This is a genomic window from Pseudomonas sp. FP2254 (genome assembly GCF_030687695.1).
GTDB classification, from domain to species: domain Bacteria; phylum Pseudomonadota; class Gammaproteobacteria; order Pseudomonadales; family Pseudomonadaceae; genus Aquipseudomonas; species Aquipseudomonas quebecensis.
Window position 1 is genome coordinate 4,051,886 of the sequence record NZ_CP117444.1, and the last position, 57,671, is coordinate 4,109,556.

Below are 57,671 nucleotides of genomic sequence, written 5' to 3' on the forward strand. Positions count from 1 at the left end.
CCGATAAGGCCCACGCCGAGCAAGTAGCGGATATTTTCATCAAGGAACTGCTGCGCAACGGCACCACCACCGCATTGGTGTTCGGCAGCGTGCACCCACAATCGGTGAACGCGTTTTTCGAAGCAGCCGAGAAGCTCGACCTGCGCATGATCGCCGGCAAGGTGATGATGGACCGCAACGCCCCGGATTATCTGACCGACACGCCCGAGTCCAGCTATCAGGACAGCAAAACCCTGATTGAGCGCTGGCACGGCAAAGGCCGCCTGCATTACGCGGTCACGCCACGCTTCGCCCCTACCAGCACGCCGGAGCAATTGACACTGGCCGGGCAGCTGCTGGGGGAATATCCGGATCTGTATATGCAGACCCACATCAGCGAGAACCTGCAGGAAGTGCAGTGGGTGAAAGAACTATTCCCGGAGCGCAGCGGCTACCTGGACGTGTACGACTATTACCAGCTGCTGGGCGAGCGCTCGGTGTTTGCCCACGGCGTGCACCTGTGCGACGACGAATGCGCACGGCTGGCGCAAACCGGCTCGGCAGTCGCCTTTTGCCCGACCTCGAACCTGTTCCTGGGCAGCGGCCTGTTCAACTTGCCGATGGCCGAGAAGCACAAACTGAACGTTGGCCTGGGCACCGATGTGGGAGGCGGCACCAGTTTCTCGCTGCTGCAAACCCTTAACGAAGCCTACAAGGTCATGCAGTTGCAGGGCGCGCGGTTGAGCCCGTTCAAATCGCTGTACCTGGCCACCCTGGGCGGTGCACGGGCGCTGCGCCTGGAAGACAAAATCGGCACGTTGCAGCCGGGCACGGACGCGGACTTCCTGGTGCTGGACTACAACGCCACACCACTGCTCAGCTACCGCCTGAAGCAGTCCAACAGCATCGACGAGACGTTATTTGTACTGATGACCCTGGGGGATGACCGGGCGGTGCTGCAGACCTATGCCGCCGGCCAACTGGTGCACCAGCGCTGATCTCGGCCACAGCACAAAACCAATGTGGGAGGGGGCTTGCCCCCTCCCACATTTTGTCCCTGGCACATCAGGAAAATTACAGCTTTATCGAGGAACGCCCAGGCTTTTTGGTCTGCAACAGATGCGAGAACACCGCATGCAGATCATCCGACGCGCTCTCTTCGTCGAGGTTGAGCTTGCTGTCGATGTGATCCATGTGATGCATCATCAGGTTCACCGCCAATACCGCGTCGCGGGCTTCGATCGCATCGATCAACTGCGTGTGTTCATCGTAGGAACAGTGGGAACGGTTACCGCTTTCGTACTGGGCGATAATCAGCGAGGTCTGGGACACCAGGCTGCGCTGGAAGCTGATCAGCGGTGCGTTCTTCGCCGCTTCGGCCAGCTTGAGGTGGAATTCGCCGGAGAGGCGGATACCGGCACCGCGATCGCCACGGGAAAAGCTGTCGCGCTCGTCGTTGACCATCTGGCGCAACTCGGCCAGTTGCTCGGCGGTAGCATGCTGCACCGCCAATTCGGTAATCGCTCGCTCCACCAGCCGCCGGGCCAGGAACACTTGGCGCGCTTCTTCCACGCTCGGGCTGGCCACCACCGCGCCGCGATTGGGTCGCAGCAACACCACGCCTTCATGGGCCAGTCGCGACAGGGCGCGACGAATGATGGTGCGGCTTACGCCAAAGATTTCGCCCAGTGCCTCTTCGCTCAATTTAGTGCCGGGTGCCAGGCGTTGTTCAAGGATGGCCTCGAAAATATGCGCGTAGACGATATCGTCCTGGGTTCCGCTGCGACCGGCCTTGCCGGCACGCGGTTGTTTCTTGAGAGGTTGCAACTGTTCGTTCATGGGCACTCGGGTTTGGAGAACGGCGGCGAATTATCGGTAATACGGCAACAGCGGGTCGCTGGCAAGTATCCGCTAAAAACAGGGCACATTGTACACAACCCAATGAGCCAACACACTGTACGGCTGTTTGCGCCGCCGGCTGTATTGCAATGGGTATCAGCGTTTGAGTTTAGGCTTGAATCCGCACCTCCACCGGCCAAACCCAGGTAAAAGGAACACCTTTCCATGACCGAAGCCACCCAAGCGCGCCTGCGCCCGCTGGCGGACACATCCCCATCGGCCGTTGTCGCCGGCTTTATCGCGATGATGACCGGCTATACCAGTTCCCTGGTACTGATGTTCCAGGCCGGGCAGGCCGCCGGCTTGACCACGGCGCAGATCTCTTCATGGATCTGGGCGATCTCCATCGGCATGGCGGTGTGCAGCATCGGCCTGTCCCTGCGTTACCGCACGCCGATCACCATCGCCTGGTCCACTCCCGGCGCGGCGCTGTTGATCACCAGTCTGGGCGGCGTGAGCTACGGTGAAGCCATTGGCGCTTACATCACCTGTGCGGTGCTGGTGACGCTGTGCGGCTTGACCGGCAGCTTTGAAAAACTGGTCAAGCGTATTCCAGCGTCACTGGCGGCGGCGTTGCTGGCCGGCATTCTGTTCAAGATCGGCAGCGAGATTTTCGTCGCCGCCCAGCATCGCACCGGCCTGGTGCTGGGGATGTTCTTCACCTACCTGATCATCAAACGCCTGTCGCCGCGCTATGCCGTGCTCGCCGCGCTGATCATCGGCACCCTGCTGTCGGGGGCGATGGGGCTGCTGGACTTCAGCGGGTTTGAGTTGGAAGTCGCCACGCCGGTGTGGACCACGCCGCACTTCTCGCTGGCGGCCACCATCAGCATCGGCATTCCGCTGTTTGTGGTGGCGATGACCTCGCAGAACATGCCGGGCGTGGCGGTGTTACGCGCCGATGGCTACAACGTGCCGGCCTCGCCGCTGATCACCGCCACCGGCCTGGCCTCGTTGGTGCTGTCGCCGTTCGGCTCCCACGGCATCAACCTGGCGGCGATCAGCGCGGCCATCTGCACCGGGCCTCACGCTCACGAAGACCGTAACAAACGTTACACGGCGGCGGTCTGGTGCGGCGTGTTCTACGGCATCGCCGGTGTGTTCGGCGCGACATTGGCGGCGTTGTTCGCAGCGTTGCCCAAGGAACTGGTGCTGTCGATTGCGGCGTTGGCGTTGTTCGGCTCGATCATCAACGGCTTGAGCATTGCGATGAATGAACCCAGAGAGAGGGAAGCGGCACTGATCACCTTCATGGTCACCGCCTCGGGCTTGACGCTGTTTTCCATCGGCTCGGCGTTCTGGGGGATTGTGGCGGGGGTGTTGACGCTGCTGATTCTGAATGGGCGGAGGTAGGGGTTAGCTGCAAGCTTCAAGCTTCAAGCTTCAAGCTTCAAGCTTCAAGCTTCAAGCTTCAAGCCACATGAGCTTGCGGCTTGAAGCTTGTAACTTACCGCTTCAATTCTTGGAATTGATCGGCTTTTCCGGATACCACACGTCCAGCAGCGGGCTGACTTCAGCCTTGGTCAGCTCGGAACGGGTTTTCAGCCAGGCTTCAACGGCAGCGCGCTGCTCTTCGGAAACCGAGCCACGCTTCTGCAGGCAAACCAGACCGTAGTCATCGCCGCCGACGTAGCCCAGACCGTTGGCTTCCATGGCTTCTTTGATGAATGCTTCGAGGAAAGCGTCGATAGCTTCTTCACTCAGGCCTTCTTTGAAGTCCAGGTTCAGTTCGAAACCCAGCTCTTGAAATTCATCAACGCACAGTTTTTTGCGCAGACGCTGGGAACGGTTAGTCGCCATTGGAACAGTCCTCTTAAGTAATAACGGCCGGCACTTTAGCAGTTTAAGGCGACGATTGCCCGACTCTCTGGGACAGGCGGCATTCTGCTGGAAAAAAAACGCCGATTTCCAGCTATCGTTCAGCTACAAATACGCCCGCCTTGGGGCATAATGCCGACACTTTCATGACCATTGAGGGATTTTTCTTATTGTCCCCTCGCCTTTTTCACCCTCCCTCAGCAGTAGGGTTTTACTCTTTATGATCAAATCTTTGCGTCCCCTGTTACTGGCCGGTTTTCTTTTGCCACTGGCCTTTTCCGTCACCGCCGCCCCGATCAATACCACCCTGCCGCCCAACGTCGCGCAGGCCCTGCAAAAAGCCAAACTGCAAAATACTGCGTTATCCCTGGTTATGCTGCCGCTCAACGGTCCGGGCACGCCGACCGTGTTCAACGCCGACGTGTCGGTGAACCCGGCCTCCACCATGAAGCTGGTCACCACCTACGCGGCCCTGGAAATGCTCGGCCCCAACCATCAGTGGAAAACCGAGTTCTACACCGACGGCACCCTCAGCGGTGGCGTATTGCATGGCAACCTGTACCTCAAGGGCGGGGGTGATCCCAAGCTGAACATGGAAAAACTCTGGTTGCTGATGCGCGACCTGCGCGCCAACGGTGTGCAGCAGGTTACCGGCGACCTGGTGCTGGACCGCGGCTTCTTTATTCCGCCGCAACTGCCGGAGTTCAACGACGATGGCAACGACGAAAACAAGCCATTCCTGGTCAAACCCGATGCCTTGCTGGTCAACCTCAAGGCCTTGCGTTTCGTGACACGCAATGATGGCGGCCGGGTGCTGGTTTCGGTGGAGCCGCCGATTGCGAGCATTCGTATCGACAATCAGGTCAAGGTTTCCAACGCCAAGCAATGCACCGGGGATGTGCGCTACAACCCGGTGACCGCCGCCGATGGCAGCGTGACCGTGACCGTCAGTGGCCAACTGGCCGACGGCTGCAGTTCACAGACGTACCTGTCGCTGCTCGACCACGCCACCTATACCGCCGGCGCAGTGCGGGCAATCTGGAAGGAGCTGGGCGGCAGCATCCAGGGCCGCGATATCCAGGCGCCGGTGCCCAAGGATGCCAAGGTGCTGGCCCGCGCGTTCTCGCCGGACCTGGCGGAAATCATCCGCGACATCAACAAATACAGTAACAACACCATGGCCCAGCAGTTGTTCCTGAGCCTGGGCGCGCAGTTCCGCAATGATGCCGACGGCGACGATGCCAAGGCCGCGCAGCGCGTGGTGCGCCAGTGGCTGGCGAAAAAAGGCATCACCGCGCCGCACCTGGTGATGGAGAACGGCTCCGGCCTGTCGCGCGCCGAACGGGTCAGCGCCCGTGAAATGGCAGCCATGCTGCAGGCAGCCTGGAAGAGCCCGTATGCGGCGGAATACATCAGCTCGATGCCTATCGCCGGCACCGATGGCACCATGCGCAAGCGCTTGAAGACGACCGCCATGCGCGGCGAGGCGCACGTCAAGACGGGCACGTTGAACACCGTGCGCGCCATCGCCGGGTTCAGCCGTGACAACAACGGCAACACCTGGGTGGTGGTGGCGATCCTCAACGATCCCAAGCCATGGGGCGCTTCGTCGGTACTCGACCAGGTCCTGCTGGACCTGTACCGCCAGCCAAAACTGACGGCGGCGGCGCCGGTGCTCTAAAACAGCGTTGGCCTGAGGGGGGCTTGTTGCGGTGAACCATTAAGACAGGTGTAGACACCTCTGCCACATGCCTTCAAGCCCGCGCCCTCTCGGCCTCAACCCGGTCCCTGCCCGCCTGCTTGGCCACATACACCGCCGAGTCGGCGCGCAGCAGCAACCCATCGACGCCTTCATCGCCCCGCCAGCTGGCCACACCAAAGCTGGCGGTGACAACGCCCACCGGATCCATCGGCGCGGTGCGCAACGACTGCCACAAATCCGTTGCCAGGCTGTAGGCCTGTTCGGCATCGGTGGTAGGGCACAGCACCATGAACTCCTCCCCGCCCAGACGGCAGAACACGTCGGTGCGGCGTAGACGCTGGCTGATGCGCGCGCATAACTCCTGCAGCACTGCGTCACCCACCGCATGGCCGTGCTTATCGTTGATGCGTTTGAAGTGATCGATATCCAGCATGATCACCGACAGTGCCCCGTGGGTTCGATTGAGCCTGGCGATTTCGGCGCGCAAGCGATCCTGGAAGTAGCGCCGGTTGTGAATACCGGTCAGCGAGTCGGTGATGGACAAGGCCCGCAACTCCTCCTCCACTCGTTTGAGATCGGAAATATCCGACACATACCCGTGCCACAGCGTACCGCCGCCAGGTAACTCTTCCGGGGTGGCCTCGCCGCGAATCCAGCGCAGGCCGCGTTGCGGCAGCAACACCCGGTACTCCTCGCGCCAATGGCTCAACTGCAGGGCCGACAAGCGCACCGAGGCGCGCACCCGCTCCACGTCCAGCGGATGGATGCGCTCGAATACGCGCTTGGCATCCTGCTGCAACAACCCGGTTTCGATTTCGTAGATATCGCGCATCCCGTCGCTGGCATAGATGAAGCGCCAATTGTCCTGAGGCTCCAGGGTGAACTGGAAGATGCCGCCGGGCACATGGGCACTGAGTTTTTTCAGCAGGCGATCCCGTGCAGCCAGCGCTTCGTAGGCGCGCTTCTGTTCGGTAACGTCCAGGTAGATCGCCAGGTGCCCCACCCACAAGCCATGGTCATCGAGCAGCACAGTGCCGAGCATATTCACGTTCAACGGGCTGCCGTCCTCGCGGATCAGAGTCCACTCGCGGGCTTCGTGCAGGCTGTCAGGGCTTTCGACCAGCATGGCCTGGCTCGCGGGGATGCGCTTGCCCAAGGCCACGCCCAACTTGGCGGAACGCATTTCCAGCTCCGTCGCCAGGTGCAGGCTCTCCAGGGTCAGCTTGCCCACCACCTGATCGGCGGTAAAGCCGAGCATCTTTTCAGCGCCGGCGTTGAAGGTATTGATGACACCGCGCAGGTCGGTGGCAATGATCGCGACCTGGGTGGCCGCGTTCAGCACACTGCGCAATTGGCCGTGTGCGCCGCGCAGCTCCTGCTCGCGCAGACGCAACTGCACAGTGCGCTGCTCCACCAGCTTCAAGGCACGCTGGCGTTGGCTCACGAGCACGTAGAGCAAGGCGCTGAGCAACAGGCTGAGCAAGCCGCCCATGATCAGGATGGCGCTCAACGAGGAATGGTTGGCCAGTTCGAACACTTTGCTCGGGCGCAGGGTCAGGGCATAGACATGATCGCCCAGGGTCAGACGACGAGCCCCGACGAGAGGGCTGTCGGCCACGACATTGTTCGATTCATACAGGACGCGTTGTTGCACATCGGATGTATCCACAATCTGCATGACGAGGTTGTCGCGTGGCGACTTGGGCAAGCCGTCGGCCACCAACTGGCGCATGCTGATCACCGCCATCACATAGCCGTAGGGTGGGTCGTTGCCCGCCTGGTTGCTTACCGGCGCTACCAGCAAAACCCCGGCGGCATACGCCGGCTCCACCCCCACCAGTTGCATGGGCTGCGACACCGCCAGCCTGCCACTTTTTTGCGCGCGCTCAAGGGTCGCGCGCCGCAGCGGCTGGGCGAGCAGATCAAAACCCAGCGGTGAACCCAACAGGCTCTGGGTCTGGCTGTAGAGCACCGGCACGTATTCATCGCGTTGCGGCGCCGGGGCCAACTCGCCCGCCGTGTTCAATTCACGGATAACAAAGTCCACACCGCGATCGCGGGATACCTGGCGTTCGAACTCGCTGCGCTGCTCGCGAAACACCCGCGGCGCCCAGGCGTAGGCGCGGGCGCGCAGCAGCAAGGGCTGGGTGAACCCGTCGAATTCTTCGCGGGACACTTGCTGTGAATTGATAAAGAAACGCCGCAGGCTGTTAAGGCGCTGCTCCTGATCCTCGAAACGCTCCTGCAGGCGGGTATAGCGTTCGTTGACCAGCAATTGAAAGCGTTGGCGCACCTGCTGCTGATACAGGTCGTGAGTGGCCCAGGCGACGATACCCGTCAAGGTGCAACCGGCCAACAGCACCACCAATGCCACCAGCCAAGCCGACGCCTGCTCACTGATAAAGCCTAGGATTTTCGGGCGAACGGCTTGCAACGGCATAGGCAACACTCACAACGCCAGCGTGCGGGGGGTGTCACTTTGGCTAGGCCTTAAGTTATAGCTATCGGCCCATGGTTTGACCAGCGCAAAAAAGCCGCAAGCCCGGAATATCCTGGCTTGCGGCTTTTTTGTGCAACCGTCAGCGGGCGGTGATTTTCCAGGCCCGGTGGATCTTGGCATTGCGCGCAAAATCCGGGTCGATGGTCTTGTCGCTGATTTCCTCGACCGCGTAGCGTTCGCTGAGGTTGTCTTCCAGCTGGAACTTGCGGAAGTTGTTGGAGAAGTACAACACGCCGCCCGGCGCCAGACGGGCCATGGCCAGGTCCAGCAACTGCACGTGGTCGCGCTGCACGTCGAAGATGCCTTCCATGCGCTTGGAGTTGGAGAAGGTCGGCGGGTCGATGAAGATCAGGTCGAATTCATCGCGACTGGCTTCCAGCCACGCCATCACATCGCCCTGCTCCAGGCGGTTCTTGTCGGAGAAACCGTTGAGGGAGAAATTGCGGCGCGCCCAGTCCAGATAAGTCTTGGACAGGTCGACACTGGTGGTGCTGCGCGCACCGCCCTTGGCGGCGTGCACACTGGCGGTGGCGGTGTAGCAATACAGGTTGAGGAAGCGCTTACCGGCCGCTTCCTTCTGAATCCGCATGCGCATCGGGCGGTGGTCGAGAAACAGGCCGGTGTCCAGGTAATCGGTGAGGTTGACCAGCAGCTTTACGCCACCTTCGCTGACCTCGGTGAACTTGCCCTGGGCGCTCTGGCGCTCGTACTGCTTGGTGCCGCTCTGACGCTCGCGACGCTTGACCACCACGCGGCTCTTATCGATATTCAGCGCCTGGGGAATGGCCGCCAGGGCATCGAACATGCGCGCGGAGGCTTTTTCCGGGTCGATGGACTTCGGCGCGGCGTACTCCTGCACGTGCACCCAATCGTGGTACAGGTCGATGGCCATGGAGTATTCCGGCATGTCGGCGTCGTACACACGGTAGCAATCCACGCCTTCGCGCTTGGCCCACTTGCCCAGCAACTTAAGGTTCTTTTGCAGGCGATTGGCGAACATCTGCCCGCCTTCGCTCAAGCGCGCCTGTTCGACCACGGGGGCCGGGGCCGGCTTGATCGGGTTGCCGTTCTTGTTGTACTGGCGCTCTTGCGGTTCGGTCGGCGCCTGGTCGTACGCGGCTTGCTCGCGTTCGGCCTGGCGCTGCTCCGGGGTGCGGCGCTCGCCGGTGACGAACTGGTCGGGGTTGACCTTGATCAGCAGCAACTTGCACGGCAAGGCGCCGTTCCAGAATGAGTACTGTTTGTGGCTGCGGATACCCATGCGCTTGCCCAGGTCCGGTGCGCCGGTGAACACCGCCGCCTCCCAACCCATGCACGCCTGGCGCAGGCGTTCGCCGAGGTTCTGGTAGAGGTACAACAGGCTGGCTTCGTCACCCAGGCGCTCGCCATAGGGCGGGTTGCAGATCACCAGGCCTTTCTGGTTCTGGTCCGGGCGCGGTTCGAAGGTGCCGACTTCGCCCTGGTACACCTTGATCCAGTGGCTCAGGCCGGCGCGCTCGATATTGTTGCGCGCGGGCTGGATCAGCCGCGGGTCGGCTTCGTAGCCTCGTATCCACAGCGGCGTTTTGTTCATGCCGATCGCGGCGCGCTCGGTGGCCTCGGCGTGCAGTTTTTTCCACAACGCCGGAACGTGGCCGAGCCAGGTGGTAAAGCCCCACAGTTCACGGTTGAGGTTGGGCGCCATGTCGGCGGCAATCATCGCGCCTTCCACCAGGAAGGTCCCCACGCCGCACATCGGGTCGGTCAGCGCGCCGCCTTCGGCAGCGATGCGTGGCCAGCCGGCCCGGATCAGGATGGCGGCGGCCAGGTTTTCCTTCAGCGGCGCCGCGCCCTGCTGCAGGCGATAACCGCGCTGGTGCAGACTGTGGCCGGAGAGGTCGAGGGACAGGATCGCTTCCCCACGGTCCAGGCGCAGATGGATGCGCAGGTCCGGGTTGATCTTGTCGATGGACGGGCGTTCGCCGGTTGGGGTGCGCAGTTTATCGACAATCGCATCCTTGACCTTCAGCGCGCCGAAATGGGTGTTGTCGATGCCCGAGCCGTGACCGCTGAATTCCACCGCGAGGGTGCCATCGGAAACCATGTGATCGGCCCACTCGATATCCAGCACGCCGTGGTACAGGTCTTCGGCATCCTTCATGGGGAAGCGCTTGAGCACCAGCAGCACGCGGTTGGCCAGGCGCGACCAGAGGCATAGGCGGTAGGCGGTTTCCATGTCGGCCATGCCGCGCACGGCCGAGGTGTGCTCGCGGGCTTCCTCAAGGCCAAGCCCGACGGCTTCCTCGATCAGCAGGCCTTCGAGGCCCTTGGGGCAAGTGAGGAAGAGTTCAAAACGGTCCGACATGGGGCATTCCAGGCTTTTCAGCAATAAATGAACGGGCGACGCATCGCCGGCTCGGTTTTCAATCAAGCACTTTTCTTGAAGAGTGCTCGCGTGGCACGAATGTGCCGTCCCACCCCGTCTGCCAGGCCTTGGGCCTTTATCGACGGGGCAGATAAAGATGTGCAGCAACAAAAAGAAATATTCCGACCCTTCGTCGAATAATAACCGACTGCAACAGACGGTCATTCTTACTTAAGGATTAAACCTTTCCTCTATGCGGGGTGCATCATAGCTGGCTTTGCCAGACAAATGGGGCGTAAAGCCATCCCAGCTTATGGCTATAGCATCGTTATCGTTACGTGCTTATGACAAAACGATCATTGAATCCATGTGACCTATTGGTTAGAACTCAACACAGGTTGGCGCCGTAACGACGCCGACACATCGGCTCGCCACGCCGGCAGCGAGCCCACCAACGGCAGAAAAACTCTGCCCGGCCTCAGACGAGGCCGAAGGATATCAAGACAGTCAACAAGTGAGGGAAACACCCTATGAGAAGACTTAAGCGTGATCCGTTGGAAAGAGCGTTTTTACGCGGATATCAATATGGCGTTCATGGCAAATCCCGTGAGCTTTGCCCATTTACTCTACCGTCGGTACGCCAAGCCTGGATCAACGGCTGGCGAGAAGGACGCGGCGACAACTGGGACGGTATGACTGGCACTGCGGGAATCCACAGACTCAACGAACTTCACGCCGTCGGCTAATCAGGGCACTTAATTCCGACACATCACCTTTGAAGCAGTAACGACTTACCATGCACGCCCCATCCGGGCGGCGGGCTTCGGCCCAGGGGGCTCCTTGAAGGAGCCCTTTTTTATGGGCCGCTCTCAGGCCTTCTTCGGCAGCGCGGCGATCGCATCCACGGACTCGCGAATCAAGGCCGGGCCTTTGTAGATAAAACCGGAGTACAGCTGCACAAGGCTCGCGCCCGCTGCGATCTTCTCGGCGGCGTGCCGGCCTTCGGTGATGCCGCCCACGGCGATGATCGGCAAGCGCCCGGCCAGCTCCGCCGCCAGCACCTTGACGATATGAGTGCTCTTGTCCCGCACCGGCGCGCCCGACAGGCCACCGGCCTCATCACCGTGGGCCAGGCCTTCGACGCCGACCCGACTGAGCGTGGTGTTGGTGGCGATCACCGCGTCCATTCCGGAATCCATCAGGGCCTGGGCCACCAGCACGGTTTCTTCGTCGCTCATGTCCGGTGCGATCTTGATCGCCAGCGGCACCCGCTTGCCGTGACGCACAGCCAGGTCTTCCTGACGCTGGCGCAGGGCTTCGAGCAATTGCTTGAGGGAGTCACCGAACTGCAGGCTACGCAGGCCCGGCGTGTTCGGCGAGCTGACATTGACGGTGACATAGCTGGCGTGGGCGTAAACCTTGTCCAGGCAGATCAGGTAGTCATCGACCGCACGCTCGACCGGCGTGTCGAAATTCTTGCCGATATTGATACCGAGAATGCCGTTGTACCTGGCAGCCTGAACCCGGGCCAGCAGGTGATCGACGCCCAGGTTGTTGAAGCCCATGCGATTGATGATCGCCTCCGCTTCCGGCAGGCGGAAGATGCGGGGCTTGGGGTTGCCCGGCTGCGGTCGCGGCGTCACCGTGCCGATCTCGACAAAGCCGAAGCCGAGCTGGGCGAAGCCATCGATGGCCGCGCCGTTCTTGTCCAGGCCGGCAGCCAGTCCTACCGGATTGGGAAAGTCCAGCCCCATCACCGAGACCGGCATTTTCGCCGCAGCCTTGCAGACCAGGCCATTGAGTCCCAGGCGGCCACCGGCACCGATCAGGTCGAGAGACAGATCGTGGGAAGTTTCCGGGGAAAGTTTGAACAACAGCTGGCGGGCCAGGTTATACATGGGCGGGCTAGACTCGGATGGCGGCGAAAGGTGGCGGCGATTATAGCCGGGGTGACGGTGCGCAGGCGAGGCGTGCCGCGCCAAACGACATCAACGCTGCATGACCAGGGCCTCATACCGCGCCCAGATTTTTTCCGCATAGCGCCTGCGCAACGCATCACGTTCCGGCCCCGCACCCGGCCCCACGTTATAGGAACCCACCGCCGTCCAGTTGTAGCCGAAACGCTGGATAAACTCGGCAAGGATCGACGCCCCGACCTCTACCGACAAGCACGGCTCGCTCAACAACCGCTGCTCGGTAATCCCCAGCGCGAGCAGGCGCGGCAAATGGCTGCTGTTGATTTGCATCAGGCCGATATCCCAAGTGCCGTTGCCATTGGCGCGGTTGATCGCCCCCGCTTGATAACCCGACTCGACGGCCGCGATGGCCTGCAGCAACTCCGGCTCGATATCGTAACGGCTGGCGACCTCTTCCCAGCAATACGCCTGCGCTTGACGACTGCCGAATAACAGCCCCAACAACAATACCGTGGCCCAGCACCTACCCATGGTTGACCCGGCCGCAGGCCGAACACACCTGCTCCTTATGCCCCTGACCGCCGCGCTGGACCCTCACCGGACACGTGAAGCGGTAACCGCGGCCATAGATCGTCTTGATAAACGCTTTGTCGACACCCAAATGCTTGCGCAACGAATAGATGCAGCGCGTCAGCGATTCCTCGGCCACTTCGCCCTTGGGCCAGGCCAGCTCCAACAGGCGATCCTTGGTCATCAACACACCACCGGAAGCCAGCAGCAGCCGCAGGACATGCCCCTCCTTGGGCGGTAACTGAACATCACCGCCCTCTCCGCTCAAGCGCCCATCGGCGTGCAGCGTCCAACACGCAAAGACCAGGGAAACCGTCGCCAACTCATCATTCACGACGACCATATCTACCTCGGCATCCGACAACTGACATTGAAGTCCTTATTCCTTGACTGGCGTTTGCGCCGATACAGCGACTATAAAAACCCGTCCGGCAACTCACGTTAGGAAAAAGCGCATAGATACAGCGTTTTCCGGAACAGCCCTGTAAGGCGTTTCTTCAGCGAAACCCACCAGGCGCCCACTCCTGATACACCTCGTGCAGTTCAACCCCAAGGCGGTCTTCCAACTGCACCAGTTCACCCAACGCCAGCAACTGGCCGTTCACCCGAACCTCGACGCAGTGAATGACCGCGGGCGCCAACGGCAATACCTTGCCCGGCGCAAAGGCGGCCAGGCGCCTGCGGCTGATCAACTGTTCCTGCAGAAGAATTTCCAGATGCATGACTGAACGCCTTATTTCACGGGAACACATCGAGACCCGGCCGCACAAACGCACGTTGCACGCGCTCATACTGCGCCGCGGTCAATGGCGGCGGCCCACCTGCGGCGGCCGCCCCTCTTTCCTCGCCTGCGACGGCGCGCGCCTGAATCACAAACAGGCGCACCTCACCCGAGGGCGCCGAGGCCCGTCCGCGATCTCGCTCACGCGAGTCACGCGGGAACGCCGCCAACCACAGACGCTTGCCGTGGGGCACACGAACCACGCTGCTGACCCCGATCCGCGCAACCGCGTCCGGTTTGCTGCCGCGCCGCTGGTCATTGATCGGTCGAGCGTCCTCGATCTCCAGCAGCATCTCGATCTCATTGGCCTCGGCGAAGCGCGGCAGCACACTGACCTGGGTCGCATAAGGCACCGGCTTCCATCCGGCGGCATCGTCGGCGAGGGGCGGCAAATGGAACGTGCGGTTGTCGTTGAACACTGCCGGCACATTTTCCTGCGTGAGGATCACCGGCAGCGCCACCACCTTGGCGCGCCGACGGCGCTCCAGCACGGCAAGCCGGGCCATCAAGCGGTTATCCTCCAGGGGCTCCATCACAGCGCTGGTCGAGGCCTCGCTGTTGTCGGCCCAGGCCGGCCGTAGTGTGCTCAATGCGTCGCGGCCCACATCGACCAGCCACAGCGAGACCTCGATGGCTCGCTTGGGCGTGTCCAGCTCCGTCACCAGTTGCTCGATGAACCGTACCTGCGCAGGGTTGCCTTTGATCAGCAGACTGTTGGTGTCCGCATAGGCGATCACCACGAGCGCCTTGTCTGCAAGCAGGCCCTTGCGCTCACCCGCCAGCAGGGTCTCGATCGTCGACGCGATCCCCGCTACCCGGAGCGTGCGTTCACCCATCGTGTATTCACGGTCCGCGACATGGGTGTTGAGTACCTGGACGACGCCAAAAGCCTGGTTACCCACGCGTAGATCCGCGCGCTGACGGTCCATCAGTTGCGCCAGGCGCAGCACCTGGTCCACGTAGTTGGGCGGGCCGGACACATAAAATGTCCGCCCCCCGCTGGCACGCAAGGGGTAGCGCGTTTCATCCAGCCCCGAACGGCGCATGAGGCTGCGGAACCTGTCGATTGAAAGATGCCGCAATGCCACCGCCGAGCTTTTCGCTTCAGTAGCGTCATAGACATGGATCGCCTGCCCGTCGCCGTACCAGATCAGGCCCTGCTGCTGCGCCAGCCTCTCCAGGCTCTGCTGCGGCGCTGCCAAATCAAGCACACCACTCAAGCGCTTACGTGCCACCTCGCGGCTCACGACAATCGGCAGGCCCATGGGCACCGACAAGGCAGTGAACACGGTATGCAGGCTCTCATCCAGTGCCTGGTAGCTTTCGCCCCAGGCCATGCCATGGCCCAGCCACAGGACGGCACACAACAGCCAGCGGCATAGCGGGGTTTGGAGGAAGGCAGCGGGCACGGTAGGGGCTCCCGGGAGCTGGCGAAAGAAGCGGCCATACTGAGAGGCCACCTCTTTTCAATCTTGATGAAAAGTTGACGGCCGAGTCCCTTTCCCACCCGTGGCATGTGCCTTGCTAATGGACTCAGTATCAAAGCGCGCGCCAATGGCGGAGCGGGCTTACGGACAAAGGCGTCGTTACCCGCAATGGCCGGCATCGCCATCTGAGGGAACGGCGCTTTTTTTTGAAAGAAAAGGTAGGTGTGGATGAACGATTCGGTGGGCAACCGCCCGATAAGCGACGCGCTGGCGTGGGTCAGCGGCAGCGACGCTCCGGAAAAGAGCAGCCTCGACCTGGGGTTCATGGCCCTGAGCGATTGCGCCTCGCTGGTAGTAGCGGCGACCCAGGGTTTTGCGCAACCCTACGGCTTGACCCTTAACCTCAAGCGCCAGTCATCCTGGGCCAACCTGCGGGACAAGCTGGTCAGCGGCGAATTGGATGCCGCCCATAGCCTGTATGGCTTGATCTACGCCGTGCACCTGGGCATCGGCGGCGTGGCGCCCACCGACATGGCGGTGCTGATGGGCCTGAACCAGAACGGCCAGAGCATCAACCTGTCGCGCGGCCTGCAGCAACAAGGGGTGGTCACTCCTGAGGCGCTGGAGCGCCACGTGCACCAAAGCCGCACAAAACTGACCTTAGCTCAGACATTTCCCACCGGTACCCATGCCATGTGGTTGTACTACTGGCTGGCGAGCCAGGGCATTCATCCATTACAGGACGTCGAAAGCGTGGTAGTGCCGCCACCGCAGATGGTTGCGCATCTGCAAGCGGGACGCATCGATGGCTTTTGCGTGGGCGAGCCTTGGGCTGCCAGCGCCGTCGCCCAGGATCAAGGCTTCACGCTGGCCACCAGCCAGGCGATCTGGCCGGATCACCCTGAAAAGGTACTGGGCTGCACCCAAGCCTTCGTCGACCATTACCCCAATACAGCGCGCGTCTTGGTGATGGCCATTCTGGAAGCCAGCCGCTTTATCGAACAGAATCGCGAAAACCGACGTTCTACCGCGCAGCTGCTCAGCGGCCGCGATTACCTCGATGCGCCCCTCGACTGCATCGAGCCGCGTCTGCTGGGGACCTACGACGATGGCCTGGGCCACCACTGGCAGGACCCCCACGGTCTGCGCTTTTTTGCCGAGGGCAGGGTCAATCTGCCCTACCTCTGCGACGGCATGTGGTTCATGACCCAATTTCGCCGCTGGGGGCTGCTGCGCGAAGACCCGGACTACCTGGGCGTGGCGCGCCAGGTCCAGCAACTGGCGCTCTATCGCCAGGCGGCCGCGGCACTGGGCATTACCGCCGGGGATCGGGACATGCGCAGCAGCCAGTTGATCGACGGCAAGGTCTGGGACGGTTCGGACCCGGCGGGTTACGCGCGCAGCTTCCGCCTGCACGCCCTGGTCGGCGACGCCAACCGCCAAGCCTTGCGCTGACAGGAGAAAGGCCATGCTGCGAATCCTGTTGATCAACGACACCCCGCGCAAGGTCGGGCGCCTGCGCACCGCGCTGATCGAGGCCGGATTCGAGGTGATCGACGAGTCGGGCCTGATCATCGACCTGCCGGCGCGCGTCGAAACAGTGCGCCCGGACGTGATCCTGATCGATACCGAGTCGCCGGGGCGTGATGTGATGGAGCAAGTGGTGCTGGTGAGTCGCGATCAACCGCGCCCCATTGTGATGTTTACCGACGAACACGACCCGACGGTGATGCGCCAGGCCATCAAGTCCGGCGTCAGCGCCTATATCGTCGAGGGCATCCAGGCCCAGCGTCTGCAACCGATCCTCGACGTGGCCATGGCCCGCTTCGAAAGCGACCAGGCCTTGCGCGCCCAGTTGCAGGCACGCGACCAGCAACTGGCCGAGCGCAAGCGCATCGAGCTGGCCAAGGGCATGCTGATGAAAATGAAAGGCTGCAATGAAGAAGAGGCCTACACCCTGATGCGCCGCCAGGCCATGAGCCGCCAGCAGAAACTGATCCAGGTGGCGGAGCAGATCATCGCCATGAGCGAGCTGTTGGGCTGATCTGGCTCAGCTTTTGCTAATCAAGCATTACAGGTAACCAACGGCGGTTGCCCCTCCACGACAAAGACGTCGCACATCCGGTTTGCCCTCGCGAACCCGGTGGCGGCGTTTTTTCGTTTTGGCCCCCTGCATGGGGCCGGTGGGGCGGCCGTTGCGGCTGTTCCATCACCCGGCCTTTTTACAACACTCCCAACCGTTGAGGTGCGTGATGAAATCAAGCTTCTGGAAATCCGGGCACACCCCGACCCTGTTTGCCGCGTTCCTGTATTTCGACCTGAGCTTTATGGTCTGGTATCTGCTGGGACCGCTGGCGGTGCAGATCGCCGCCGACTTGCAGTTGACCACCCAGCAGCGCGGCCTGATGGTCGCGACGCCGATCCTGGCCGGCGCGGTACTGCGTTTTCTGATGGGGATGCTCGCCGACAGGCTGTCGCCCAAAACCGCCGGGATGATCGGCCAGGTGATCGTGATTGTCGCGCTGTTCGGTGCCTGGAAGCTGGGGATACACAGTTACGAACAGGCCCTGGTGCTGGGGCTGTTTCTTGGCATGGCCGGCGCGTCCTTCGCCGTGGCACTGCCCCTGGCGTCCCAGTGGTACCCCGCCGAGCACCAGGGCAAGGCCATGGGGATTGCCGGAGCCGGTAACTCGGGCACGGTGTTCGCCGCGCTGCTGGCGCCGGTTCTCGCCGCAGCGTTTGGCTGGAGCAACGTCTTTGGCTTCGCATTAATCCCGCTGATCGTGACGCTCGTGGTCTTCGCCTGGCTGGCGCGCAATGCCCCTGAACGCCCGAAAGCCAAATCCATGGCTGACTATTTCAAGGCCCTGGGCGACCGTGACAGCTGGTGGTTCATGTTCTTCTACAGCGTGACGTTCGGCGGTTTTATCGGCCTGGCCAGCGCCCTGCCCGGCTACTTCAACGACCAATACCGCCTCAGCCCCGTAACCGCCGGCTATTACACTGCCGCGTGCGTGTTCGGTGGCAGCCTGATGCGTCCGCTGGGCGGCGCCCTTGCCGACCGGTTCGGCGGCATCCGAACCTTGCTGGGCATGTATAGCGTCGCGGCCATCTGCATCGCCGCAGTGGGCTTCAACCTGCCCAGTTCCTACGCGGCGCTGGCGCTTTTCGTCTGCACCATGCTCGGTCTCGGTGCGGGCAACGGGGCCGTATTCCAGTTGGTTCCGCAGCGCTTTCGCCGGGAAATCGGCGTAATGACCGGCCTGATCGGCATGGCCGGCGGCATCGGTGGCTTCGCTTTGGCAGCCGGCATGGGCGCAATCAAGCAAAGCACCGGCAGCTATCAACTGGCTCTGTGGCTGTTTGCCAGCCTGGCCGTGCTGGCGTGGTTCGGGCTGCATGGGGTCAAGCGTCGCTGGAGAACCACCTGGGGTTCTGCAGCCGTGACGGCTGCGCGCGTCTGATGAGCCTGCGACTGAGCGTCGCCCAAGCCAGCGCCATCGGTCCACGCATGGAAAATCAGGATGCGCTGCGGGTGGTCACGCCCGCGGCGGAACTGGCGGCCAGCAAAGGCTACCTGTGCGCGATGGCCGACGGCGTCAGCCAATGCGCCGATGGCGGATTGGCCGCGCGCTCGACCCTGCAGGCCCTGGCGATTGACTACTACGCCACGCCGCAAACCTGGAGCGTGGCCCAGTCGCTGGAGCGGCTGCTGCTGGCGCAGAATCGCTGGTTGCAGGCTAACGGCGGTGGCCAGCCGCTGCTGACCACCCTCAGCGCCCTGGTGTTTCGCGGTCAACGCTTCACCCTGGCGCATGTCGGCGACTGTCGGGCTTATCGCTGGCTGGATGGCGTGTTGCAGCGCATCAGCGAAGATCACGTATGGGAACAGCCAGGCATGCAGCACGTGCTCAAGCGTGCGCTGGGCCTGGACCAGCACCTGGTGGTGGATTTTCTCGATGGCCAGTTGCGCGAGGGCGAATGTTTTCTGCTGCTCAGCGACGGCGTATGGGCAACGCTGGGCGATCACAGTATCCAGGCGATCCTGCGTGAACAGGCCGACCTGGACCTGGCGGTGACCACCCTGGTCAACGCGGCCCATCTGGGCGGCAGCCAGGACAACGCCAGCGCTGTGCTGGTCCGCGTGGATGCACTCGGTGCGGCCACCCTGGGCGACGCACTGGTGCAGTTGCAGCAATGGCCGCTGCCGCCGCTATTAAAAATCGGCCAACACTTTGAAGGCTGGCAGGTGGATGCCGTACTGGCGCAAAGCCGACAATCCTTGCTTTACCGGGTACGCGATACCCAGCAGCAACCGTGGCTGCTGAAAACCCTGCCCTTGAGCCGCGAGGACGACAGCGACGCCGCTCAGGCGTTGCTGGCCGAGGAGTGGTTTCTGCGTCGGGTGGCCGGGCGCGCGTTCCCGCAGGTGCATGCCGCTGGTAGTCGGCAGCATCTGTATTACGTCATGCGCGAGTATCCCGGGCGAACCCTTGCGGCCCTGTTCCAGCAGCAAGGTCCCCTGCCTCTGGCGCAATGGCAATCGATTGCCGAGCGCTTGCTGCGGGCGGTGGGCCTGCTGCACCGCAGGCAGATCCTGCACCGCGATATCAAGCCGGAGAACCTGTTGCTGGGGGACGACGGTGAGTTGCGCGTGCTGGATTTCGGCCTGGCCTACTGCCCGGGCCTGTCGGAGGACCATGCTCATGCGTTGCCGGGTACACCGAGCTTTATCGCACCCGAGGCTTTCAACGGCGAGAGTCCTACCGCCCAGCAAGATTTATACGGCGTTGGCGTCACCTTGTACTACCTGCTGACCGGGCACTATCCCTACGGCGAAATCGAAGCTTTCCAGCGCCCCAGATTCACTCAGCCCATCAGCGCCAGCCGCTATCGTCCTGACCTGCCGGAGTGGCTGGCGTTGAGCCTGGAACGGGCCGTGGCCGCGCAGCCGGCGCAACGCTATGAAACCGCCGAAGAATGGCTGCTGGCATTAGAGCAGGCTGACCGGCGGGAGTTGAGTATTCGTCCCAGACCTTTGCTGGAGCGCGAACCGCTGAAGGTATGGCGTAGCGTGGCGCTGCTATCGGTGCTGGTTAATCTGGTGCTTCTGTATGCACTCTTTCACAGCTGACCATCTCTGAGGGCAACTCTATGAACGCAAAAGTCTGGCTGGTGGGCGCAGGCCCCGGTGATCCGGAGCTGTTGACCCTCAAGGCGGTCCGAGCCCTGCATGCCGCCGATGTGGTGTTGATCGATGACCTGGTCAACCCGGCAGTGCTGGAACATTGCGCCATGGCGCGCGTCATCACAGTGGGCAAACGCGGCGGCTGCCGCTCCACGCCACAGGATTTTATCCATCGTCTCATGTTGCGCTATGCGCGCCAGGGCAAATGCGTGGTGCGCCTCAAGGGCGGTGATCCGTGCATTTTCGGGCGGGGCGGCGAAGAGGCGCTATGGTTGCGCGAGCGAGGCGTTGAGGTGGAGTTGGTCAACGGGATTACCGCGGGCCTGGCAGGCGCGACGAATTGCTCGATTGCGCTGACGCTGCGCGGTGTAAGCCGTGGCGTTACGCTGGTCACTGCGCACACCCAGGACGACAGTCGTCTGAACTGGCGGGCACTGGCCGAAGGCGGCACCACACTGGTGGTGTACATGGGCGTGGCCAAACTGGAAGAGATCCACCAGCAACTGCTCGACGGCGGGATGGCAGCCGACATGCCAGTGGCGATGATCGAAAATGCCTCGCTGCCCCAACAGCGCGAGTGTCGCAGCACGTTGTCACGCCTGTACGAGGATGCCCAGGCATTCGCGCTGAAAAGCCCGGCAATCCTGGTAATCGGCCGCGTTGCCGCCGGCGACCAGGCCGCGTCTGTCGCGACCGTCGCCAGTGCTTGAGATTAAATGGCAGGCGAAAAAAAACCCGGCCTGAGCCGGGTTTTTTCTACAACTCAGTATTACTGAGCGGTAGCTTCAACCGACGCTTCTACGCGACGGTTAACAGCACGACCAGCTTCAGTTGCGTTGTCAGCAACTGGGCGGGATTCGCCGTAACCTACAGCAGTTACACGGCTAGGAGCCACGCCGTCTTTAACCAGGACTTGCTTAACAGCGTCAGCACGACGCTGGGACAGCTTCTGGTTGTAAGCGTCTGGACCTACGGAGTCAGTGTGACCAGCTACTTCTACGTTAGTAGATGGGTACTGAGCCATGAAGTCGGCCAGGTTTTTCACGTCGCCGTAGCTGTTAGGCTTAACAACAGCCTTGTCGAAGTCGAACTTCACGTCCAGCTCAACACGAACAACCTGAGCAACTGGAGCTTCTGGCTCTGGAGTTGGCTCTGGAGCTGGTGCTGGGGTAGGAGCTGGAGCAGCTGCGCCAGCGTTACCGCCGAAGTTTACGCCCAGGCCGACCAGTGCGGAGTAGTCCCACTTGCCGTTGTCCAGACCGTAGTCAGCTTCAACACCGGCACGAGCGTACAGGTTGTTGGTGAAGTAGTACTTAACGCCGGTACCGACAGTGGCGAAAGTGGTCTGATCGCGACCGCTGTGACCGTCAGCCTGTACGTTGGTACGGCTCTGGTGACCGAAACCGCCTTCTACGTATGGACGCAGGGAGTCGACGCCAGCTTGACCGAAGTGATACTGGGCAACCAGGCTGCCGGTATCGCCTTTGATTTTCTGGCTACCAGTACCGTCGTTCGAACGGGTGTGGTTGGTCTTGTCGTAGGACAGGTTCAAGGACAGGTCGTCGGTCAGGAAGTAACCGATGCGAGCGCCAGGATTGAAGCCGTCTTCGATGTGCTTGACGCTATCGTTGTACTGCTTCTTGTAGAACAGCTCGCCTTCAACTGCGCCTTGGCCTTGTGCCAGAACGCCGAAAGAAGTAGCGGCAATAAGAGAACCAATGGCCAAGCCCAAGGTGTTTTTCAGTTTCATCCGTTAAATCCCCATCTGGTGATTGTAAAGCAGTCCCACAAACCGGGGGACAACTCGGCGACAAGTCTAACAGAACTTGCCTACACGTAAGAGATATTTGCTACGCACTAAGTTTCAGTCTCGCCCGCAAATTTCTCACGTAATTTATCAAGAGCACGCTTGTAACGCATTTTTGTAGCACTCAAACCCATGTGCATGATGTCGGCGATTTCCTGGAACTCCAGCTCTGCGACAAATCGTAGCACCAGAATTTCCCGGTCAATCGGGTTCACATGCACCAGCCAGCGATCGAGTCCGCCCTTCTCCTCGGGTGCCGGCGCCTTTTCTTCAGACGCCTCCTCAAGGGGGTCCAGACTCAAAGCGTCCATCAAGCGACGCTTTCGCCGTTCCTTCCGATACTGCGTGATGCACTCGTTGTACGTGATGCTGTACAGCCAGGTCTTGAACTTCGATTTGCCCTCGAAGTTCTTGAGGCCGTAAAGCACCTTGAGCATCACTTCCTGACAGACATCGTCCGCATCTCTATCGTTCCCCAAATACCTTGAACAAACGTTGAACAGAGTGCGTTGATATCTGCGCATTAATTCTTCGTACGCGCGTGTTACGTGAAACAGCTCCGTATGCGAGCGCGCGACCAGCTCCTCATCAGAGAGCTCACGGGGGTCATAGCGCGTAGACAGCGTTTGGGCTTTATTCAAAACAAGTCGTGCCGACAGTCAGGTCAATGTCCGCTGCGGCCCGGTCACCCGGGTTCGCGGCGGCGTACATTAGCAGGGTTTGCCGGTTTAGCGGCTACTGACCTGCTGCTCGAGAAGAATCCGGTTCGACAACGACACCAGGTCGCCGTCGTCGGTCAGCACTGTCGTCTTGACGGTACCGATCTCCTCGATTTGCCCTTCGACCTCGCCCACACGCACCTGTTGCCCTACCTGGTACAACTCGCGCACGTAGATTCCCGCAAGAATCTGGCCGGCAATTTCCCGGCTTCCTAACCCCATGGCCAGCGCAACGGCCAGACCAACGGTAATCAAAACAATCACAATCACGTGATTAAGCAGGTCGGTTTTGACCTCCAACTGACTGATCGCGACCGAAATACTGATGATGATCACCAGCCCCTGAGCAATTCGCCCGAGGCCGGCGGCATAGTCCAACCCCACGCCTTCGGCGGCGCCGCGCACCAGCCCATTGGCCAGTTGCGCCAGCAATACGCCTACCAGCAACACCAGCGCGCCGCCGAAAACCTTCGGCAAATACAGCGCAAGCATGTCGAGCGTAGCTGAAACTCGCTCAAGTCCAAGGGACTGGGCCGCAGAAACCAGAAAAATCAACAGAACGAACCAGTAGACGATCTTGCCCACCAGCGTAGAAATCGGCACTTGCAGCCCGGCGCGCCCCAGCAGCTTGGTCAGGCCGGTGCCGGCCATCAAACGGTCCAGGCCCAGCTTTGCCAGCAGTTTGGACAACAGGGTGTCCAGCAGCTTGGCCACCACAAAGCCCAGCAGTACCAGGACCAGCGCCCCAAACAGGTTGGGAATGAAATTCGCCACCTTGGTCCACAATGCGGTCATCGCAGTAACCAGGCTCTGGGTCCAGAGATCAAGTTCCATAGTTTCAATCAGCCTTATCAGCAGTGCGAGCAAGAGGTTTACGCCGGGAAACCGGTGACACATGGGCCGAACCGTTGTTCAGCGCCATCATCAATGCCGGCAGCCAACGACCCAACAACCCGAACAGATCCCCCGCCCCTACCTGACGGTTGGCGGTTTTCAGCACGCGACCCAGGCACGCATCGTCGTCGCGGTTGGACGGCGAAGCATTGAGCATGTCACGCAAAGACTGTTCGAACGGATCGTGCATAAAGACCTCTCGCAAGTGATTTAAAAGACGAGGGTAAATTTCATCGGGTCACATAAGACCCTTCCTACGTTCAGCTCATATTCAGCTCAAACCCAGCGCAATCGTCGAAACAGCCACCATTGCCCGAGTGCCACAGTGACCATCAGCAGGCACGCAATCATGAATCCGTAGGGGCTGGCCGAGAACGGGATACCCCCAACATTTATGCCCAGCAGGCCGGTCAGGAAACTCATCGGCAGGAAGATCCCGGTGATGATCCCGAAGCGGTACATGGTGCGGTTCATGCGCACGCTCAAGCGCCGGTCTTCGGCCTCCAGCACAAGCCCCACGCGCTCCCGGGTCAATTCGAGCTCTTCCAGGTAGCGGGTCAGGCTGTTGTTCAATTCGTTCCAGTAGTCGGCATCGTCGTCACAAAACCAGGGCAATTTAATCCGCGTGAGCTGGGCAAAAATATCTCGCTGCGGGGCGAGAAAACGCTTGAGCCCGGCTGCGCGCCGACGGATCTGCAAAATGCTGCCGTGCTCCGGAGTATACCGTTCGTCGGTATCGAGTTTTTCTTCTTCGGTATCGACGATTTCAGACAAATCCGTGACCAGGTCCTGCACTTTATTGGTCAGGTACTGCGCCATATAAAGTATGAGTTCGGACGCAGTGCGCGGCCCCTTGCCATCCGACAACTGCACCAGCAGCTCATCGGTAGCGCGCAGCGGGCGCAGACGCAGGGAAATCACGCGGTTGGCGGCGGCGAAAATACGCACCGAAACCATGTCCTCCGGCTCGGCGCCCGGGTTGAGGTTGACCCCACGCAGAAACAGCAGCAACTGCGAATCCGGCAGCGGCAACAAGCGCGGCCGGGTGTTCTCTTCCAGCAGCAGGTCACAGGCGAATTCACTCAGGCCACTGGATTTACGCAACCAGGTCTGGGTTTGCGGATGACTGCGATCCCAATGCAGCCACAGGCTTTCCTGAGGCTGCAGTTGCAGGTCATCAAGCTCAGTCCGGGCAATCGAACGCGCACCGCCTTTACCGTCCAGCACCAGGGCATGCACCAGCCCCCATTGCGCGTTTTCTTCCTCGAACATCCTCACCCCAGTCGGCTATTGCAGTTTATTCAGGCATTTTCAGCGGGCTGGGCGACACGATCACGCCGTTATTGTCGGCATAGATGTATTCGCCCGGGCGGAAGGTCACGCCGGCAAAGGTGACCACGACATTCAGATCGCCAATGCCGCGCTTATCCGTTTTCATCGGGTGACTGGCCAAAGCCTGCACGCCAAGATCGGTCTGGGCGATGACGTCGACATCGCGGATGCAACCGTAGATCACCATCCCTTCCCAGCCATTTTTCGCGGCTTTCTCGGCAATCATGTCACCCAGCAGCGCGCGGCGCAGCGAACCACCACCGTCGACCACCAGCACCTTGCCGGCGCCCGGCTGGTCGGCCTGTTCCTTGACCAGCGAGTTATCTTCGAAGCACTTGATGGTGACAATCTCGCCACCAAAGGAATCTCGGCCGCCGAAATTGCTGAACATAGGCTCGACCACCTGCACCAATTCGGGGTAGGCGTCACACAGGTCGGGGGTCACGTAATGGTTCATCGAAAAATTCCTTTCTGCCAAAGAAGTGTCTTTCAAGGAAGTACCGGGCGAAACGGGTGAGAAACATCCCACTGGTATCGCTGCAACGCAATAGCCTCTACGCGACTGAATATGACCAGAAGCGTTTGGCGCGTCATATCTTAGCCGCAACCTCACAGGAGCGAAACGCCCTTGGCAGAGCGCTGCGTCAAACCGCCGCGAGGGCCTGCGCCGGCACACCGAACAACGGTGTGATGGGGTCTTTCAACCACTGTTCCACCAAAGGCCAGACCTCGACCTGGGCAGCCTTGCTCACCAGCATCTCGACATGCCCGAAATCATCGGTAAATCCGTGCCTGCGCCCCAGGCACAGGTACTGGCGATGCTCAGTGCCGACCTGCTCGAACAACTTGCGGCAGGCCCAGTCCGGGTCTTGATGGTCACCCGCCGCACTCACCGCCAACAACGGCACGTCGACGTCCGCCAAGCCCTTCCACCAATCACGCTCGGCATCGCCGAAACGCCCGAACAACCCGTGCCAGCGCATGGTTTCAATCAATACCCCCACCGGCTCATCTTCAGGCCCGCGTTTGAAACGCGCACCGGACACCTCGGCCATTCGCTTGAGAATAAAGCGCCCGCCCCACTCCACCGGGGGAATTTTCAACGGCCAGTAGTTGCGACTGACCTGACAGCCAAATAACGCGACCGAAGCCACCGCCGGGGCGCCTAAATACTGGCCCCCCAGCGCCGCCGCCAGGGTCGTGCCGCCCAGGGAGTGTCCGATCCAGTGCGGGATCTGCGCGCTTTGCTCACGCACGAACGCACCGATGGCTGGCAAGTCGTACCGCGCATAATCTGCCACCCGGTTGCACGCATAGGCCTGATTGCGCTTAGACAAACCATGGCCGCGCATTTCCGGAATCCACACGTCAAAGCCTCGCCGCGCCAGATAGGCGCCCAGGCCTATGCCTTTGGGCGAATACCAGAAGCGTCGATTGGAAAAACTGCCGTGCAACAAAATTACCGGGGTGCCCCGGTTTTCCGGGACATCGGCCAGGCCCAGACGGGTCACGGCCAACTCGACGGTACCGTCGGGGCTATTGCCGGGTTTGAGGCGATACACATCTTCACTCAGGTCGCCACGACGCTCAGCGCTGATCAGGGCGACAGGAAACAGATTGCTGCTGCTTTGCATAATGCTCTTGCACAAAAAAGGGCGGCGTCCACACGGATTCCCGCCCTGTACAGATAAGAATGCCGGTCAACCTTCACGGTTGACCGGCACTTTTGACGGATCGCCCTCAGGCGGACGCTTGGCCTTCGGCCAGGAAGAACCAGGTTTCCAGCACCGAATCGGGGTTCAGCGAAACGCTTTCGATACCTTGCTCCATCAGCCATTTGGCCAGGTCAGGGTGGTCCGAAGGGCCCTGGCCGCAGATGCCGATGTACTTGCCTGCCTTATTACAGGCCTGGATGGCATTGGCCAGCAACTTCTTGACCGCCGGGTTACGCTCGTCGAACAAGTGCGCGATGATCCCGGAGTCACGATCCAGGCCCAGGGTCAGCTGGGTCAGGTCGTTGGAGCCAATGGAGAAACCATCGAAGAACTCCAGGAACTCTTCGGCCAGGATCGCATTGGATGGCAGCTCGCACATCATGATCACGCGCAGCCCGTTTTCACCACGGGACAGACCGTTTTCAGCCAGCAGATCCACTACCTGGCTCGCTTCACCCAGGGTGCGGACGAACGGCACCATGATCTCGACGTTGGTCAGGCCCATCTCATTGCGCACGCGCTTGAGGGCACGGCATTCGAGCTCGAAGCAATCACGGAACGCTTCGCTGATATAGCGCGAGGCACCTCGGAAGCCCAGCATCGGGTTTTCTTCTTCCGGCTCGTAGAGCTTGCCGCCGATCAGGTTGGCGTATTCGTTGGACTTGAAGTCCGACAGACGCACGATGACTTTTTTCGGGTAGAACGCCGCCGCCAGGGTGCTGATGCCTTCCACCAGCTTCTCAACGTAGAAACCAACCGGGTCGTTGTAGCCGGCGATGCGCTTGTCGACGCTTTCCTTGATATCCAGCGGCAGGCCGTCGTAGTTCAGCAGCGCCTTGGGGTGCACGCCGATCATGCGGTTGATGATGAACTCCAGGCGAGCCAGGCCTACACCGGCGTTCGGCAATTGCGCGAAGTCAAAGGCGCGGTCCGGGTTGCCGACGTTCATCATGATCTTGAACGGCAGGTCCGGCATGGCGTCGATGGAGTTCTGCTTGATATCGAAGCCCAGTTCGCCTTCGAAGATGAAACCAGTGTCGCCTTCGGCACAGGAAACGGTCACGCCCTGGCCGTCCTTAAGCAGTTGCGTGGCATTACCGCACCCTACCACCGCAGGAATCCCCAGCTCACGGGCAATGATCGCCGCGTGGCAGGTACGCCCGCCACGGTTGGTAACGATGGCACTGGCGCGTTTCATCACCGGTTCCCAGTCCGGGTCGGTCATGTCGGAAACCAGGACGTCGCCTGGCTGAACCTTGTCCATCTCGGACACGTCCTTGATGATCCGCACCTTGCCCGCACCGATGCGCTGCCCGATGGCGCGACCTTCCACCAGCACGGTGCCGGTTTCCTTGAGCAGGTAACGCTCCATGACGTTGGCGGAGGTACGGCTCTTCACGGTTTCCGGGCGCGCCTGCACGATATACAGCTTGCCGTCGTCACCGTCCTTGGCCCACTCGATGTCCATCGGGCACTTGTAGTGCTTCTCGATGATCATCGCTTGTTTGGCCAGTTCGCTGACTTCAGCGTCGGTCAGGCAGAAACGCGCGCGCTCGGCCTTGTCGACTTCAACGGTTTTTACCGAGCGACCGGCCTTGGCCTCGTCGCCGTAAATCATCTTGATGGCCTTGCTGCCCAGGTTGCGACGCAGGATGGCCGGGCGACCCGCTTCGAGGGTGCCTTTGTGTACGTAGAATTCGTCGGGGTTGACCGCGCCTTGTACGACGGTTTCGCCCAGGCCGTAGGCGCCGGTGATAAACACCACGTCACGGAAGCCGGATTCGGTATCGAGGGTGAACATCACGCCGGCGGTGCCGGTTTCCGAACGCACCATGCGCTGTACGCCGGCAGACAGGGCCACCAGTTTGTGGTCGAAACCCTGGTGCACGCGGTAGGAAATCGCGCGATCGTTGAACAGCGAGGCAAACACTTCCTTGGCCGCGCGGATCACGTTTTCCACGCCGCGAATATTCAGGAAGGTTTCCTGCTGGCCGGCGAAGGAAGCGTCGGGCAGGTCTTCGGCGGTGGCCGACGAGCGCACGGCAACGGCCATGTCCGGGTTGCCCGCTGACAAGGTGGTAAACGCCGCGCGGATTTCTTCGTTGAGCTTTTCGGGGAACTCGGCTTCCATGATCCACTGGCGGATCTGGGCACCGGTCCTGGCCAGGGCATTGACGTCGTCGACGTCCAGGGCATCCAGCGCGGCGTGGATCTGAGCATTGAGGCCGCTCAGTTCGAGGAAATCGCGGTAAGCCTGGGCCGTGGTGGCGAAACCACCCGGCACCGAGACACCAGCGCCTGCAAGATTACTGATCATCTCGCCGAGGGATGCGTTCTTGCCCCCCACATGCTCTACATCATGGACGCCGAGCTTATCGAGGGAAACTACGTACTCTACCAAGGTGATCTCTCCACTAACTGTGTTGGAAAAGCTCAGGACGCCGACTGCTCGTAGGAGCGTTCGCCAGCGTTTGTGGCCTGGACCTGGAAAATAAGTGAGAATGCGGCCCTCTGTGGGACGGCAAAATCGCGCCTATCATATCCAAGATTCGTCATCAGCTTAAGGCCCAGGGCTCAAATGAAACGATCTGCTTTCTTTATCTCCGACGGCACCGGCATCACAGCCGAAACCCTGGGCCAAAGCCTGCTCGCGCAGTTCGAAAACATTACCTTCGCCAAATTCACGCGACCCTATATCGACAGCGTGGATAAAGCGCGGGCCATGGTACAACAAATCAATCTGGCGGCTGAAAAAGACGGTTTTCGGCCGATCATTTTCGACACCATCGTCAATCAGGACATTCGTGAGATCCTCGCCACTTCGAATGGTTTCATGATCGACATCTTCTCCACGTTCCTGGCGCCACTGGAACAGGAGTTAAGCGAACATTCCTCTTATTCGGTAGGAAAGTCCCATTCCATTGGGCATAACTCCAATTACATGGAGCGCATCGAAGCGGTGAACTTCGCCCTCGACAACGACGACGGCGCCCGCACCCATTACTACGACAAGGCCGACCTGATTCTGGTGGGGGTGTCCCGCTGCGGCAAAACGCCGACCTGTTTATATATGGCCATGCAATTCGGTATCCGTGCGGCCAATTACCCGCTGACCGAAGACGATATGGAGCACCTCACCCTGCCCGCAGCCCTGCGCGCCCATTCGCACAAACTGTTCGGCCTGACCATCGACCCGGACCGCCTTACCGCGATCCGTAACGAGCGCAAGCCCAACAGCCGCTACTCCAGCTACGCCCAATGCGAATTTGAAGTGCGCGAAGTGGAAAACCTGTTCCGCCGCGAGAATATTGCGCACATCAATTCCACGCATTTTTCGGTGGAAGAGATTTCGGCCAAGATTCTGGTGGAGAAAGGTGTGGAACGAAGGTTTAAGTAAGGCAAACTCAAGCCGCAAGCTGCAAGCTGCAAGCTAAAGCCACTCCGCTCTCGTCTTGCAGCTTGAAGCTTGAAGCTTGAAGCTTGCACCTCAAACCTTACAACTGAAACCTCCCCCCACCCTGTCCCAAAGCCGTCGCCAACGCGTCGAATCCCGCCCTCAGCAGCTGATCGTCTCCCGACGTGTTGCAGATGCTTGCACGAATAAACTGCGGCACCGCCGTCTGCCCCACGGCAAAGGCTTCGGCGGTGGCGATCAGGTAATTATTCTGCTTGAGCTCCGCCTCGATTTCCGACGCGCGCCAAGGCTCCGGCACTTCAATCCAGAAGTGCGGACTGTTGAGGTGGGTGCGGTATTGAAGGCCCGCCAACAAGTCGCGCACCAATGCCTTGCGCCGGCTGATTTCGCTGATCTGCTGGCTGAGCAGGTACTGCGCCGTGCCGTTCTCGATCCACTGCGTGGCCAGTTCCAGAGTCACCGGCGTGGCCATCCAGCAGGTTGAACGCAACGCCGCCGAGATGCGGCTGACCAACGCCGGCGGTGCGTGCACATAGCCCACCCGCAGGCCCGCCGAGACGGCCTTGCTCAGGCTGCTGATTAAAATCGTGCGTTCGGGGGCGAAAAAACTCAGCGGCGGTGGCCGGTCTTCCACCAGTACACCGTGGGCCTCGTCTTCAAGGATCAACAGGTTGTGTTCCCGGCATACTTTGACCAGCGCTTCACGCCGCGCCACCGACAGCACCGCGGTGGTCGGGTTCTGAATCGTCGGCGTGCAGTACAGCGCCGAAATACGGTGATTCCGACAGACTTCATCCAGCGCGCTCGGCAACAGACCCTCTTCATCCATTTCCAGCCCGATCAGGCGGATGCCAAGCATCCGCGCGGCGGTGATCAGCCCGGGATAGGTCAGCTGTTCGGTGACCACCGTGTCCCCTGCGCGCAGCAACGCCATCATCGCGCAGAGCAACCCATGCTGGCCGCCATTGACGCAGATGACCTGTTCGGGAATCGGATGAAAATCGCGCTGCACCAGCCACTGCGCGCCCGCGTCGCGATAGCGCGGCAGGCCGGCATCCGGCGTGTAGGCGCTGATGTCCTGCAAAAACTTGGCATTGGTCGCCAGGGTCTGGAAGCTCTGGGCCAGGAAGGCAGTCTCCTGCCCCGGAATATGCATGTTGCGACTCATGTCGAAGTACTGGCGCGGCTCTTCGCTGACATTGCGAAACCCTTCATCGCGCTGACGTTCCATCCCCCGCTTGCGCACAAACGTGCCGTCGCCCACGCGCGCCACTACCAGCCCGAGGCGCTCCAGTTCGCCGTAGGCCCGGCTGATGGTGCCGATGGTTACACCCAGGTTGTCGGAAAGCACCCGATGGGGCGGCAGTTTTCGTCCAGGTTCAATCAAGCCTTCAAGGATGCCGCGCTCCATCACATCGGACAGGCGCTTGTACTTGACGCCCTGCCCGTTGGACAACCCCTCACGCATAATTGACACCATGTCAATATTTGTTTTGACAGCCATCTTTAGCCCTAATAGTGTGCTTTTACGGGTTCAATCGCCGATTTTAACAACTCATTACAAGTTCAATATAGAGTTCAATTCTGGCTCAGGGAAGCAATAAACGATGCCAATGTCCGCCGTCCTCGAAAACACCGCGAAAACAAAAACGCAAAAACAGTGGGTGGCCGGACTGGTCACCAGCGTGTTGTTCCTGATCGTGTGCCTGAGCTGGGGCACGACCTGGCTGGGCATCAAGATCGCCGTGGAAAGCGTGCCGCCGCTGACCTCAGCCGGGCTGCGCTTTCTGATCGCCTTCCCACTGTTCCTGTGCTTTGCCCTGGCCCGACGCGAGCCGATCCTGTTTCCCCGCGAGAGTCGCTGGTTCTTTGTCTTCGTGACGTTGTCGTATTTCAGCGTTCCCTACTACCTGCTCAATTACGGCGAGATGCACGTATCGTCCGGCCTTACCGCCCTGTTATTCAGCTGCATGCCGGTATTCATTCTGATTTTTTCCGCGCTGTTTCTTCGCGAGCGCATCTACTTTTCCCAGGTGGTCGGCATCGGCATCGGTTTCGGCAGCCTCTACATGATCATCAGGAGCCAGGGCCTGCACCTGGACCACGCCGAATTCCTGGGCGTATTGGCGATTTTGACCGCTGCGATCATGCATGCCCTGTGCTACGTCATCACCAAGCTCAAAGGCAGCGCCATCAGCGTAATCAGCTACAACACCCTGCCCATCGGGATTGCCGGGCTGATGCTGTTCATCGCCGGCCTGTTCGTTGAAACACCGAGTTTCGACGCCATCACCCTGCGCTCATGGAGCGCGTTGCTCTACCTGGGGCTGGTGGCCTCGGTGGGCGGATTTATCGTGTACTTCATGCTGCTCAAGCGCCTGAGCCCGATCATCCTGTCGTTCGTGTTCATCATTTTCCCGGTATTCGCGGTCATCATCGGCGCCTGGTATGAAGGCGTGCCGATCTCCCATGACTTGATGCTCTACTCGGCGATCCTGCTGGCCGGCTTTGCAATCACCAAACTGCCGATTGAAAAACTGCTGGCCAAGAAAAATTGACCCGCCCGACCCAACCACCCCAGCAACGCGAGAGAAACATGGAAGTGCTCCGCCCCGATGCCCTGGAACAGATCTACGCCCACGCCAGCCGCAGTTATCCCGAAGAATGCTGTGGTTTTGTCTTCGCCGACGGCAGTGTGTACCTGGGCAGCAATATCCAGAATGAACTGCACCGCAAGGACCCCGAGATGTACCCGCGCAGCGCGGCCGATGGCTACACCTTCTCGGTGGCCGACACGCTGCTGCTGAACAAGGCGTTTCGCAGCGACAACCCGGTAGTGGTGATCTACCACTCGCACCCGGATGTCGGTGCCTATTTCAGCGACGAAGACCAGGACAAGGCGCTGTTCATGGGCGAGCCGATCTACCCGGTCAGCTACCTGGTAGTCGACGTTCGCCAGGGCCAGGCCCTGGGCTCCAAGTTGTTTGCCTGGGACGGCAAGCATTTCGCCGCACAACCTTTCAACGACCTGCACACGGAGTTGTCCATGAACGCTGTCTCTTTCCCCGACATTCTGGTTCGCGTGGCCAAGCTACCGGAATCGACCCTCGAGGGCGCCGGATCGACATTGCGCGAAGTCATTGAAAACCTCTGCAACAGCCACCCGCAACTGCGTCCGCATCTGTTCCACGAAAAGAACAACCAGCTCAAGGAACACTTCCTGTTCACCGCCGAAGACGAATTGATCGCGGCCGACGACCTGCTGCCCGAAAAGGCCAGCATCGAAGTGCTGCTCGCCACCTCCGGCGGCATCGGCGTCGACACCTTGAGCAATGAAGAAGTGCAGCGCTACGTGCGTCACATCACCCTGCCCGGCGTCGGTCGCGAAGGCCAGTTGAGCCTCAAGAAAGCCAAGGTGCTGATCATCGGCACCGGCGGCCTTGGCTCGCCGATCAGCCTGTACCTGGCGGCGGCCGGCGTCGGCACCCTGGGACTGGTGGATTTCGATGTGGTGGAGAGCAGCAACCTGCAACGCCAGATCGTGCATGGCAACAGCACCCTGGGCCTGCCCAAGGTCGAGTCCGCCAGACGGCGCCTGCAGGACCTCAATCGCCATATCCGCATCAACGCGCACGACACCGCGCTGACCGCCGACAATGCCCTTGAGCTGGTGGGTGCCTACGACCTGGTGATCGACGGCACCGACAATTTCGACACGCGCTACCTGGTCAACGACGCCTGCGTACAGCTGGGCAAGCCCTTGGTATATGGCGCCATTTACCGCTTCGACGGTCAGATCAGCGTGCTCAACTACCAAGGTGGGCCGTGTTATCGCTGCCTGTTCCCAAGCGCCCCGCCCGCCGAACTGGCGCCCAATTGCAGCGCCGGCGGTGTGATCGGCGTGTTGCCCGGCGTGGTCGGGATGATCCAGGCCACCGAGGCGATCAAACTGCTGATCGGCCTTGGCGAACCGTTATCCGGCCGCCTGATGCGTTTCGATGCCCTGGCGATGAAATTCAGCGAAATCCGCTTCAAGCGTCGCGCCGATTGCCCGTGCTGCTCGGAACTGCGCCACAGCGAAACCGTGGCGCCAGCCGTGTGCGCCGATGCCGTGCCACGCCAACCCGCACTGGCCGAGGAACGCTACATCCAGCCGCAAGGGCTCAAACAGGTCATCGAACACCCCAGCAGCGCCGACGTGCTGCTGGACGTACGCGACGCCAGCGAACTGGAGGTGTGCAAACTGCCGGGCGTGGTGCATATCCCCCTGGCCGAGCTGGACGGGCAACTCGATCGCCTCAGCCGCGATAACACCCATTACCTGATCTGCTACGCCGGCAGCCGCGCCGAGCAGGCCGCCAGCACGTTGCTGGCGGCGGGCTTTGTCAACACCAAAGTCCTGCGAGGCGGCATGAAACACTGGGTTCGCGACGTCGAACCCGACATGCCTTTGTACTGATCACCCGCCATGGGCTCCTACCTGATGTTGCATAACTCTATTCTCGACGCCATTGGCCAGACGCCCATCGTGCGCCTGGCGCAGTTTTCCGAAGACCTTGGTATCGAGGTCTACGCCAAGCTCGAATCCCTCAATCCCGGCGGCAGCCACAAGGCGCGCATCGCCTTGGGCATGATCCTCGACGCCGAGCGCCGCGGCGTACTGATCCGCGACTCCGGGCAAACGATCATCGAACCCAGCGGCGGTAATACCGGTATCGGTCTGGTGATGGCCGGCAACGTGCTCGGCTACAAAGTGGTGCTGGTGATCCCCGACAATTACAGCCCGGAAAAACAGAAATTGCTGCGCCTGTATGGAGCCAAGGTAGTGCTGTCGGACAGCCGCCTCGGTAACAATTCCCACGGTGAGAAGTGCATGGAACTGCAGCTGGAAAACCCCAGCTACGTGATGCTCAACCAGCAACGCAACGGCGCCAACCCGCAGACCCACCGCGATACCACGGCACGGGAAATCATCCGTGCCTTCGGCGACCGCCGCGTGGACTATTTCGTCAGCGGCATCGGCACCGGCGGGCATATCACCGGGATCGGTGAAACGCTGAAGACCACCTGGCCGGCCATCCGGGTGATGGGCGTGGAACCGGAGGAATGCGACCTGTTGCAAAACCGGCACGCGCCGCACCACATCCAGGGCCTGTCGATCGGGCTGATTCCCAGCATCCTCAATCTGGATGTGATCGACGGCATGCTCAAGGTGTCGCACCAGGACTGTCTCGACATGATGAAGCGCATCATGCGCACCGATGCCATCAGCCTGGGCCTGTCCTCCGCCGCCAATATGGTGGCCATTGCCAGGCTCGCCCCCGAACTGCCGCCCGAAACGGTGGTGTTGACCATGGTCTACGACAATGCCGACAGCTACCTGCCCAGTTTCGAATAACCGGTTTTTCAATGATCCAGAACGCGGGGGTGCCTCCATGGGTGGCTTTATCGACATGCAACATCTGCACGATGAGTTGCTCACCCATCTCATCAAGACCCTCACGCCCGCGCAGATGAAGCAGTTGGAACCCCATCTGGCGCCGCTGATCCAGAACGCCGCCCAGGCAGTGGCCGAAGACTTGATCGCGTACGCCTACCGCGACCCGGCCTCCCGAGGGCGTGGTGAGCTGATCCTGGAGTCCTACGCGTCATTCAAGGCCGTGCTGTATTACCGCCTCGCCCACCTGGTGTGGAATTTCCCCGACCGCATCAACGGCGTCTTCTCGCGTATCGCTTTGAAGCTCAGCAACCAGGGCAAGGTGTTGTCCGGCGCCGAGATACACCCGGCAGCCCGCATCGGAAGGCGTTTCGTGCTGGACCACGGCTACGGCACGGTGATCGGCGAAACCTGCGAGATCGGCAATGACTGCTACATCCTCTGCGGCGTAACCCTGGGCGCCCGGGGCATCGCCAATAACCCCGACGGCAAGCGCCATCCGCGTCTGGGCAACAATGTCGAGGTTGGCTCCGGCGCCCGTGTGCTCGGCTATGTGCAGATCGGCGACAACGTATTTATCAGCCCGTCCTGCGTGATTACCCAAGACGTGCCCGCCGGCACCAAGGTGAAGGTGGTCAACCAGATCCAGTTGCAAAAGAACGATGAGTCGGACCACAGCCAGTACCTCGGTGCCTTTGCCCTGGACGAACGCCTGCACGTGGTGGGCGAGATCACGGCCAGCCACAAGGTCACGGTACTGGACGCCGACTTCCACCCGCTGCCGGGGTTGATGCTCGAGCCCACAGTGAAGGAGCGCCACCACCTGCAATTTCGCCTGCACCGGCTAGAGCCCGCCAGCCACCTGCCGCGCCTGCCGCTGAACCTGAAGGTCTGCGGGCCGGAATTTGAAATCACCCTGCTCTCCCCCCCTGGCTTGAGCGCAATGGTGCGCCACCTGTTGCAAGCCAGCCCATCGATCGTCGGAGGTTGAACATGTCCGTGCACACCATGGAAACCCTGGCGCTGTTCGACAGCGCGCCCTATCAGAACGCCTTCAGCGCCCGGGTGATTGCCGTCAGCGAACACGGCATCGCCCTGGAGCACACCTTGTTCTACCCCACAGGCGGCGGCCAACCGGGCGACACCGGGCATATCACTCTGCCCGACGGAACCCGAGTGGCGGTGACGGGCACGGTGCGCGACCCGGTGCTGCGCTCGATCATCTGGCATCAGGTCGAGCAGTGCCCCGAGCAATTGACCGCCGGCGTACAGGTGGACGCCGGCCTCGACTGGGAGCGGCGTTACCAGCACATGAAGATGCACACCTGCCTGCACTTGCTGTGCTCGCTTATCGACGCACCGGTGACTGGCTGCAGCATCAGCGCCGATAAGGGGCGCCTGGATTTCGACCTGCCGGAAATGACCCTCGACAAAGACAGCATCACCCGTGACCTCAACGCCTTGATCGAACAGGCGCATCCGGTCAAGACGCTGTCGATGCCGGCCTCGGAATACGCCACCCTGCTGCAGATCACGCGCACCCAGGCCGTCGCACCACCGGTAGTGCAGGGTTCGGTGCGCGTGATTGAAATCGCTGGGATCGATATCCAGCCATGCGGCGGCACCCACGTGCTCAACACCGAGGAAATCGGCCGGGTGTTCTGCGAAAAGATCGAGAAAAAGAGCAAGCACAACCGCCGGGTGATCCTGCGGTTCGAGTGAATGCCCTTCAAATATGGGAAGGGGTTGTGGTGAGCAGGCTATGGTGGTGAGCAGGCTTGCCCTGCGCTGGGTCGCGAAGCGGCCCCAAACCCAGGCACCTCGGTGTGTCAGCTAAACCACTTCGCCTCAAATGGGGCTGCTTCGCAGCCCAACGCGGGACAAGCCCGCTCACCACAGAGTTATTTCAACCTTTGAAACGTGTGTAGATATCTATGGCTATCGGGGCCAAATGCACCGAGTCGCCGGATGGCGCGGTGTTGCTGAGTTAGGTGTTTGGATGTAGCGAGTGGTGATCCCTCTCTGACCCAGAGGAATCTAACTGTGGGAGGGGGCTTGCCCCCGATGGCGGCCTGACAGCCGACCAGGATGTTGGGTCAGACCGAGTACATATCCGTTGCTGCGGTCATGGCGGCTATGGGTTCCGCCCTTACGGCGGGTCACTTTTGGAAGAGCGCCAAAAGTAACCAAAAACGCTTCGCCCCACCACTCGGCACCTCGCTCAGGCTCGGTGTGCCCGGAATCCGACATTGATTTGGGGGGCCGCCGCCACGCGCCATCCATGGCGCGGGGCGGCTAAACCGGCATCCCTGCCGGTTTAGCCCCCAAATCAATGCTGAATTCCGGCCAGCGTGGTTAACGGGGCGCCTGAGGTCAAAAGCGAGAGCAAGAGCGGCTCGCTTCGCATCGTGGTTAGGGTTGGTGGCTGCATGTCTTCGGTGAAAACATAGCCTGAGAAAATGAGGTTCTTGTAGTGAACGGGCTTGCTGTGGTGAGCAGGCTTGTCAAATCGTCGCACCGCCCCTGCCACAGGTTTAGCTCGGCGCATCCTGCTAGATCACGAACAAGTCCACGAAACGGTTGACCGGGGTGGCTTCAAGCTTCGCCTGATCCTTGCACAACGCAAAAATCTCGGCACTGCGCTGCGCGGTAAACCGCGTGGCCAGGTTGGCCTTGAACTTGTCTTCCAGCAATGGAATGCCCTGCGCCCGGCGGCGACGATGACCAATCGGATATTCCACCGCCACCTCTTCGGTGCAAGTGCCGTCGGTAAAGAACACTTGCACCGCATTGGCAATCGAACGCTTGTCGGCCTCCAGGTATTCACGGCTGTAGCGCGGGTTCTCGACGATGACCATCTTGTTGCGCAGCACGTCGACGATCGGGTGCGCGGCATGGAAAGTATCCTCGTAGTGCTCGGCCACCAGGTTGCCGAACGCCAGGGGCACGGCGGTCATGTATTGCAGGCAGTGGTCGCGGTCGGCGGCGTTGGCCAGGGGGCCGACCTTGGAGATGATACGAATCGCTGACTCATGGGTAGTGATCACGATGCGTTCGACCTCGTGCAGGCGGTCCCTGACCTGCGGATGCAACCTCACCGCGGCTTCGCAGGCGGTCTGCGCGTGGAACTCGGCGGGAAAGCTGATCTTGAACAGCACGTTCTCCATCACATAGGTGCCATAAGGCTGACTCAAGCTGAATGCACGCTGGTCTTCGGGCTTGAGCGCCAAGTCCTTGTTGGTGTGGCTGAACAGTACGTCATAGAAACCCCATTGCGGCGCACTCAGCACCCCCGGGATGCCCATTTCGCCACGCAGCGCGATATCCGCCAGGCGTACGCCGCGACTTGAAGCGTCCCCCGCCGCCCAGGATTTGCGCGAACCGGCATTCGGCGCGTGGCGGTAGGTGCGCAACGCCTGGCCGTCAACGAATGCATGGGACAGCGCCGACAGTAACTGCTCGCGATTGGCGCCCATCAGTTTGGCGCTGACCGCGGTGGAGGCGACTTTCACCAGCAGCACATGGTCGAGGCCGACACGGTTGAACGAATTTTCCAGGGCTAGCACGCCCTGGATTTCATGGGCCATGATCGTCGCCTCCAGCACCGCGCGCAGGGTCAAGGGCGCATCGCCATTGGCCACGCGCTTTTGCGAGAGGTGATCGGCCACGGCGAGGATGGCGCCCAGGTTATCCGAAGGGTGGCCCCATTCGGCGGCGAGCCAGGTGTCGTTGTAGTCGAGCCAGCGCACGAGGCAGCCGATGTCCCACGCGGCCTTGACCGGGTCCAGCCGGAATGAAGTACCCGGCACCCGCGCGCCGAACGGCACCACCGTGCCCTCCACCATCGGCCCCAGATGCTTGGTGCATTCGGGGAAACGCAGGGCCAGCAGGCCGCAGCCGAGGGTGTCCATCAGGCAGTGGCGTGCGGTGTCCAGAGCGGCCTGGGATGCGATCCGATAATCGAGAACGTAATCGGCGATGTCCTGCAGGACCTGATCATAGTCAGGACGGTTGTTCTGGTCGACGTTGGCGCTCATGGCAGTTCTCCACAAGGATTGGTGTTGCGCTTTAGAAGGAGCCCCCGGGTACGCGCACGAAGCCTTCCATCAATACCCGGGCACTGCGGCTCATGATGGCCTTCTTCACCACCCATTCACCGTCCACCTGGGTGGCCTCGGCCCCCACGCGCAAGGTGCCGGACGGATGCCCGAAGCGCACGGCGTTGCGCTCGATGCCACCGGCCGCCAGGTTGACCAGCGTCCCGGAAATCGCCGCCGCCGTGCCGATCGCCACCGCCGCCGTCCCCATCATGGCGTGGTGCAACTTGCCCATCGACAGCGCGCGCACCAGCAAATCCACGTCGCCGGCCTTGATTGACTTACCGCTGGAGGCCACGTAATCGGCGGGTTTGGCCACGAACGCGACCTTGGGCGTGTGCTGACGCTGGGCGGCTTCGTCCAGATGCTTGATCAAGCCCATGCGCAGAGCGCCATGGGCGCGCACGGTCTCGAACATCGCCAGGGCCTTGGGGTCGCTGTTGATCGCGCCTTGCAGTTCGGTGCCGGTGTAACCGAGGTGTTCGGCGTTGATAAAAATCGTCGGGATGCCGGCGTTGATCAGCGTGGCCTTGAACGTGCCGACGCCCGGCACCTCCAGCTCGTCCACCAAGTTGCCGGTGGGGAACATCGAGCCGCCGCCGCCCTCTTCGTCCGCCGCCGGGTCCATGAATTCCAACTGCACTTCGGCGGCCGGGAAGGTCACGCCGTCCAATTCGAAGTCGCCGGTTTCCTGAACCGCGCCATCGGTGATCGGCACGTGGGCAATGATGGTTTTGCCGATATTGGCCTGCCAGATGCGCACCACGGCCACGCCATTGCGCGGCACACGGGCCGGGGCCACCAGCCCGGCGCTGATGGCGAACGAACCCACCGCCGCCGACAGGTTGCCGCAGTTGCCGCTCCAGTCCACGAAGGGCTTGTCGATGGAGACCTGGCCGAACAGGTAATCCACGTCGTGATCGGCGCGGGTGCTCTTGGCCAGGATCACCGTCTTACTGGTGCTGGACGTGGCGCCGCCCATGCCGTCGATTTGCTTGTCGTAGGGATCGGGGCTGCCGATCACTCGCAACAACAAGGCGTCGCGTGCCGCACCCGGCACCTGCGCCGACGCGGGCAGGTCCTGGAGGCTGAAAAAAACGCCCTTGCTGGTGCCGCCACGCATATAGGTGGCGGGGATTTTGATTTGCGGTGCGTGTGCCATGGTCATCCTCCTCAGGCGGTCGCCGCCGATTCCAGGAAGTCCTGGGCAAAACGCTGCAATACGCCGCCCGCCTCGTAGATCGACACTTCTTCGGCGGTGTCCAGGCGGCAGGTGACCGGCACTTCGACACGGGCGCCATTCTTGCGGTTGATCACCAACGTCAGTTGCGCGCGCGGGGTGCGTTCGCCGACCACATCATAGGTTTCACTGCCGTCGATCTGCAGGGTGTGCCGGTTGGTACCCGGCAGGAACTCCAGCGGCAACACACCCATGCCCACCAGATTGGTGCGGTGGATACGCTCGAACCCTTCGGCGGCAATTGCTTCCACGCCGGCCAGGCGCACGCCCTTGGCCGCCCAGTCACGGGACGAGCCCTGGCCGTAGTCGGCGCCGGCGATGATGATCAGCGGCTGTTTGCGCTCCATGTAGGTTTCGATGGCTTCCCACATCCGCGTGACCTTGCCTTCGGGCTCGATGCGCGCCAGGGAACCCTGCTTGACCTTGCCGTTTTCCACCACCATTTCGTTGAACAGTTTCGGGTTGGCGAAGGTGGCGCGCTGCGCGGTCAGGTGGTCGCCACGGTGAGTGGCATAGGAGTTGAAGTCGACCTCCGGCAGGCCCATTTTCGCCAGGTACTCACCGGCGGCGCTGTCGAGCATGATCGCGTTGGACGGCGACAGGTGGTCGGTGGTGATGTTGTCCGGCAGCACCGCCAGCGGCCGCATGCCCTTGAGCGGCCGCGCCCCGGCCAGCGCGCCTTCCCAGTACGGCGGACGACGGATATAGGTGCTCTGCGGACGCCAGTCGTACAGCGGCGCGACTTTCGGGCCGGTGTCCTCGTGGATCGCGAACATCGGGATATACACCGCGCGGAACTGCTCCGGCTTGACCGATGCCTGGACCACCGCGTCGATTTCCTCATCGCTTGGCCAGATGTCCTGCAGGCGGATTTCCTTGCCGTCGGCGTCGAAGCCCAGCACGTCTTTCTCGATATCGAAACGGATGGTGCCGGCAATCGCATACGCCACCACCAGCGGCGGCGAGGCGAGAAAGGCTTGCTTGGCGTACGGGTGGATGCGCCCATCGAAGTTACGATTGCCCGACAATACGGCGGTGGCATACAGGTCGCGGTCGATGATTTCCTGCTGGATCGCTGGGTCGAGCGCGCCGGACATGCCATTGCACGTGGTGCAGGCGAACGCCACCACGCCAAAACCGAGTTTTTCCAGTTCATGGCCCAGGCCGGCTTCTTCCAGGTACATCGCCACGGTTTTCGAGCCTGGCGCCAGGGACGACTTGACCCACGGCTTGCGCGTGAGCCCCAGTTTGTTGGCGTTGCGCGCCAACAGGCCTGCGGCAATTACGTTGCGCGGGTTGCTGGTGTTGGTGCAGCTGGTGATGGCGGCAATGATCACCGCACCGTCGGGCATTTGGCCGGGCACTTCGTCCCATTGGCCGCTGATGCCTTTGGCGGCCAGGTCGCGGGTGGCGACGCGGGCGTGCGGGTTGCTCGGGCCGGCCATGTTGCGCACCACGCTGGACAGGTCGAAGGTCAGGCCGCGCTCGTATTGCGCGCCCTTGAGATCGTCGGCCCACAACCCGGTATGGCGAGCATATTGCTCGACCAGCGCGACCTGCTGGTCTTCGCGGCCGGTGAGTTTGAGGTAGGCAATGGTCTGTGGGTCGATGTAGAACATCGCCGCCGTGGCGCCGTATTCCGGGGCCATGTTGGAGATGGTTGCGCGGTCGCCGAGGGTCAGTTTGGACGCGCCCTCACCGAAGAATTCCAGCCAGGCGCCGACCACTTTTTGTTGACGCAGAAACTCGGTCAGCGCCAGCACCATATCGGTGGCGGTGATGCCAGGCTGCAGTTCTCCGGTCAGTTCCACACCCACGCTTTCCGGCAGGCGCATCCACGACGCGCGGCCGAGCATCACGCTTTCGGCTTCCAGGCCGCCGACGCCGATGGCGATCACGCCCAGGGCATCCACATGCGGGGTATGGCTGTCGGTGCCGACGCAGGTATCGGGGAACGCCACGCCGTCGCGCACCTGGATCACCGGGGACATTTTCTCCAGGTTGATCTGGTGCATGATGCCGTTGCCCGGTGGGATCACGTCGACATTCTTGAAGGCTTTCTTGGTCCATTCGATAAAGTGGAAACGGTCTTCGTTGCGACGGTCTTCGATGGCGCGGTTTTTCTCGAACGCGTCCGGGTCGGAACCACCGGCTTCGACGGCCAGGGAGTGATCGACGATCAGCTGTGTCGGCACCACCGGATTGACCTGCGCCGGATCACCGCCTTGCAGGGCGATGGCATCGCGCAGGCCGGCGAGGTCGACCAGTGCGGTCTGGCCGAGAATGTCATGACACACCACACGCGCCGGAAACCACGGAAAATCCAGATCGCGCCTGCGCTCGATCAACTGGCTCAGGGAGGCGTTGAGGGTGGCAGGCTCGCAACGGCGCACCAGGTTCTCGGCGAGTACACGAGAGGTATAAGGCAGCGTGGCATAGGCGCCGGGACGGATGGCGTCGACCGCCGCACGGGCGTCGAAGTAATCCAGGCGACTGCCGGGCAGCGGTTTGCGAAATTCAGTGTTCATCGTCAGGACTCGGTCACGGTGATTGCAAAAGGAAGACCTGCGCCGATCCAAAATTGAAATGCGACTTAAATGTGGGAGGGGGCTTGCCCCTCCCACACTGGGTCCGGTTTCCACTTCGGGATCGTCGGTATTCCCATTCAGCGACGTTCGATTGGCACGAACTTGCGCTGCTCCACGCCGACGTACTCGGCGCTTGGACGGATGATGCGGTTGTTGGCGCGCTGCTCAAATACGTGGGCCGCCCATCCTGTAAGCCGCGAGCACACGAAGATCGGCGTGAACAGCTTGGTCGGGATGCCCATGAAGTGGTACGCCGAGGCATGGTAGAAGTCGGCGTTGGGGAACAGTTTCTTCTGTTCCCACATGGTTTTGTCGATGGCTTCGGAGACCGGGAACAGCACGGTGTCGCCTACTTCATCGGCGAGTTTTTTCGCCCAACCCTTGATCACTTCGTTGCGCGGGTCGCTGTCTTTGTAGATCGCGTGGCCGAAGCCCATGATTTTGTCCTTGCGCGCCAGCATGCCGAGGGTGCCTTCCACCGCTTCTTCGGCCGAGGCGAAGCGCTCGATCATCTCCATCGCCGCTTCGTTGGCGCCGCCGTGCAGCGGGCCGCGCAGGGAACCGATGGCGGCGGTGACGCAGGAATACAGGTCCGACAAGGTCGAGGCACAGACCCGCGCGGTGAACGTCGAGGCGTTGAATTCATGTTCGGCGTAGAGAATCAGCGATACGTTCATGACTTTTTCATGCAGCTCGCTCGGTTTCTTGCCGTGCAGCAGATGCAGGAAGTGAGCGCCGATGCTCGGCTCGTCGCTCACGCAGTCGATGCGCTTACCGTCGTGGCTGAAGCGATACCAGTAGCACATGATCGCCGGGAATGCGGCGAGCAGGCGGTCGGTGACATCGCGCTGGGCGCCGAAGTCTTTTTCCGGCTCGATATTGCCCAGAAACGAGCAACCGGTGCGCATCACGTCCATCGGGTGGGCGTCGGCGGGGATACGTTCGAGCACTTCTTTGAGCGCCTGCGGCAGGTCGCGCAACGTGCTCAGCTTGGCACTGTAGGCCGCCAATTCGGTTTTGCTCGGCAACTCGCCGTACAACAACAGGTAGGCGACTTCTTCGAATTGCGCGTCGGCGGCCAATTCACGCACGTCGTAGCCGCGATAGGTCAGGCCGGCACCGGCCTGGCCCACGGTGGACAGTGCAGTCTGCCCGGCCACCTGGCCACGCAGGCCGGCGCCACTCAATACTTTTGCTTCAGCCATGGTTCTTCTCCAATTTTGTAATTATCAGGGAGGCGCTGCGCTTATTTCTTGGCGGCGAACAGCGCGTCGAGCTTCTGCTCGAAGGTGTGGTAGTCGATGCGATCGTAAAGCTCCATGCGCGTTTGCATGGTGTCGATCACGTTCTGTTGGGTGCCGTCGCGACGGATCGCGGTGTACACGTTTTCGGCGGCCTTGTTCATGGCGCGAAAGGCCGAGAGCGGGTACAGCACCAGGGAAACATCCGCAGATTTCAACTGTTCGGTGGTGTACAACGGGGTCGAGCCGAATTCGGTGATATTGGCCAGGATCGGCGCTTTTACCCGCGCGGCGAACAGTTTGTACATCTCAAGCTCGGTGATCGCTTCCGGGAACACCATGTCGGCACCGGCTTCGATGCACGCAGCGGCACGCTCCAGCGCGGACTCCAGGCCTTCGACGGCGAGGGCATCGGTGCGCGCCATGATCACGAAACTGTCATCGGTGCGCGCGTCCACGGCGGCCTTGATGCGGTCGACCATTTCCTGCTGGGATACGATTTCTTTGTTCGGACGATGGCCGCAGCGCTTGGCGCCCACCTGGTCTTCGATATGAATGGCGGCCGCGCCGAACTTAATCATCGACTTGACCGTGCGCGCCACGTTGAAGGCCGAGGAACCGAAGCCGGTGTCCACATCCACCAACAGCGGCAAATCGCACACGTCGGTGATGCGCCGCACGTCGGTCAGTACGTCGTCCAGCCCGGTGATACCCAGGTCCGGCACGCCCAGGGAACCGGCGGCCACCCCGCCACCCGAGAGATAGATGGCCTTGAAGCCGGCGCGCTTGGCCAACAGCGCATGGTTGGCGTTGATCGCGCCGACGACCTGCAACGGGTGCTCGCTGGCCACCGCGTCACGGAAGCGCTGGCCGGGTGTGCTTTTGTTGTTCGAACTCATGACTCACCTCTATCAGGGGCGCCGCCTGGGAAATGACGGGCAATATTGCGTTTGGAAGCGCCGATATGCCGGCGCATCAATAACTCGGCCAGTTCGCCGTCGCGATCGGCAATCGCATCAAGAATGCGGTGATGCTCGGCAAACGCCTGGCGGGGGCGGTTGGGCGTGGTGGAGAACTGGATGCGGTACATGCGCACCAACTGGTACAGCTCGCCGCAGAGCATCTGGGTAAGCGTGCGGTTGCCCGCGCCTTGAATGATGCGGTAATGAAAGTCGAAGTCGCCTTCCTGCTGGTAGTAGCCGACACCGGCCTGGAACGCCGCGTCCCGCTCATGGGTGTGCAGCACCTGGCGCAGCTCTTCAATCTCGGCATCGGTCATGCGCTCGGCGGCCAGGCGACAGGCCATGCCTTCCAGGGATTCGCGGATTTCGTACAGTTCGATCAGCTCGGCATGGCTGAGCGAAACCACCCGCGCGCCTACGTGCGGCACCCGCACCAGCAGGCGCTGGCCTTCCAGGCGGTGGATCGCTTCACGCAGCGGGCCACGGCTGATGCCGTAGGTGCGCGCCAGCTCCGGTTCGGAAATCTTGCTGCCGGGGGCGATCTCACCTTTGACGATGGCTGCCTGGATCCGCCGAAAGACGTTCTCCGACATCGTTTGGGACTCGTCTGACGCCACCGTCGGAAGTTCTGATTGAACCGGCATATTGTCGACACCTTGAAAACCAATGCGGCAAAAACTAGCCAATCAATCACGCTTAGTCAAAGAATAAATGCATATTGTCGACAATCGTCTAATAACCTCGACGTGTCGCTTAGGAGCATGGCCGGCTGCCAGCGCTGGCGCCAGAAAAGCATCATGCTAGAATGCCCGCCGCCTTTGCCTGACATCGCTTGATGAAACGGCGCACCAGAGATTGCGCAGTCATGCCAGTCGCCATGAATGAACATCGCACTGCACCGCGTCAGGATCTATGAGACTCAAGCCCCTCCCCCTAATGTTTTGCCTGTTGTCCATCCCGAGCCTCGGCGCCGCCGCCGAGAAGACCGTGTATGGCCTCAACGAATATGCCCAATTGGCCGGTATCGACCTGGAAGTCGCCGCCAAATTGGACACCGGTGCCAAGACCGCCTCCCTCAGCGCCCGCGATATCAAGCGTTTCAAACGCAACGGCGAATCCTGGGTGCGCTTCTACCTGGCCATCGACACCGCCCATTCCCACCCCATCGAACGCCCCCTGGCCCGCGTCAGCAAGATCAAGCGCCGCGCCGGTGACTACGACCCCGATGAGGACAAGAACTACACCGCCCGCCCGGTGATTGCCCTGGATATCTGCATGGGCACCGCTTTACGCAGCATAGAAGTGAACTTGACTGACCGCAGCGCTTTCCAATATCCGCTGCTGATCGGCTCCGAAGCACTCAAACGCTTTGATGCGCTGGTCGACCCCAGTCTTAAATATGCAGCAGGCAAACCTGCCTGCGCCGCCGACGCTCATACCGCCGAGTAAACCGAATGCGCTCTCTGACCCTGCACCTGAAAATCCTCATCACCCTTCTGGTGGTGCTGGGCATTTCGGTCACCGCCTACCAGATCTTCGTGCTGGGGATCCCCGTGACCGAGGACGCCACGGATGACCTGTGGAACATCGACGCCAAGGTCGAGTTCGTCGCCAGCCCCAAGGACCCGGTCAAGATCCAGATGTTCGTGCCGCCGTTGAGCCGTGACTTCGTCAGCCTCAACGAGAGCTTCATCTCCAATAACTACGGGGTGAGCGTCAACCGCATCGACGGCAATCGCAAGGTCACCTGGTCGGCGCGCCGGGCCAAGGGCAACCAGACCCTGTATTACCGCCTGGTGCTGACCAAGCGCTACAGCGGCGAAAAAGCCAAGATCAAAGGCCCGACCTTCCGTGACAGCATCGCCGTGGAAGGCCCGGAAAAAATCGCCGCCGAAGCCCTGCTGGCGCCGATCCGCCAGCACTCGGCCGACGTCGAGACCTTTATCACCGAAGCCATCAAGCGCACCAATAACCTCAACGATGACAATGTGAAGCTACTGCTGGCGGGCGACCCCTCGACGCCGCACAAAGCCAAGATCGTCGAGCTGCTGCTGTCCATCGCCCACGTGCCGGTGGAAAAAGTCCACACCATCCGCCTGGTCGCCGACCAACCGCAAACCCCGGAACTGTGGCTGCGCAGCTTCAATGGCAACGACTGGCTGTACTTCAACCCGGAAACCGGCGAACCGGGCCTGCCCGCCGACCGCCTGCTGTGGTGGACCGGCGATGAAAACCTGATCACCGTCGATGGCGGCAAGAAAGCCATGGTCACCTTCAGCCTCAACAACAGCGAAATGAACGCGATTCGCCTGGCCAAGCTGACCGACGAAAACACCGACGCCAATTTCCTCGAATACTCGCTGTACGGCCTGCCGCTGCAGACCCAGCAGACCTTCATGATCATGGTGATGATCCCGATCGGCGTGCTGGTGATCCTGATCCTGCGCAACCTGATCGGCCTGCAGACCCTGGGCACCTTCACCCCGGTGCTGATCGCCCTGGCGTTCCGTGAAACACAGCTGGGCTTCGGGATTGTGTTGTTCACCATCATCACCGCGCTGGGGCTGTCCCTGCGCTCGTACCTGGAACACTTGAAACTGCAGATGCTGCCGAGGCTGTCGGTGGTGCTGACGTTCGTGGTGGTGTTGATCGCCGCGATCAGCCTGTTCAGTCATAAGTTGGGGCTGGAGCGCGGCTTGTCGGTGGCGCTGTTCCCGATGGTGATCCTGACCATGACCATTGAACGCCTGTCGATTACCTGGGAAGAACGCGGCGCCAGCCATGCCCTGAAAGTGGCGATCGGTACGCTGTTCGCTGCGTCCCTGGCACACATCATCATGAGCGTGCCGGAGCTGATCTACTTTGTGTTCACCTTCCCGGCGATCCTGCTGATCCTGGTGGGCTTCATGCTGGCCATGGGTCGTTATCGCGGCTATCGCCTGACCGAACTGGTGCGGTTCAAGGCCTTCCTCAAGGCTGATTCGTAATGTTCGGCTTCTGGAAGACCTGGAAAGCCCTGGAGGCGCGGGGGATCATGGGCATCAACCGGCGTAATGCCGACTACGTGCTCAAGTACAACAAGCGCAGCCTCTACCCGATCGTGGATGACAAGATCATCACCAAGGAACGGGCGCTGGCGGCCGGCATCCATGTGCCGGAAATGTACGGGGTGATCTCCACCGAAAAGGAAATCGACAAGCTCGACGAGATCATCGGCGGGCGCAGCGATTTCGTGATCAAGCCGGCCCAGGGCGCCGGCGGTGACGGCATCCTGGTGGTGGCCGACCGCTTTGAAGGGCGCTACCGCACGGTGTCCGGCAAGATCATCAGCCACGAGGAGATCGAACATCAGATTTCCAGCATTCTCACCGGGCTGTACTCCCTGGGCGGCCACCGCGACCGCGCGCTGATCGAATACCGCGTGGTGCCCGACCAGATCTTCAAAAGCATCAGTTACGAAGGCGTGCCGGACATCCGCATCATCGTGCTGATGGGTTACCCGGTGATGGCCATGCTGCGCCTGCCGACCCGGCAGTCCGGCGGCAAGGCCAACCTGCACCAGGGCGCAATCGGCGTAGGCGTCGACCTGGCCACCGGCCTGACCCTGCGCGGCACTTGGCTGAACAACATCATTACCAAACACCCCGACACCACTAACGCGGTGGACGGCGTGCAACTGCCCAACTGGGACGGCTTCATGAAGCTCGCGGCGGGCTGCTATGAACTGTGCGGGCTGGGCTATATCGGCGTGGACATGGTGCTCGACCAGGAAAAAGGCCCGCTGATCCTGGAGCTGAATGCACGGCCGGGGCTGAATATCCAGATCGCCAACGACTGCGGCCTGACCTTGCGTACCCATGCGGTAGAGGCGCGGCTGGAAGAACTGAAGGCTGCCGGCGTGACGGAAACCGTGGAAGAGCGGGTGAAGTTCGTGCAGGCGATGTTCGGCCATATTCCGCCCGTTGAAGGCTGATCCGGCCTTCGAACTGTCTATCCCCGACATCCCCTCTAGGAGCAAATCCTACAGGGGACTACAATCCCCTCCCCCGCGTCCTGGCTGATCCACCCCGCATGTCGACCTGCACCGTTTATCCGCTGCCCTACCGGGCCAACCCCGCTGAGTATTTCGCGGCGATTCGCCACGCCCCCGGCGCGGTGCTGCTCGACAGCGGCCGCCCGACGGCCGAACGCGGCCGCTATGACCTGCTCAGCGCCTGGCCGGAAACCACGTTGACGGTATCGCCTGACGAAAGCGGTGAGCATTTCCTGCAACGCCTGCGGGAAAACCTTACGCAGTTGGGTAAGGCCGACCTGCCGGTAGGATATGACCTGCCGTTCGCCGGCGGTTTGATCGGCTATTTGAGTTACGACTTCGGCCGGCATCTGGAGCAGATGCCGACCCTGGCGGTAGACGATCTGCATCTGCCGGATGCACGCTTGGGCCTGTATGCCTGGGCGCTGGTCAGTGATCACCAGGCGCAGACCAGCCAATTGGTGTTTCATCCGGCCCTGATCGACAGCGAACGGCAACGGTTGATGGCGCAGTTCACTCAAGTGCCCGTCGCCACTTCGGCCACCTTCGGGCTCCAGGGGCCGATGACGCCGGATATCACGGCGCAGGCGTACCGCCAGGCCATCGTGCGCATCCAGGACTATATCCAGGCCGGCGACTGCTATCAGGTCAACTTCGCCCAACGCTTTCGCGCCCCCTGCAGCGGCGATCCCTGGGCCGCTTACTGCGCGTTGCGCGAAGCCTGCCCGACACCGTTTTCCGGGTTCCAGAGCCTGCCCGACCAGGGCGCGGTTCTCAGCCTGTCGCCGGAACGTTTCGTGCACATCAGCGAGCGCCGGGTCGAAACCCGCCCGATCAAAGGCACCCGCCCGCGCGGCCACACACCCGAAGAAGACGCCGCCCACGCCGCGGAGCTGCTGGCCAGCCCCAAGGATCGCGCGGAAAACCTGATGATCGTCGACCTGCTGCGCAACGACCTGGGCCGTACCTGCCGCACCGGTTCGGTCAGCGTGCCGCAGCTGTTCAGCCTGGAAAGCTACCCCAACGTGCACCACCTGGTGAGCAGCGTCATCGGCACCCTCGCCGACGACAAGGACGCCCTGGACCTGATCGCCGGCAGCTTCCCCGGCGGCTCCATCACCGGCGCGCCGAAAATCCGCGCCATGCAGATCATCGATGAACTGGAACCGACCCGGCGCGGCCTGTACTGCGGCTCGCTGATGTACCTGGACGTACGCGGCGAGATGGACAGCTCGATTGCCATCCGCAGCCTGTTGGTCAAGGACGGGCAAGTGTGCTGCTGGGGCGGGGGCGGGATCGTGGCGGACTCGCAGTGGGAGGCGGAGTATCAGGAGTCGTTGACGAAGGTGGCGGTGTTGTTGCGGACGTTGGAAGGGTTGTAGAGGCTGGGGAGTCGACTGGGGGCAAGCCCTCTCCCACTGGAAAAAGCCTGAATCAGAACCGCGCTGGACTGGGTTCGAGGGGGAGGATAGGTTCCAAATCCGACTATCCACCGCCGGTTGTGAAGGACCACATGAAGCGACTGTCTGCTTGCCAGAAATCATTTCCTCGTTTGCATATCCCCTTGACCGCACCTATCATCTCCCAAATTGGGAGGATGCGGCGATGAGAATAATTGCGCGGTCCACCCTGCGAACATTCTGGGAAAGCCATCCCGCTCATACCGATGCAAAAGCCCCCCTCACCGAATGGTATCGCCACATGGAACAGGCCATTTATCCGACACCGCAAGCGCTGAAAGCACAGCTCAGGACAGCAAGCATTCTGAAGAGTGGCAGAGTTGTATTTAACGTGGGCGGCAATAAGTATCGAGTGATCATGGCTATCGATTATCAGCGACAACTTGGCTTCATACGTTTCATGGGAACCCATGCGCACTACGATCAGATCAATGCGGAGACCATCTGATGAACATCAAACCCATTCATAGTCAGGAAGATCTGACCGCCGCGCTCGCACGCGTCGAGCAGCTATGGGGCGCAGAAGCCGGCTCGCCCGAAGGTGATGAACTGGAGATCCTGGCCATCTTGATCGAGAAATACGAGGCCGAACACTTCCCGATGCCTGGGTCGGATCCAGTGGAAGCGATTAAATTCCGCATGGAGCAGTTGGGCATGACAGCCCGCGATCTTGAGCCTTTCATTGGTACGAGCGGGCGTGTTTCCGAAGTGCTGAATCACAAGCGCAAGTTGAGCTTGTCGATGATCAAACGCCTACATGAAGGCCTGCGCATTCCTTACGAAAGCTTGCTGGCAGGCAATTGAGGCTCAGGCTTAACTTGCGCCCCATCGGGGCTTGCACCGATGGGGCCCTCAGTCGCGCTGAAAGCTTTAAAGACTCAACGACCGATTCGACGCCTTGATAAATTCCTGCTTCAACGCCTCGAACGTATGCACCGCCGGAAACTGCGGGAATTCGCGGATCACATTGTCCGGCGCATGGAACAAAATCCCCTGGTCAGCCTCGCCCAACATAGTGGTGTCGTTGTAGGAATCGCCGGCGGCGATCACGCGGTAGTACAGGCTCTTGAAGGCCAGTACCGATTGGCGCTTGGGGTCTTTCTGGCGCAGTTGGTAGCTCACCACGCGATCGGTCTCGTCGGTGATGAGGCGGTGGCACAGCAAGGTCGGGAAACCCAGCTGGCGCATCAGCGGCTGGGAAAATTCATAGAAGGTGTCGGACAGGATCACCACCTGGAAGCGTTCGCGCAGCCAGTTGACGAACTCGACGGCGCCCTCCAGCGGTTTGAGGGTGGCGATCACTGCCTGGATATCGGCGAGTTTCAGGCCGTGTTCGTCGAGAATGCGCAGGCGCTGTTTCATCAGCACATCGTAGTCGGGAATGTCCCGGGTGGTGGCCCGCAGGGATTCGATGCCGGTTTTTTCGGCGAAGGCGATCCAGATTTCCGGCACCAGCACCCCTTCCAGGTCAAGGCAGGCGATTTCCACGAGACACTCCATATTGGTGTTATTGGTTGAGCGAACAAAAGGACTGCCGAACTCTAGCGATTCAAGCCCGTGGCCGCAACGCAGGACGGTTTTTGGTACCATCGCCCACCTATAGAGCGCTCAGCGCCACTGACCTGCAGGAACCGTGCTGATGAACCAAGCCTTCGACGTCGTTGGACTCGCCGCGACTTACGCCAACAAATCCGCCCAGGACATCCTCAAACTGGCGTTCAGCCAGTTCGGCGACGACCTGTGGATCTCTTTCAGCGGTGCCGAGGATGTGGTGCTGGTGGACATGGCCTGGAAGCTGAACAAAAACGTCAAGGTGTTCAGCCTCGACACCGGTCGCCTCCATCCGGAGACCTACCGGTTTATCGAACAGGTCCGTGAGTTCTACAAGATCGACATCGAACTGATCTCGCCCGACCAGAGCAAGCTGGAACCTTTCGTCAAGGAAAAGGGGCTGTTCAGCTTCTATAAGGACGGTCACGGCGAGTGCTGCGGTATCCGCAAGATCGAGCCGTTGCGCCGCAAACTCGCCGGCGTCAGCGCCTGGGCCACCGGCCAACGCCGCGACCAGAGCCCCGGCACTCGCAGCCAGGTGGCGGTGCTGGAAATCGACACAGCGTTTTCCACCCCGGAACGCACCTTGTACAAGTTCAACCCGCTGGCGCAGATGAGCAGCGAAGAAATCTGGGGCTACATCCGCATGCTGGAGCTGCCTTACAACAGCCTGCACGAACGCGGCTTTATCAGCATCGGCTGCGAGCCATGCACCCGCCCGGTGTTACCGAACCAACACGAACGCGAAGGCCGTTGGTGGTGGGAAGAAGCCACGCAGAAAGAATGCGGGCTGCACGCCGGGAATATCATCAGCAAAGCCTAAGGGCTGACGCAGTTAAATAGGTGGGAGGGGGCTTGCCCCCGATAACGGTGGATCAGCCAGCTTAGCGCTGTCTGACACTGCGCTATCGGGGGCAAGCCCCTCCCACATTTGTTTTGAGTTTAACTTTTTGATGTACACACATTTGTAACCATAGGTGCCATTTATGTGTGCAATTCTCAGAAATCCGCACCATAACGTAACACCGGTTCCGCATCATCCTGCGTACTGGCGAATAGCCCTGCCTCAACAGAAAAATAAATAGCTGTTCAAACGGTCAATTTATATCGCTTTGAATTCAGATAGTTATTTATCCCACCTATAAAAACGAAATTACCCACAGTTTTGATAGATCCAAAACTGGCACGCATGTGGCTTAAGGTGAAAAGCGCTTTGTATACAATAAATACAAAACCTACATACACTTTGCCATCCGCGGCTTTGCTGCAGATGCCTTGGAGCCTGCCGGAATGCGTACAAGCCTCTCGAATGACATCGCACTGGATCTGCCCTCCTGCGCCGTGAACCATCAGGCCATGAGCCCTGGCCCGCTGGTGCTGAGCCCGCGCCTGCACAACAAGGACCTGGCGCCGACCAAGGTGGAAGGCCGCCGCTGGGGGCGCTACAGCATCTTTGCGCTGTGGACCAACGACGTGCACAACATCGCTAACTATTCATTCGCCATCGGCCTATACGCCCTGGGCCTGGGCGGCTGGCAGATACTGCTGTCCCTGGGGATCGGTGCGGCGCTGGTGTACTTCTTCATGAACCTGTCGGGGTACATGGGGCAAAAAACCGGCGTGCCGTTTCCCGTGATCAGCCGCATCAGCTTCGGTATCCATGGGGCGCAGATACCGGCGTTGATCCGTGCGGTGATCGCGATTGCCTGGTTCGGTATCCAGACCTACCTGGCTTCGGTGGTTTTCCGCGTGCTGCTGACAGCGATTCATCCAGGCTTTGCCGATTACGACCACAACTCGATCCTCGGCCTGTCGACCCTGGGCTGGGTATGTTTCGTGGCGATCTGGTTCGTGCAACTGGTGATCCTGGCCTATGGCATGGAAATGGTGCGGCGCTATGAAGGGTTTGCCGGCCCGGTGATTCTGCTGACCATGGCCGCCCTGGCCGGCTGGATGTACTTCCAGGTGGACGGCCATATTGCCTGGTCGGTCCGCGAGCCGCTGAGCGGCGGTGAGATGTGGCGCAATATCTTTGCCGGCGGCGCGCTGTGGCTGTCGATCTACGGCACGCTGATTCTCAATTTCTGCGATTTCGCGCGGTCCTCGCCGTGCCGCAGGACCATCGTGGTCGGCAACTTCTGGGGCCTGCCGGTGAATATCCTGGTGTTCGCCGCCATCACCGTACTGCTGTGCGGCGGGCAGTTCCAGCTCAATGGTCGAGTGATCGAGAGCCCCACCGAGATCATCGCGGCGATCCCCAACACCCTGTTCCTGGTGCTCGGTTGCCTGGCCTTCATGATCGTGACGGTGGCGGTGAATATCATGGCCAACTTCGTCGCGCCGGCCTTTGTGCTGAGCAACCTGGCGCCCAAGTACCTGAATTTCCGCCGCGCCGGGCTGATCAGCGCCACCGTGGCGGTGCTGATCCTGCCGTGGAACCTCTACAACAGCCCGCTGGTGATCGTGTACTTCCTTTCGGGCCTGGGCGCTCTGCTCGGGCCGCTGTATGGCGTGATCATGGTCGATTACTGGCTGATCCGTAAAAGCCAGGTGAACGTGCCGCAGCTCTACAGCGAAGACCCGCTGGGCGCCTATTACTACAGCCGTGGGGTCAACTTGCGCGCGGTGGCGGCGTTTATTCCGGCGGCAGTGATCGCCATCCTGCTCGCCTTGCTGCCGGGGTTCGCCAGTGTCTCGCCGTTTTCCTGGCTGTTTGGCGCCGGTATTGCAGGGCTGCTGTACCGGCTGATCGCCAAGCGCCAGCCTTTCTATGCCGATGTCAGCGGCGAAAGCATTGCAGTCGATAACGTCAGTCATTAATCAAGGACACCCCATGCGCATCCTCGTGGTCAACGTCAACACTACCGCCTCCATCACCGAAACCATTGCCCAACAGGCGCGGGCCGTGGCGGCACCGGGCACCGAGATTGTCGGGCTCACCCCGTATTTCGGCGCCGAATCGGTGGAGGGCAACTTCGAAAGCTACCTGGCTGCCATCGCCGTGATGGACCGCGTGATGGCCTATGACCAGCCGTTCGATGCGGTCATCCAGGCCGGCTACGGCGAACACGGTCGCGAAGGCCTGCAGGAGTTGCTCAACGTGCCGGTGGTGGACATCACCGAAGCGGCCGCCAGCACTGCCATGTTTCTTGGCCATGCGTACTCGGTGGTGACCACCCTGGACCGCACCGTGCCATTGATCGAAGACCGCCTGAAACTGGCCGGCCTGTACGCGCGCTGTGCCTCGGTACGCGCCAGCGGCATGGCCGTGCTGGAACTGGAAGAAGACCCATTGGCCGCCATGGAGGCCATCGTGCGCCAGGCCGAGCGGGCCATCCACGACGACAAGGCCGAGGTAATCTGCCTCGGCTGCGGCGGGATGGCCGGGCTGGATGAGCAGATTCGCCAGCGCACCGGCGTGCCGGTGGTGGACGGCGTAACGGCGGCGGTGACTATTGCCGAATCGCTGGTGCGCCTGGGGTTGTCGACGTCGAAGATCAGGACCTATGCCACGCCAAGGCCGAAGAAGGTGATCGGCTGGCCGGGGATGTTCGGGCGATAGGCCCACGATTCGATTAAACCGCGCTGAACCGCTGCCCCAGACGCTGTTCGGCAAACTGCTCGATGATGAAATCCACAAAGGCCCGGGTTTTGCCGGGCAGCAGCTTGTGCTCGGCGTAGTAGATGGAAATATTGCCATCGTCCACATACCACTCAGGCAGCACCCGCACCACCGCGCCACTGTCCAGAAACGGCACCGCCATGGGCATGCTCACCAGCGCAATGCCCAGGCCCTGGGCGCTGGCGCAGCAGGCGGCTTCGGAGTCGCTCAGGGTCATGCGCGGTTTGAGTGTGAGGGGGCGCTGTTCACGCTCGGGACCGGTCAACTGCCAGGTGCGCACGCGGCCGGTTTGCGGCGAGCGGATCAGGATGCCCAGGCAGCGCCCCAGGTCTTCGGGCCCTCGCACCAGCGGGCGTGTGGCCAGGTAACCCGGCGACGCCACCAACACTCGATGGGCTGGCGCCAGTTTGCGCGCCACCACGCCCTGAGGCAGTTCGAAGCCACCACCGATGGCCGCATCGAAGCCCTGGCCGATCAGGTCTACCTGGCGATTATCAAAGTGCCAGTCCGGGCTGATATCCGGAAAGCGTTCGATGAATCGCGCCAACAATGGCATCACATAGCGATTGCCGAACACAGTGCCCATGCTCACCTTGAGTGTGCCCACCGGCCGCCCTTCGGCGCTGGCCAGGTTGGCTACGGCGTTCTGGATGGTGATAAGGCTGCCGCTGACTTCATCGAGGAACAGCTTGCCGGCTTCGGTGAGGGTCAGGCGCCGCGTGCTGCGCTGAAACAGACGCACACCGAGGCGCGCTTCAAGCTTGGCCACGCTTTTGCCCACCGCCGCAGGGGTCAGGCTCAAGTGCCGCGCAGCCTCGGCAAAGCTGCCGCCTTCGGCGCTGCGCACAAAGCATTCGATACTGCCAAAGCTTTCCATATCGCCCCACTCTAAACTTCTGGTTTACACAGACTATAGCAATCACGGTCTACCGGCCTGAGCGAGCGAGGTCGATACTCGGCTGCAACCACAAGGCATACCGCCTTGAACAGACAGGAGATCGACATGACTGCACACACCCTCAACGGCAAAGTCGCCTTGATCCAAGGCGGCTCGCGCGGCATCGGCGCCGCGATCGTCCAGCGCCTGGCCGCCCAAGGCGCTGCCGTGGCCTTTACTTACGTCAGCTCGGCGGCCAAGGCTGAGGCTTTGCAGAACAGCGTGATCAACGCCGGCGGCCAAGCCCTGGCCATTCACGCCGACAGCGCCGATGCCGCCGCGATCCGCAACGCGGTCACCGCCACCGTCGAGGCATTCGGCCCTCTGGATATTCTGGTGAACAACGCCGGCGTGCTGGCCATCGCCCCGCTGGAAGACTTCACGCTGGAAGACTTCGACCAGACCCTCGCGATCAACGTGCGCAGCGTATTCATCGCCACCCAGGAAGCCGCCAAGCACATGAGCGAAGGCGGCCGCGTGATCAATATCGGCAGCAC

Annotated in this window: 51 protein-coding genes (2 of these 51 running past the window's edge); 25 read left to right on the forward strand and 26 right to left on the reverse strand. The window is 61.1% G+C overall.

Going from position 1 to position 57,671, the window contains the following annotated elements:
* Positions 1–977, forward strand: the 3' portion of a protein-coding gene (gene guaD, locus PSH94_RS18565; RefSeq protein ID WP_305435542.1) for a guanine deaminase. Its footprint begins 328 nt before the window's first position; 977 of the gene's 1,305 nt are visible here — the last part of the coding sequence; the start codon falls outside the window, past its left edge; its stop codon occupies positions 975–977.
* A gap of 76 nt (positions 978–1,053) precedes the next feature.
* Here guaD and PSH94_RS18570 read toward each other — a convergent pair whose 3' ends face one another.
* Positions 1,054–1,818, reverse strand: coding sequence for a GntR family transcriptional regulator (locus PSH94_RS18570; protein WP_016979279.1), 765 nt, complete (start codon positions 1,816–1,818; stop codon positions 1,054–1,056).
* 225 nt (positions 1,819–2,043) lie between these two features.
* On the opposite strand from PSH94_RS18570, the gene PSH94_RS18575 reads away from it, so the two are divergent.
* Positions 2,044–3,231, forward strand: a complete 1,188-nt coding sequence (locus PSH94_RS18575) for a benzoate/H(+) symporter BenE family transporter (RefSeq protein ID WP_253508900.1) — start codon at positions 2,044–2,046, stop codon at positions 3,229–3,231.
* A gap of 102 nt (positions 3,232–3,333) precedes the next feature.
* On the opposite strand, the gene PSH94_RS18580 is transcribed toward PSH94_RS18575, so the two are convergent.
* The gene (locus tag PSH94_RS18580; RefSeq protein ID WP_090400317.1) at positions 3,334–3,678 is read right to left on the reverse strand and encodes a YggL family protein; all 345 of its coding nucleotides are present in this window, start codon (positions 3,676–3,678) and stop codon (positions 3,334–3,336) included.
* Positions 3,679–3,916: 238 nt separating this feature from the next.
* On the opposite strand from PSH94_RS18580, the gene dacB reads away from it, so the two are divergent.
* Positions 3,917–5,377, forward strand: coding sequence for a D-alanyl-D-alanine carboxypeptidase/D-alanyl-D-alanine-endopeptidase (gene dacB, locus PSH94_RS18585; RefSeq protein WP_253508902.1), 1,461 nt, complete (start codon positions 3,917–3,919; stop codon positions 5,375–5,377).
* 73 nt (positions 5,378–5,450) lie between these two features.
* Here the strand turns inward: dacB and PSH94_RS18590 are convergent, their stop codons facing one another.
* On the reverse strand, positions 5,451–7,838 hold the full coding sequence (locus PSH94_RS18590; protein ID WP_305435543.1) for a diguanylate cyclase: 2,388 nt from the start codon (positions 7,836–7,838) through the stop codon (positions 5,451–5,453).
* Between the two features lie 139 nt (positions 7,839–7,977).
* On the reverse strand, positions 7,978–10,242 hold the full coding sequence (gene rlmKL / locus PSH94_RS18595) for a bifunctional 23S rRNA (guanine(2069)-N(7))-methyltransferase RlmK/23S rRNA (guanine(2445)-N(2))-methyltransferase RlmL (protein ID WP_181076127.1): 2,265 nt from the start codon (positions 10,240–10,242) through the stop codon (positions 7,978–7,980).
* Positions 10,243–10,772: 530 nt separating this feature from the next.
* Between rlmKL and rmf the strand changes: the two genes are divergently transcribed.
* Positions 10,773–10,988: a ribosome modulation factor gene (gene rmf, locus PSH94_RS18600; RefSeq protein ID WP_002553055.1), complete on the forward strand. Its 216-nt coding sequence runs from the start codon at positions 10,773–10,775 to the stop codon at positions 10,986–10,988.
* 123 nt (positions 10,989–11,111) lie between these two features.
* Here rmf and PSH94_RS18605 read toward each other — a convergent pair whose 3' ends face one another.
* The 5 genes from PSH94_RS18605 to sctC form a co-directional block, all read right to left on the reverse strand.
* Positions 11,112–12,140 (reverse strand): quinone-dependent dihydroorotate dehydrogenase, encoded by a 1,029-nt coding sequence (locus tag PSH94_RS18605; RefSeq protein WP_253508908.1) that lies wholly within the window; start codon positions 12,138–12,140, stop codon positions 11,112–11,114.
* 90 nt (positions 12,141–12,230) lie between these two features.
* Complete coding sequence (locus PSH94_RS18610; protein ID WP_181076131.1) at positions 12,231–12,689, reverse strand: transglycosylase SLT domain-containing protein; 459 nt, start codon at positions 12,687–12,689, stop codon at positions 12,231–12,233.
* Positions 12,682–13,071 carry a winged helix-turn-helix domain-containing protein gene (locus PSH94_RS18615; RefSeq protein WP_181076133.1) on the reverse strand — a complete coding sequence of 130 codons (390 nt, stop codon included), beginning with the start codon at positions 13,069–13,071 and terminating at the stop codon, positions 12,682–12,684. The genes PSH94_RS18610 and PSH94_RS18615 overlap by 8 nt, the downstream gene beginning before the upstream one ends.
* 154 nt (positions 13,072–13,225) lie before the next feature.
* Positions 13,226–13,450 (reverse strand): FliM/FliN family flagellar motor switch protein, encoded by a 225-nt coding sequence (locus PSH94_RS18620; protein ID WP_253508912.1) that lies wholly within the window; start codon positions 13,448–13,450, stop codon positions 13,226–13,228.
* A gap of 16 nt (positions 13,451–13,466) precedes the next feature.
* Positions 13,467–14,918 (reverse strand): type III secretion system outer membrane ring subunit SctC, encoded by a 1,452-nt coding sequence (sctC, locus tag PSH94_RS18625; protein ID WP_370694735.1) that lies wholly within the window; start codon positions 14,916–14,918, stop codon positions 13,467–13,469.
* A gap of 246 nt (positions 14,919–15,164) precedes the next feature.
* Here sctC and PSH94_RS18630 point away from each other — a divergent pair, with 246 nt between their 5' ends.
* The 5 genes from PSH94_RS18630 to cobA all read left to right on the forward strand — a co-directional run bounded on the left by PSH94_RS18630 (position 15,165) and on the right by cobA (position 20,834).
* Complete coding sequence (locus PSH94_RS18630) at positions 15,165–16,391, forward strand: CmpA/NrtA family ABC transporter substrate-binding protein (RefSeq protein WP_305435544.1); 1,227 nt, start codon at positions 15,165–15,167, stop codon at positions 16,389–16,391.
* Between the two features lie 13 nt (positions 16,392–16,404).
* Complete coding sequence (locus PSH94_RS18635; protein WP_181076139.1) at positions 16,405–16,980, forward strand: ANTAR domain-containing response regulator; 576 nt, start codon at positions 16,405–16,407, stop codon at positions 16,978–16,980.
* Positions 16,981–17,188: 208 nt separating this feature from the next.
* Entirely contained in the window at positions 17,189–18,400 is a 1,212-nt protein-coding gene (locus PSH94_RS18640) for a NarK/NasA family nitrate transporter (protein ID WP_181076141.1), read from the forward strand.
* Positions 18,400–20,070 (forward strand): bifunctional protein-serine/threonine kinase/phosphatase, encoded by a 1,671-nt coding sequence (locus PSH94_RS18645; RefSeq protein ID WP_305435545.1) that lies wholly within the window; start codon positions 18,400–18,402, stop codon positions 20,068–20,070. Before PSH94_RS18640 ends, PSH94_RS18645 begins: the two co-directional genes overlap by 1 nt.
* A gap of 20 nt (positions 20,071–20,090) precedes the next feature.
* Positions 20,091–20,834: a uroporphyrinogen-III C-methyltransferase gene (gene cobA, locus PSH94_RS18650; RefSeq protein ID WP_305435546.1), complete on the forward strand. Its 744-nt coding sequence runs from the start codon at positions 20,091–20,093 to the stop codon at positions 20,832–20,834.
* A 59-nt stretch (positions 20,835–20,893) separates the two neighbouring features.
* Here cobA and PSH94_RS18655 read toward each other — a convergent pair whose 3' ends face one another.
* From PSH94_RS18655 to ppsA, 8 genes are all read right to left on the reverse strand, one after another.
* On the reverse strand, positions 20,894–21,874 hold the full coding sequence (locus PSH94_RS18655; protein ID WP_181076146.1) for an OmpA family protein: 981 nt from the start codon (positions 21,872–21,874) through the stop codon (positions 20,894–20,896).
* Positions 21,875–21,981: 107 nt separating this feature from the next.
* Complete coding sequence (gene sigX, locus PSH94_RS18660; RefSeq protein WP_003193286.1) at positions 21,982–22,572, reverse strand: RNA polymerase sigma factor SigX; 591 nt, start codon at positions 22,570–22,572, stop codon at positions 21,982–21,984.
* 87 nt (positions 22,573–22,659) lie between these two features.
* The gene (locus PSH94_RS18665) at positions 22,660–23,484 is read right to left on the reverse strand and encodes a mechanosensitive ion channel domain-containing protein (protein ID WP_181076148.1); all 825 of its coding nucleotides are present in this window, start codon (positions 23,482–23,484) and stop codon (positions 22,660–22,662) included.
* A 4-nt stretch (positions 23,485–23,488) separates the two neighbouring features.
* Positions 23,489–23,734 (reverse strand): hypothetical protein, encoded by a 246-nt coding sequence (locus tag PSH94_RS18670; protein ID WP_005790375.1) that lies wholly within the window; start codon positions 23,732–23,734, stop codon positions 23,489–23,491.
* A gap of 86 nt (positions 23,735–23,820) precedes the next feature.
* Entirely contained in the window at positions 23,821–24,816 is a 996-nt protein-coding gene (locus PSH94_RS18675) for a zinc transporter ZntB (RefSeq protein WP_181076150.1), read from the reverse strand.
* A gap of 25 nt (positions 24,817–24,841) precedes the next feature.
* Positions 24,842–25,333 (reverse strand): ribonuclease E activity regulator RraA, encoded by a 492-nt coding sequence (gene rraA, locus PSH94_RS18680; RefSeq protein ID WP_181076152.1) that lies wholly within the window; start codon positions 25,331–25,333, stop codon positions 24,842–24,844.
* 187 nt (positions 25,334–25,520) lie between these two features.
* The gene (locus PSH94_RS18685; protein WP_181076154.1) at positions 25,521–26,510 is read right to left on the reverse strand and encodes an alpha/beta fold hydrolase; all 990 of its coding nucleotides are present in this window, start codon (positions 26,508–26,510) and stop codon (positions 25,521–25,523) included.
* Positions 26,511–26,616: 106 nt separating this feature from the next.
* Positions 26,617–28,992 carry a phosphoenolpyruvate synthase gene (gene ppsA, locus PSH94_RS18690; protein WP_305435547.1) on the reverse strand — a complete coding sequence of 792 codons (2,376 nt, stop codon included), beginning with the start codon at positions 28,990–28,992 and terminating at the stop codon, positions 26,617–26,619.
* Positions 28,993–29,169: 177 nt separating this feature from the next.
* Here ppsA and PSH94_RS18695 point away from each other — a divergent pair, with 177 nt between their 5' ends.
* Complete coding sequence (locus tag PSH94_RS18695) at positions 29,170–29,988, forward strand: pyruvate, water dikinase regulatory protein (RefSeq protein WP_003193298.1); 819 nt, start codon at positions 29,170–29,172, stop codon at positions 29,986–29,988.
* A 97-nt stretch (positions 29,989–30,085) separates the two neighbouring features.
* On the opposite strand, the gene PSH94_RS18700 is transcribed toward PSH94_RS18695, so the two are convergent.
* Positions 30,086–31,510 carry a PLP-dependent aminotransferase family protein gene (locus tag PSH94_RS18700; RefSeq protein ID WP_253508923.1) on the reverse strand — a complete coding sequence of 475 codons (1,425 nt, stop codon included), beginning with the start codon at positions 31,508–31,510 and terminating at the stop codon, positions 30,086–30,088.
* A 160-nt stretch (positions 31,511–31,670) separates the two neighbouring features.
* Between PSH94_RS18700 and PSH94_RS18705 the strand changes: the two genes are divergently transcribed.
* The 5 genes from PSH94_RS18705 to PSH94_RS18725 are packed head-to-tail and all read left to right on the forward strand — an operon-like array spanning position 31,671 to position 37,165.
* Complete coding sequence (locus PSH94_RS18705) at positions 31,671–32,564, forward strand: DMT family transporter (protein WP_181076180.1); 894 nt, start codon at positions 31,671–31,673, stop codon at positions 32,562–32,564.
* Between the two features lie 38 nt (positions 32,565–32,602).
* Positions 32,603–34,465 (forward strand): molybdopterin-synthase adenylyltransferase MoeB, encoded by a 1,863-nt coding sequence (gene moeB / locus PSH94_RS18710; RefSeq protein WP_305435548.1) that lies wholly within the window; start codon positions 32,603–32,605, stop codon positions 34,463–34,465.
* Between the two features lie 24 nt (positions 34,466–34,489).
* On the forward strand, positions 34,490–35,404 hold the full coding sequence (locus PSH94_RS18715; protein ID WP_253511900.1) for a PLP-dependent cysteine synthase family protein: 915 nt from the start codon (positions 34,490–34,492) through the stop codon (positions 35,402–35,404).
* 37 nt (positions 35,405–35,441) lie between these two features.
* Positions 35,442–36,434 carry a serine O-acetyltransferase gene (locus PSH94_RS18720; RefSeq protein ID WP_181076160.1) on the forward strand — a complete coding sequence of 331 codons (993 nt, stop codon included), beginning with the start codon at positions 35,442–35,444 and terminating at the stop codon, positions 36,432–36,434.
* A gap of 2 nt (positions 36,435–36,436) precedes the next feature.
* Positions 36,437–37,165: an alanyl-tRNA editing protein gene (locus tag PSH94_RS18725; RefSeq protein WP_181076162.1), complete on the forward strand. Its 729-nt coding sequence runs from the start codon at positions 36,437–36,439 to the stop codon at positions 37,163–37,165.
* A gap of 830 nt (positions 37,166–37,995) precedes the next feature.
* Here the strand turns inward: PSH94_RS18725 and prpD are convergent.
* From prpD to PSH94_RS18755, 6 genes are all read right to left on the reverse strand, one after another.
* Positions 37,996–39,480 (reverse strand): 2-methylcitrate dehydratase, encoded by a 1,485-nt coding sequence (gene prpD, locus PSH94_RS18730; RefSeq protein ID WP_305435549.1) that lies wholly within the window; start codon positions 39,478–39,480, stop codon positions 37,996–37,998.
* Between the two features lie 31 nt (positions 39,481–39,511).
* Entirely contained in the window at positions 39,512–40,702 is a 1,191-nt protein-coding gene (gene prpF, locus PSH94_RS18735) for a 2-methylaconitate cis-trans isomerase PrpF (RefSeq protein WP_305435550.1), read from the reverse strand.
* Positions 40,703–40,713: 11 nt separating this feature from the next.
* The gene (gene acnD / locus PSH94_RS18740; RefSeq protein ID WP_305435551.1) at positions 40,714–43,308 is read right to left on the reverse strand and encodes a Fe/S-dependent 2-methylisocitrate dehydratase AcnD; all 2,595 of its coding nucleotides are present in this window, start codon (positions 43,306–43,308) and stop codon (positions 40,714–40,716) included.
* A gap of 137 nt (positions 43,309–43,445) precedes the next feature.
* A complete protein-coding gene (gene prpC / locus PSH94_RS18745; RefSeq protein ID WP_181081673.1) occupies positions 43,446–44,573 on the reverse strand; it encodes a 2-methylcitrate synthase in 1,128 nt (375 codons plus the stop codon).
* 41 nt (positions 44,574–44,614) lie between these two features.
* Positions 44,615–45,508: a methylisocitrate lyase gene (gene prpB / locus PSH94_RS18750; RefSeq protein ID WP_122772418.1), complete on the reverse strand. Its 894-nt coding sequence runs from the start codon at positions 45,506–45,508 to the stop codon at positions 44,615–44,617.
* Positions 45,505–46,215, reverse strand: a complete 711-nt coding sequence (locus tag PSH94_RS18755) for a GntR family transcriptional regulator (RefSeq protein WP_181081674.1) — start codon at positions 46,213–46,215, stop codon at positions 45,505–45,507. Before PSH94_RS18755 ends, prpB begins: the two co-directional genes overlap by 4 nt.
* Positions 46,216–46,483: 268 nt before the next feature.
* On the opposite strand from PSH94_RS18755, the gene PSH94_RS18760 reads away from it, so the two are divergent.
* From PSH94_RS18760 to PSH94_RS18785, 6 genes are all read left to right on the forward strand, one after another.
* Positions 46,484–47,020 (forward strand): ATP-dependent zinc protease, encoded by a 537-nt coding sequence (locus PSH94_RS18760; RefSeq protein ID WP_181081675.1) that lies wholly within the window; start codon positions 46,484–46,486, stop codon positions 47,018–47,020.
* A 5-nt stretch (positions 47,021–47,025) separates the two neighbouring features.
* Positions 47,026–48,558, forward strand: a complete 1,533-nt coding sequence (locus PSH94_RS18765) for an inactive transglutaminase family protein (RefSeq protein ID WP_181081676.1) — start codon at positions 47,026–47,028, stop codon at positions 48,556–48,558.
* The gene (locus tag PSH94_RS18770; protein ID WP_034099736.1) at positions 48,558–49,544 is read left to right on the forward strand and encodes an alpha-L-glutamate ligase-like protein; all 987 of its coding nucleotides are present in this window, start codon (positions 48,558–48,560) and stop codon (positions 49,542–49,544) included. Before PSH94_RS18765 ends, PSH94_RS18770 begins: the two co-directional genes overlap by 1 nt.
* A gap of 98 nt (positions 49,545–49,642) precedes the next feature.
* A complete protein-coding gene (gene pabB / locus PSH94_RS18775; protein ID WP_305435552.1) occupies positions 49,643–50,986 on the forward strand; it encodes an aminodeoxychorismate synthase component I in 1,344 nt (447 codons plus the stop codon).
* Between the two features lie 223 nt (positions 50,987–51,209).
* The gene (locus PSH94_RS18780; protein ID WP_305437743.1) at positions 51,210–51,512 is read left to right on the forward strand and encodes a type II toxin-antitoxin system HigB family toxin; all 303 of its coding nucleotides are present in this window, start codon (positions 51,210–51,212) and stop codon (positions 51,510–51,512) included.
* The gene (locus tag PSH94_RS18785; protein ID WP_040269126.1) at positions 51,512–51,868 is read left to right on the forward strand and encodes a type II toxin-antitoxin system HigA family antitoxin; all 357 of its coding nucleotides are present in this window, start codon (positions 51,512–51,514) and stop codon (positions 51,866–51,868) included. Before PSH94_RS18780 ends, PSH94_RS18785 begins: the two co-directional genes overlap by 1 nt.
* Positions 51,869–51,934: 66 nt before the next feature.
* On the opposite strand, the gene thrH is transcribed toward PSH94_RS18785, so the two are convergent.
* Positions 51,935–52,552 carry a bifunctional phosphoserine phosphatase/homoserine phosphotransferase ThrH gene (gene thrH / locus PSH94_RS18790; protein WP_266246347.1) on the reverse strand — a complete coding sequence of 206 codons (618 nt, stop codon included), beginning with the start codon at positions 52,550–52,552 and terminating at the stop codon, positions 51,935–51,937.
* 151 nt (positions 52,553–52,703) lie between these two features.
* On the opposite strand from thrH, the gene PSH94_RS18795 reads away from it, so the two are divergent.
* From PSH94_RS18795 to PSH94_RS18805, 3 genes are all read left to right on the forward strand, one after another.
* On the forward strand, positions 52,704–53,438 hold the full coding sequence (locus PSH94_RS18795; RefSeq protein WP_181081678.1) for a phosphoadenylyl-sulfate reductase: 735 nt from the start codon (positions 52,704–52,706) through the stop codon (positions 53,436–53,438).
* 467 nt (positions 53,439–53,905) lie between these two features.
* Entirely contained in the window at positions 53,906–55,435 is a 1,530-nt protein-coding gene (locus tag PSH94_RS18800) for an NCS1 family nucleobase:cation symporter-1 (protein WP_181081679.1), read from the forward strand.
* A 13-nt stretch (positions 55,436–55,448) separates the two neighbouring features.
* Positions 55,449–56,177, forward strand: a complete 729-nt coding sequence (locus PSH94_RS18805; protein WP_181081680.1) for an aspartate/glutamate racemase family protein — start codon at positions 55,449–55,451, stop codon at positions 56,175–56,177.
* 13 nt (positions 56,178–56,190) lie between these two features.
* On the opposite strand, the gene PSH94_RS18810 is transcribed toward PSH94_RS18805, so the two are convergent.
* The gene (locus PSH94_RS18810) at positions 56,191–57,114 is read right to left on the reverse strand and encodes a LysR family transcriptional regulator (RefSeq protein WP_181081681.1); all 924 of its coding nucleotides are present in this window, start codon (positions 57,112–57,114) and stop codon (positions 56,191–56,193) included.
* Positions 57,115–57,240: 126 nt separating this feature from the next.
* On the opposite strand from PSH94_RS18810, the gene PSH94_RS18815 reads away from it, so the two are divergent.
* Positions 57,241–57,671 carry the 5' portion of a 3-oxoacyl-ACP reductase family protein gene (locus PSH94_RS18815; protein WP_305435553.1) on the forward strand. It continues 316 nt past the right edge of the window, so the window shows 431 of its 747 coding nt (coding positions 1–431); the start codon lies at positions 57,241–57,243; the stop codon falls past the right edge of the window.

Coding starts and splice junctions, on each gene's coding strand:
- PSH94_RS18570 (WP_016979279.1), bottom strand. CDS start 1,818: ATGAACGAACAGTTGCAACCTCTCAAGAAACAACCGCGTGCCGGCAAG.
- PSH94_RS18575 (WP_253508900.1), top strand. CDS start 2,044: ATGACCGAAGCCACCCAAGCGCGCCTGCGCCCGCTGGCGGACACATCC.
- PSH94_RS18580 (WP_090400317.1), bottom strand. CDS start 3,678: ATGGCGACTAACCGTTCCCAGCGTCTGCGCAAAAAACTGTGCGTTGAT.
- dacB (WP_253508902.1), top strand. CDS start 3,917: ATGATCAAATCTTTGCGTCCCCTGTTACTGGCCGGTTTTCTTTTGCCA.
- PSH94_RS18590 (WP_305435543.1), bottom strand. CDS start 7,838: ATGCCGTTGCAAGCCGTTCGCCCGAAAATCCTAGGCTTTATCAGTGAG.
- rlmKL (WP_181076127.1), bottom strand. CDS start 10,242: ATGTCGGACCGTTTTGAACTCTTCCTCACTTGCCCCAAGGGCCTCGAA.
- rmf (WP_002553055.1), top strand. CDS start 10,773: ATGAGAAGACTTAAGCGTGATCCGTTGGAAAGAGCGTTTTTACGCGGA.
- PSH94_RS18605 (WP_253508908.1), bottom strand. CDS start 12,140: ATGTATAACCTGGCCCGCCAGCTGTTGTTCAAACTTTCCCCGGAAACT.
- PSH94_RS18610 (WP_181076131.1), bottom strand. CDS start 12,689: ATGGGTAGGTGCTGGGCCACGGTATTGTTGTTGGGGCTGTTATTCGGC.
- PSH94_RS18615 (WP_181076133.1), bottom strand. CDS start 13,071: ATGGTCGTCGTGAATGATGAGTTGGCGACGGTTTCCCTGGTCTTTGCG.
- PSH94_RS18620 (WP_253508912.1), bottom strand. CDS start 13,450: ATGCATCTGGAAATTCTTCTGCAGGAACAGTTGATCAGCCGCAGGCGC.
- PSH94_RS18630 (WP_305435544.1), top strand. CDS start 15,165: ATGAACGATTCGGTGGGCAACCGCCCGATAAGCGACGCGCTGGCGTGG.
- PSH94_RS18635 (WP_181076139.1), top strand. CDS start 16,405: ATGCTGCGAATCCTGTTGATCAACGACACCCCGCGCAAGGTCGGGCGC.
- PSH94_RS18640 (WP_181076141.1), top strand. CDS start 17,189: ATGAAATCAAGCTTCTGGAAATCCGGGCACACCCCGACCCTGTTTGCC.
- PSH94_RS18645 (WP_305435545.1), top strand. CDS start 18,400: ATGAGCCTGCGACTGAGCGTCGCCCAAGCCAGCGCCATCGGTCCACGC.
- cobA (WP_305435546.1), top strand. CDS start 20,091: ATGAACGCAAAAGTCTGGCTGGTGGGCGCAGGCCCCGGTGATCCGGAG.
- PSH94_RS18655 (WP_181076146.1), bottom strand. CDS start 21,874: ATGAAACTGAAAAACACCTTGGGCTTGGCCATTGGTTCTCTTATTGCC.
- PSH94_RS18665 (WP_181076148.1), bottom strand. CDS start 23,484: ATGGAACTTGATCTCTGGACCCAGAGCCTGGTTACTGCGATGACCGCA.
- PSH94_RS18670 (WP_005790375.1), bottom strand. CDS start 23,734: ATGCACGATCCGTTCGAACAGTCTTTGCGTGACATGCTCAATGCTTCG.
- PSH94_RS18675 (WP_181076150.1), bottom strand. CDS start 24,816: ATGTTCGAGGAAGAAAACGCGCAATGGGGGCTGGTGCATGCCCTGGTG.
- rraA (WP_181076152.1), bottom strand. CDS start 25,333: ATGAACCATTACGTGACCCCCGACCTGTGTGACGCCTACCCCGAATTG.
- PSH94_RS18685 (WP_181076154.1), bottom strand. CDS start 26,510: ATGCAAAGCAGCAGCAATCTGTTTCCTGTCGCCCTGATCAGCGCTGAG.
- PSH94_RS18695 (WP_003193298.1), top strand. CDS start 29,170: ATGAAACGATCTGCTTTCTTTATCTCCGACGGCACCGGCATCACAGCC.
- PSH94_RS18700 (WP_253508923.1), bottom strand. CDS start 31,510: ATGGCTGTCAAAACAAATATTGACATGGTGTCAATTATGCGTGAGGGG.
- moeB (WP_305435548.1), top strand. CDS start 32,603: ATGGAAGTGCTCCGCCCCGATGCCCTGGAACAGATCTACGCCCACGCC.
- PSH94_RS18715 (WP_253511900.1), top strand. CDS start 34,490: ATGTTGCATAACTCTATTCTCGACGCCATTGGCCAGACGCCCATCGTG.
- PSH94_RS18720 (WP_181076160.1), top strand. CDS start 35,442: ATGGGTGGCTTTATCGACATGCAACATCTGCACGATGAGTTGCTCACC.
- PSH94_RS18725 (WP_181076162.1), top strand. CDS start 36,437: ATGTCCGTGCACACCATGGAAACCCTGGCGCTGTTCGACAGCGCGCCC.
- prpD (WP_305435549.1), bottom strand. CDS start 39,480: ATGAGCGCCAACGTCGACCAGAACAACCGTCCTGACTATGATCAGGTC.
- prpF (WP_305435550.1), bottom strand. CDS start 40,702: ATGGCACACGCACCGCAAATCAAAATCCCCGCCACCTATATGCGTGGC.
- acnD (WP_305435551.1), bottom strand. CDS start 43,308: ATGAACACTGAATTTCGCAAACCGCTGCCCGGCAGTCGCCTGGATTAC.
- prpC (WP_181081673.1), bottom strand. CDS start 44,573: ATGGCTGAAGCAAAAGTATTGAGTGGCGCCGGCCTGCGTGGCCAGGTG.
- prpB (WP_122772418.1), bottom strand. CDS start 45,508: ATGAGTTCGAACAACAAAAGCACACCCGGCCAGCGCTTCCGTGACGCG.
- PSH94_RS18755 (WP_181081674.1), bottom strand. CDS start 46,215: ATGCCGGTTCAATCAGAACTTCCGACGGTGGCGTCAGACGAGTCCCAA.
- PSH94_RS18760 (WP_181081675.1), top strand. CDS start 46,484: ATGAGACTCAAGCCCCTCCCCCTAATGTTTTGCCTGTTGTCCATCCCG.
- PSH94_RS18765 (WP_181081676.1), top strand. CDS start 47,026: ATGCGCTCTCTGACCCTGCACCTGAAAATCCTCATCACCCTTCTGGTG.
- PSH94_RS18770 (WP_034099736.1), top strand. CDS start 48,558: ATGTTCGGCTTCTGGAAGACCTGGAAAGCCCTGGAGGCGCGGGGGATC.
- pabB (WP_305435552.1), top strand. CDS start 49,643: ATGTCGACCTGCACCGTTTATCCGCTGCCCTACCGGGCCAACCCCGCT.
- PSH94_RS18780 (WP_305437743.1), top strand. CDS start 51,210: ATGAGAATAATTGCGCGGTCCACCCTGCGAACATTCTGGGAAAGCCAT.
- PSH94_RS18785 (WP_040269126.1), top strand. CDS start 51,512: ATGAACATCAAACCCATTCATAGTCAGGAAGATCTGACCGCCGCGCTC.
- PSH94_RS18795 (WP_181081678.1), top strand. CDS start 52,704: ATGAACCAAGCCTTCGACGTCGTTGGACTCGCCGCGACTTACGCCAAC.
- PSH94_RS18800 (WP_181081679.1), top strand. CDS start 53,906: ATGCGTACAAGCCTCTCGAATGACATCGCACTGGATCTGCCCTCCTGC.
- PSH94_RS18805 (WP_181081680.1), top strand. CDS start 55,449: ATGCGCATCCTCGTGGTCAACGTCAACACTACCGCCTCCATCACCGAA.
- PSH94_RS18810 (WP_181081681.1), bottom strand. CDS start 57,114: ATGGAAAGCTTTGGCAGTATCGAATGCTTTGTGCGCAGCGCCGAAGGC.